This is a genomic window from Actinacidiphila sp. bgisy160 (genome assembly GCF_057707815.1).
Genome location: NZ_JBYIQW010000003.1, coordinates 1 through 57,671 on the forward strand (window position 1 = coordinate 1; position 57,671 = coordinate 57,671).

The window sequence follows — 57,671 nt, forward strand, 5'->3', positions numbered from 1 at the left end:
AGAGCCGCCGCACGACGCGCTCGGCGGCCCGGCCGTCGTCGAAGGCGCAGAAGCGCCGGCGGAACGCCTCGCGCAGGACGGCCGCCTCCGGGCTGTTCCAGGCGCCGTCGCGAAAGACCGCGATCAGCTCGTCGTCGCTGGTGGAGACCGCGCCGGGGGTCTCGCCGGGCGCGCCGGACAGCAGGTCGAAGTAGACGCCGCGGCTGGCCCGGTAGACCGGCCAGTCGTCGGCGTGGACGACGATGGGCCGGTCGAGGAGCGCGTAGTCGAACATGATCGACGAGTAGTCGGTGACGAGGGCGTCGGCGGCCAGGCACAGCTGTTCGACCGACGGGTGCCGGGAAACGTCCACCAGCAGGCCCTCGTCGTGCAGCGCCTTCAGCCGGGGGTCCTCGCCGTGGAAGTAGTGGATGCGGGTCAGCAGGACGAAGTCCTCGCCGAGCGCCCGGCACACTCGTTCCACGTCCAGCCGCGGCACGAAGTTGCGCTGGTAGTCGCGGGTCGTCGGCGCGTACAGGACCGCGGTGCGGCCGGGGGCGATGCCCAGGGCCGTGCGGGCGCGGGCGACCTCGGCGGCGCCGGCGGTCAGGAAGACGTCGTTGCGCGGGTAGCCGGACTCCAGGTGCTGCCAGGAGGAGGGGTAGACGCGCTCCCAGATCTCGCTGGAGTGCGGGTTGGAGGACAGGCTGTAGTCCCAGCGGTCCACCCGCTCCAGCAGGCGGCGGAAGCTCATGCCCTTGGCCGAGGCGGGGTAGCGCTGCTGGTCGATGCCCATCTTCTTCAGCGGGGTGCCGTGGTGGGTCTGCAGATGGATACTGCCGGGCCGCTTGCGGATGTCGTTGGGGAAGTTGACGTTGCTGATCAGGTACGTGGCCCGGGCCATCAACCGCCAGTAGCGCCGGGTGCGCGGCACGACGTAGTCCACGCCCTTGGGCACCCGGGGTACGTCGGACTTGCGGACCAGCCACACCCCGTGGATGCCCGGGGCGATCTCGCGCGCCTTGTGGTAGATCGCGGCCGGGTTGCAGAACACACCGCGGTCCCAGTACGCCGAGTACACCGCGAGGCCGGGGTCGAGCGGTCGCCGCAGGTGGTAGGCGTACAGGGCGGCCTTGGCCCGCTGTGCGACCTGCCGGCGCAGCCGCCGCCTGCGCCGGGACAGCTCCTTGCGGGCCCCGCGCGCAACGTCGCCCAGCCGGGCAAGCAGCCAGCTGCCGCGGGCCAGCCGCCGGCAGCCGGCGGCCTTGTCCGCTGGCGGCACGAACCCCTCCGGGACGTGGCGGGCGTACCAGCGGGCCGCGAGCCGGAAGAACTCGCCGCGCAGCCGCGGCGGGATCCGGCCGGGGTTGCCGAGGCAGAACAGGAGGTGGCTGACGGCCCGCTCGAACAGCATCGGCCGCAGTGGTGCGAGGTGCTCGCGGCCGGGCGCGTCGAGGAAGTCGAAGAGCCGGGTGTACTGGTCGAGGATGACGAAGTGGTTGCGGCCGGGGCTGCGGGTGCTGGCACCGCTGCGCCGCTGCCGGTACTCCAGCACCACCCGCGCCAGACAGGAGATCCGCTCGGCGCTGAGCATCGTGACGTAGGAGAGGAGGGCGTCCTCGTAGATGCCGTCGCTGAAGGAGAAACCGTGCCCCCGGTAGAAGGCGCGGCGGTAGACCCGGTTGGAGGTCATCGCGAACAGCCGCAGGAACTCGGGGCGTTCGGTGATCCGGAAGACCTCGGTGCCGGCCGAGGCGAGCAGCTCCCCGAAGACGCTCTTCTCGGCGGCCTCCCACCAGTAGGTGCGCACGTGGTCGAAGTAGAGGATGTCCGGGTCCCCGTCCTGCTTCAGCCGCTCCGCGACCGCCTCCAGGGAACCGGGGGCCAGGGTGTCGTCGCCGTCGAGGAAGAGCAGGTAGTCGCCGGTGGCCCGCTCGGCACCGGTGTTGCGGGCCCGCCCCACGCCCAGGTTCTCCTCGTGGTGCAGCGCGATCACCCGGGAGTCGCGGGCCGCGTACTCGTCGAGGATGCGGCCGCAGTGGTCCGGCGAACGGTCGTCGACCGCGATCACCTCGAGGTCGGGCAGTGACTGCGACAGCACCGAGTCGAGGCAGGCGCGCAGATAGCCCTGCACCCTGTGGACCGGGACGATGACGGAGAAGCGGGGCATGTGGATCCTGGGTTCCCTCAGGGGTCAGTGACGGTCGGGTTCGAGCAGCCGGTCGACGGCTCGGGCCGCCGCGCCGCCGTCGTCGAGGTGGCAGAAGGTCGCCCGGAAGTGCGCGTACGCGTCGGCGCTGTGCCGGACCACGGTGCCCAGGTCGCGCAGCGCGCCGGCCAGTTCGGCGGTGGACTGCAGCAGCGGGCCCGGGGCCTGGGCCTCGAAGTCGGGGTAGAAGCCACGCAGGGTGTCGCGGAAGTGCTCCAGGTCGGGGACGAGGAAGAGCATAGGGCGTCCGGTGTTGGCGAAGTCGGCCGCCGGTGACGCGTAGTCGGTGACCAGGACGTCGGCGATGAGCAGCAGCTCCGCCACGTCCGGGTGGCAGGACACGTCGCGCACGAACCCGGAGCGCGGGGTGCGGACGCGGTCGGCGACCAGGGGGTGGGAGCGGAAGAGCAGCACGTGGTCGGCGCCCAGGGCGCGTTCGGCCTCCGCCAGGTCCAGGTGGGGCGACATGCGGTAGTGCTCGGCGTCGTACGCCAGGTCATCGCGGCGTGTGGGCGCGTAGAGCACGACGGTGCGGTCCCCCGGGATCCGCAGCCGGTCGCGCAGCGCGGCGGCGACCTTGTCGCGGTCGTCGGCGAAGAGCACGTCCGTGCGGGGCAGTCCCGTCTCGGCGACCGGTCCGTCGTAGCCGAGCGCGGCGCGCAGCAGCGGGGTGCTGTACGCGTTCGGCGACAGCAGCAGGCTCCACTGGGCGCCCGGGTCGCGCGGCGGGCGGGGCAGGTGCACCAGGTCCGCGCACAGGGTCCCGGCGAGGTCCCGGCCGGTGCGCTTGAGGGGCGTGCCGTGCCAGGTCTGCAGCACGGTCTGGTCCGGGCGGCGTGTGAACCACGGCGGCAGGTGGGTGTTGGTGACGACGTAGCGGCAGCGGGCGAGCGCCTCGTACCAGGCGGCGCTGTGCAGCACGACCGGCCGCGCGGTCGCCGGCGGGGGAGCCTGGCCGTCCCTGACCACCCACAGGTGCTCCAGGCCGTCGGCCGCGCGGCGGCGCAGCAACTCCTCGTGGACGGCGCGCGGAGAGTCGCCGTACGCCCGTCCGTCGAAGGCGCTGTAGAGCACCGCCTCGCGGCGCGGCAGGGCGCGGGTGCGAGGGTGGTGGCTCTCGCGCAGCACCCGCTGCCGGTACGGGCCGCGCTGCGGCTCCGGCACGGTGGGCCGGGCGTCGAGGAACAGCCGGTCGTGGAAGCGCCGGTCGACGGAGAAGGACTTGCCGCCCGCCTCCGCCGCCATCGGCAGCGCCTCGAACACCCCGGGCGCGACCCGTACCGGAGCTTCCGCGCCGGCCCCGTCGCGCAGGTGCAGGTACCAGCGGCCGGCGGGCAGCGGGACGGTGCCGGCGAGGGACTCCAGCGTGCCGGGGCGCAGGGTGGCGGTGAAACGGCGCCCCTCGTACGGGCCCGGCCCCGCGGCGTCCTCCGGCCCCGGCGACGCCCCCTCCGGCCCCGGCGGCAACGGCAGGATGGCGCTTGACGGCGACGGGAAGCCGGGCCGGCGTCCCGGCGGACCGTCGGACTGGACCGGGACGGCGTGCTCCACGCGGTGCGTGCCGTGGCGCAGCACCAGTTCGGCCGGACCGGGGGCGGAGCCGGGCGCGAGGCGGCCCGCCACGACCAGGGCACCCTCGGCGGTCCAGCCGATGGCGTCGGCCACCGGCTGCGGGGTGCGGTCGCGCAGCACCAGCTTCCCCGAGGCCTTCGCCTCGACCAGCAACCGCCGCGGTGTCCCGCCGAGGCGGGGGTCGGTGCCCAGGTCGTAGTGCCCGGCGGGCAGCGCGCCGTCCAGGTGGACGGGGTCGGCGTGCCCGGGGCTCAGCAGCGCCACGTCCCAGCTGTCGGTGTCCTCGGGGCGGATCTCCTTGGGCCCGGCGTCCAGCGCCGACCGGGCGGCCGCCAGGTCGGCGAGGGGCACGCGGGCCCGGCGGCCGCCGTCGTCCGCCTCCCCCCGCGCCACGGGCTCCAGCGGGTACTCCAGCACGGTGGGCGTCGCGGAGTGCGTCAGCCGCACCCGCGTCGCCTGCGGCGCGCCCGTGAAGTCCAGTTCCACCGCGGCGCCGTCGCCGGTCGCCCGGTGCCCGGTCAGCCGCCGCACCTCCGGCTCCACCGACAGGTGCAGCCGCCCCCGCCGGTAGTACGGCACCAGTCGCATGCCGCCGCCGGCCGCGTACGACGGCGGGGACGCCCCCGAGCCCGCGTCCGCGGCCCGCAGGGCCGCCCTGCGGATGACCCCCTTCGCCGCGACGATCACCCCGAGCCGCCAGTGGCCGGCCCGCGGTTCGCCCTGGCGGCGGCCGGTGGTCAGCCGCGCCGGGTCGATCGTGATCTCGAAGCCCGACCAGTCGTAGCAGTGTTCCTCCTGGCGCGAGTTGAGGGTCGCGACGGGCTCCTGCCGGACCCTGACCGGCAGCAGCACCACCTTGGACCGGCGGCCGTGGCCATGGACGGCGACGGCGGTGATGTGCGCGGCGCCCTTGCGGTCCGCGTCGATGTTGCGCAGGTAGGCGTAGCCGCGCAGGACGAGCCGTCCGTTCTCCCGCACCACCTCGCGCACCCGAGCCCGGACCGGGAAGTCCGAGCGCCGCAGCCGGGCGGCCGAGGCCGGCAGGGCGATCCGGCCGCCGTCGGCGCCGCGCAGCACCGCCCGCTTGCGCAGCGGCGGGCCGGTGACGCCGAAGCCGGCGGAGTTGCGCTGCTCATGGTCGAGCACCGCCAGCAGGTCGTCGAGGCGGTCCTTGACGATCAGGTGCCACTTGATGCGCAGCCCCGCGGGCAGCTCAGGGAAGAGGGTGGGGTCGACCCGGGTGAGCCAGTCGCGGCAGCGTTCCATGAAGACCCGCCGGTACTCGGGGCCGGCCATCGGCAGGGCGTCGATGAAGTACAGCAGGTCGTCGGTGAGGACCGAGCGGTCGTAGGCCCGTTTGAAGGAGGTCCAGCGGGTGCGGGCCGGGTCGCCGAGGAAGCGGCTGACGTGGTCGACGGCGGCGATCCGGTCGCGCACGCCCTTGACGTCGGTGCGGCGCCGCGTGATGGAGCCCTCGCGGATCCGCCAGTAGTACACATGCTCGTGGGCCACGTCGACGGCGTCGGCGAGGAAGTGCGCGGGGATGGTCAGCGGGGTGTCCTCGTAGAGCACGCCCTCGGGGAAGGCGAGGTGGTGGCGCTCCCAGAAGGAGCGGCGGAAGACCTTGTTCCAGGCGACCCGGTCCGACAGCAGGCTCAGGTCCCGGGTGATGTGGGTGCCGGTGACGGTGCGGGTCATGTCCCGGTGCTGCCAGGCCTGGCTGCGGCCGTCTGCGGTCAGCCGCCACACGTTGCCGGTCGCGAAGTCCGAGCCCGACCCGTCCAGCAGCCCCACCAGGTTCTGGTAGGCGCGCGGCGGGAGGATGTCGTCGCTGTCCAGGAAGCACAGGTACTCGGTGCGCGGGTCGGCGTGGCGGGTGCCGGTGTTGCGGGCGTGGCCGAGGCCGCCGTTGTCCTGCCGTACCAGGCGGAAGCGCGGGTCGCGGTCGGCGAAGTCCTGGGCGATCTCCGGGCTGGAGTCGGTGGAGCCGTCGTCGACCATGACCACGTCGAGGGCGTCGAAGGTCTGCGCGGCCACCGAGCGAAGGCACTCCTCCAGCCAGCTCTCGACGTTGTGGACCGGAACGACGACAGTGAGGCGGGGCGTGCGCGACACCATGGTGACGTGGCCCTTTCCGGAACGAGGGCGACAGGGGGACGAGGGGTTCAACTCGTGACCGCCTTCTCGGTCACCTCGCCTGCGCCTTTCGGGTGATCCACCGGGCGCCGGGGTCCAGTCCTGCTTACGCTCGGCCCTATGCCTCGGTTCAGCGTGATCGTCCCGGTATGGAAGGTCCAGGGCTACGTCCGTGCGTGCCTGGAGTCGGTGCTCGGGCAGCGGTACGCGGACCTGGAGCTCATCGCGGTCGACGACTGCTCGCCCGACGGATCGGCCGCCGTCGTCGACGAGGTCGCCGCCGCAGACTCCAGAGTGCTCCCGCTCAGGCAGCCCCGCAACGGCGGCGCGGGCCCGGCCCGGGACGCGGGGGCGGCCCGCGCCAGCGGCGACTACCTGCTCTTCCTCGACGCCGACGACCTCCTCGCGCCCGGCGCCCTGGCCGCCCTGGACGCACGGCTGCGGTCCACCGGCGACCCGGAGGTGCTGCTCTTCGACCACGAGGAGCTCGACGTGTGGGAGCACCGCGCGGAGAGCGAGGACGGTCCCTTCCTGCACGCCGCCGCCCTCGCCGGGCACGCCGTCTTCCGGGCCACCGAGCGCCCCGAGTGCCTGACCGTCCTGCCCGCCGCCTGGAACCGGGTGGTGCGGCGCGACTACTGGGGCGGGTTCGGCTTCGGTGCCGGGCCGTACGAGGACGTCCCGGTGGCCTACGAGATGCTGCTCGCCGCCCCGCGCATCGCCTGCCTGGACCGGGTCTGCGTCACCTGGCGCAGGCGCCGCCACGGCAGCTTCTCCAGCACGCCTGGCCCGCAGCACCTCGCCCTGGCCGACCGGTACGACTCCCTGCTGGCCCGGCACGACCTGCCGGTGCTGCGCGCCGAGCGGGACCGGCGGCTGCGTGCCGTCCTGGACGACCCCGGGCGGCTGCGCCCGCAGGACCGCGCCGCCTTCTTCCGCCGCGCCGGGCTGCCCGGCACCTTCGCCGCCCACCGTGCCGCGGAGCTGCGTGCCCGGGCCGCCCACCGGCTGCGCGTACGCCGCAACGCCGCCGCCCGCGAGGTGTACCGCCGCTGGTACGCCCTGGAACGCCGCCGCCCGCTCGACGACGAGCTGGTGGTCTACGCCGCGTACTGGAACCGGGGGGTGCTGTGCAGTCCCGCGGCGATCTACCACAAGGCCCGCGAGCTCGCCCCGCACCTGCACGGGGTGTGGGTGGTACGGCGCGACGGGCGGGACGCCGTCCCCGAGGGCGCCGACTCGGTGGAGGTGAACTCCCGCCGCTACTGGGAGCTGCTGGCCCGCGCCCGCTTCCTGGTCAACAACGCCAACTTCACCGGCGAGGTCGTCAAGCGCCCCGGCCAGGTCTACCTGCAGACCCACCACGGCACCCCCCTCAAGCACATGGGCATGGACCTGCGCGCCCACCCGGCGGTGGCCAGGGGCATGAGCTTCCGCCGCCTGCTGGAGCACGCCGACCAGTGGGACTACTCGCTGTCGGCCAACCCCCACTCCAGCGAGATCTGGGAGCGGGTCTACCCCGGCGGCTACCTGACGCTGCCCACCGGCTACCCCCGCAACGACGCCTACTTCACCGCCGGCGCCGACGACGTGCGGCGGATCCGGGCCCGGCTGGGCGTCCCGGACGGGGTCAGGGCGATCCTGTACGCCCCCACGCACCGCGACTACCAGCGGGAATTCGTCCCGCAGCTGGACCTGGCACGGCTGTGCCGGGCGCTGGGGCGGGAGTACGTGGTGCTGGTCCGCGCGCACTACTTCTACCCGGGAGCCGCCCCCGCGGCGCTGCCGGAGGGGGCGCTGGACGTCTCCGCGCACACGCCGCTGGAGGAGCTGTGCCTGGCCTCCGACGCGCTGCTCACCGACTACTCGTCACTGATGTTCGACTACGCCGGCCTGGACCGCCCGATCGTGGTCCACGCCGCCGACTGGGAGGTCTACCGGGCCGCCCGCGGGGTCTACTTCGACCTGGTCTCCGGGCGCCCCGGCGAGACCCCGGGCGTGGTCGCCCGCGACGAGGCCGCGGTCGCCACCGCCTTCCGCTCCGGCACCTGGGCCTCGCCCGAGGCCGCCGAACTGCGGGCGGCCTTCCGGGCCCGCTTCTGCCCCTGGGACGACGGGCGGGCGTCCGAGCGTGTCGTACGGCGCGTGCTGCTGGGCGAGCCGGATCTGCTTCCCGTCCTCAAGCCGGACGAGCGCACCCCGGCGCCGCCGCCCGGGTGAGCCCCGGCGCCACGGGGAGCGCCGTCCTCCACCCGGTGGGCCGCGACTCGGCGCCGGGGTCGAGGAGGATCCGTCGCGGGCCCGAAGCGGCGCCCGTGCGGCGGGCCTGGTGCCCCGTCCGCACGCTGCGGAGTGATGCGGAGCCCGGGGGCGCCGAGGTCCGTGCCTCACCCGCCGGGCGCACACCGCCGGCCGAGGTCGCGGGCACGGTGTCCGGGCGGCGCGCTCCGGACGAGATCGCCTCATGCCCCCGGGCACCGGCCCGGTGACGCCGGGCCGTGCCCGTGCGGCTACGGGCGTGCCGCCGGGGCCGGGGTGCGGCGCTCCGGTGGGAGGACGGCGGGCTGCCCGCCGTCCTCGCCGAGGAAGACCCGCCGTACGACCCGCTCGGCGGCACGGCCGTCGTCGTACGGGCAGAAGCGGGCCCGGAACGCGGCCCGCAACTGGGCCGAACGGGGACCGCGCCAGGTGTCCGTGGTGAGGATGGACAGGAGTTCGTCCTCGTTTCGGGCGACCGGCCCGGGGGCCTCGGCGGTGATGTCGAAGTAGGTGCCGCGCGCGGCCCGGTAGGCCGTCCAGTCCTCGGCGTGGACCACGATCGGGCGGTCGAGGGCCGCGTAGTCGAACATCAGGGGGGAGTAGTCGGTCACCAGGGCGTCCGCGGCCAGGCACAGCTCCTGGGGCGAGGGATGGGCGGAGACGTCCAGCACGGTGTCGGGCAGCCCCTCGGGCAGCGTGGCCGCGCCGCGGTGACCGTCCGGCGCGCGGTACAGGACCACGCGGCCGGGGCCGAGTTCGCGGGCCAGCCGGACCAGGTCGACGGGCGGGTGGAAGCCGCGCCGGTAGTCGCGGTGCGCGGGCGCGTACAGGATCGCGGTGGACTCCGGCGGGATGCCGAGTCCGGCGCGGATCCGGCGCACGTCGTCGGCGTCGGCGCGCAGCAGGATGTCGTTGCCGGGCCGGCCGTGCTCCAGGGTGGTGTAGCCGGCCGGGTAGGCCCGTTCCCAGACCACCGTCGAGTGCGGGTTGGCGGACAGGCAGAAGTCCCAGCGGTCGGTGTGGGCGAGCATCCGGGCGAAGTCCCGGCCCGCCGAGGCGGCCGGGTGCCCCTGGACGTCCAGGCCCATGCGGCCGAGCGGGGTGCCCTGGTGGGTGTGGAGGTTCACCTGGCCGCGCCGTTTGCGGTAGGCGTGCGGGAAGTTGACGTCGTTGACCAGGTAGGTGGCGCGCGCCAGCGCCGTCCAGTAGGCGGGCGAGCCGGGCTGGAGCCGGCGAACGCCGCGCGGCAGGGTGCGCGCGTTCGCCGGGGTCGTGATCCACGCGGTGCGGATGTGCGGGGCCAGCTCGCGGACGGCGGCCTCCAGGGCGGCGGGGTCGCCGCCGTACCCGGCGTAGCGGCCGGCCGCGAAGACGGCCAGGTCCGGGTCGAGGGGCCGGTGCCGCTGGATCCGGTAGTGCAGCCGCAGGGCCGCCTCCCGGGCCGCCCGGGAGGTGTCCTTCGCGAGCCGCCGCAGCTTCCTGCGCAGCGCGTTGACGGTGCGTACGGCGTCGAAGACCTGCCGCGCGCCGAGCCGTACGAGCAGCCGCCGGGTGGCGCCGGGGACGCCGTGCGCGCGCGGGCCGGGCTCCTGCGGGCGGTAGCGGCGGAAGTGGACGCCGCAGCGCTGGAAGTAGACGCCCCGGGCCGAGCGGGGCAGCCGGCCGGGGGTGTTGTAGACCGCCAGCAGGTGGTCGGTCATCCGGCTGAAGAGGGCCGGCCGCCAGCCGTCGAGGGCGGGATTGCGGTCGAGGAAGGCGAAGACCCGGTCGTACTGGTCGAAGACGTCGAAGTGCCGGCTGCTGGTGGTGCGCAGGATGCTGCCCCGGCGGCGCTGGCGGTAGTGCACGCAGACCCGGTCGAGCACCGCGATGCTGCGGGCGGCCAGCAGCAGGGGGTAGGTCCAGGGGACGTCCTCGTACCAGCCGGGCGGGAAGGCGAGGCCCCGGCGCTGGACGAAGTCCCGCTTGTACGCCTTGTTCCAGGCGACCGGCAGCAGCCGCAGCAGTTCGGGGCGGTCGTCGAGGGGCCCGGCGGGGCGTCCGTCCTGGGCGAGCAGCGGAGCGCGCTGGTTGCGCACGACGCGGCCGTCCCAGTAGGTGCGGGCGTAGTCGTAGACCAGCACGTCCGGTTCGGCGGTCTCCTTCAGGCGGTCGGCGACGGCCTGCAGGGAGCCGGGGGCGAGGACGTCGTCGCTGTCGAGGAAGAGCAGGTAGTCGCCGGTGGCCCGGGCCGTCCCGGCGTTGCGGGCCGGGCCGAGGCCCACGTTCTCCTTCAGGTGCAGGACGGTCACCCGGCGGTCGCGGGCCGCGAAGGCGTCGAGGATGGCACCGCACGCGTCGGGGGAGCGGTCGTCGACGGCGATCACCTCGAAGTCCGAGAAGCTCTGGCCGAGCACGGACTCCAGGCACTCGTGCAGGTAGGCCTGCACCTTGTGGGCGGGCACGATGACGCTGAACCGGGGCAAGGCAGCACATCCGTAATGTCGGCTTACGCGGCGTATGCCCGTTATATCCCGGGCATGCGCCGCGTACGGCGACCCGTCCGGCGACGGAGTGTTGCCCCTGACCTGCGGTGCTTCACGGGGCTACTTCACGGCGCCCGCCATGACACCGGAGACGAACTGGCGCTGGAAGGCGAAGAAGACGACGAGCGGGACCACCATCGACACGAAGGCCCCCGGTGCCAGGACGTCGATGTTGTTGCCGAACTGCCGGACCTGCTGCTGCAGGGCGACCGTGATCGGCTGCGAGCCGGTGTTGGAGAAGATCAGCGCCACCAGCATGTCGTTCCACACCCACAGGAACTGGAAGATGCCCAGCGAGGCGATCGCCGGGCCGCCCAGGGGCATGATCACGGTGGCGAACAGCCGCAGCTCGCCCGCGCCGTCCAGCCGTGCCGCCTCCAGCAGTTCCCGCGGGATCTCCGCGAAGAAGTTGCGCAGCAGGAAGACGGCGAACGGCAGGCCGAAGCCGACGTGGAAGAGCACCACGCCGATGATGTCGCCGAAGATCCCGATCTGGCCGAACAGCTTCGCCACCGGGATGAGCGCGATCTGCACCGGCACCACCAGCAGCCCCACCACCACGAGGAACAGCCAGTCCCGCCCCGGGAACTCCATCCAGGCGAAGGCGTAGCCCGCCAGCGCCCCGATCACCACCACCAGCAGCGTGGCGGGCACCGTGATCAGTGCGGTGTTGACCAGCGAGGAGGTGACGGTGTCGTTGCCGAGCAGTTCCCGGTAGTTGGTGACGGTCAGCTGCGAGGGCGTGGTGAAGACCTTCCACCAGCCGGAGCCGGCGATGTCCACCGGACCCCGGAAGGAGGAGATCAGCAACCCCACGGTCGGCATCAGCCAGAACAGGGCCACCAGCACGAGGAACACCCGCAGCACCCCGCCGCCGGTGCGGGCCGCGACCCGCGAGGCGAAGGACTGCCGGACGGCGGCCGCGGTGGCCCGCGCCCGCGCCGGGCCCGCCGGTTCCGCTGTGCCTGCGACGGTCGTCATCGTCGGGCCTCCCTGCGCAGTCGGCGGATGTTGAAGACCATGACCGGGACGACGAGCAGCAGCAGGATCACACCGATCGCGCTGCCCACGCCCTGGTCGTTGCCGGCCCCGAAGGACGACAGATACAGCTGCAGGGCCAGTACGTTGGCCTCGTCCTTCGAGGTGTCGGGCGCGATGATGTAGACCAGGTCGAAGATCTTCATCACGTTGATCATCAGGGTCACGACGACCACGACCAGCACCGGTGCCAGCAGCGGCACGGTGATCCTGCGGAAGACCTGCCACTCGCCCGCGCCGTCGATGCGCGCCGCCTCCATCAGCTCCCGCGGCACCCCGGCCAGGCCCGCCGCGATGAGCACCATCGCGAAGCCCGCCCACATCCACAGGTAGGCCCCGATGATGGCGGGCGTCACCAGGGTGGGGCCGAGCCAGTCGACGCCGTTGTAGGGCTCCGCGAAGTTCGAGGCGGGCAGCCGCAACTGTGCCCCGGCCGCCGAGGCGGGCAGCGCGAAGGTGCCGTCCGTGCCGGAGGTGGCGGAGGCCACCACCCGCCCGTCCCGCACGGCCTCGACCTTCACGCCCTCCAGCGCCTTCTCACCGGCGTCGATCACCCCGGGCCTGCCGCCGCCGCCCGGTTTGAAGTCCAGCCACACGGTGCCGGTCACCCCCGGCCCGGCGGCGGCCTGCCGGGCCTGCGCGGTGTCCGCGGGCAGCTTCGCCGCGGGGATGCCGATCAGCGGCAGCCCGACAGCCGTCCCCTCCCCGGCGGCGTCCCGCGTGGTGAACGAGCCGCCGCCCGAGGCGGCCAGCGAGCCGTCCGGCCGCGGCCGGGCCCCCGGGTACGCCGAGGACTCGGCGAAGGTGTCGTGGACACCGACCACGACCGCGTTGGCCGCGCCGCGCGCCGGGTCCTGCTCGTACACCAGACGGAAGATGATCCCGGCGGCCAGCATCGAGACGGCCATCGGCATGAAGACGACCAGCTTGAAGGCGGTGCCCCAGCTCACCCGCTCGGTGAGCACCGCGAAGATCAGCCCGAGGGCCGTGGCCAGCACCGGCGCCACGACCACCCAGATCGCGGTGTTCCGCAGCGCCGTCAGGGTGCTGTCGTCGCCGAAGACCGCGGCGTAGTTGTGCAGGCCGACGAAATCCGAGCCGGCCTTGTCGAACAGGCTGCGCCAGGTGGTGTAGCCGATGGGGTACACCACCAGCGCGCCCAGCAGCACCAGCGCGGGCAGCAGGAACAGTCCCGCCACCCAGCGCCTGGTGCCCATGACGCTCCTGCCGCGGGCGGGGGGCGCGCCGCCGGGAGCGGCCGGCCCCTTCGCCGTGGCCGCCGTCGCCATCGCGGCCGCCTAGCCGGCGTACGCCTTGGCGGCGTCCGCTTCCAGTTTGGCCTGCGCGCCGGCGACGTCGGAGGGGTTCCGCAGGAAGTCCTGCAGGTCCTTCCACTCGCCCTTGCCCGCGGTGCCGCCGAAGGCCGCTGGGGCCTGGTCGGACATGTCGAAGCGGAAGTCGTCGCCCGCCGCGATCAGGCCCTGGGCGATCGACCGCGAGACCTCGTTCGGATAGGCCGACAGATCCAGCGACTTGTTCGGCGAGACGAAGCCGCCCGAGGAGGCCCACACCTGCGCCGCGTCGGTGGAGGCGAGGAAGGCCAGCAGCGCCTGCGCGCCCTTGCCGTCCTTCAGCGCCACGGCGACGTCACCGCCGCTGACCACCGGCGCCTTGCCGGAGCCCACCGCGGGGAAGGGGAAGACCTTGGCGTCCTCGCCCACCCTCGCCTTGGTGTTGTCGCCGATGAACGCGCCGACGAAGTCGCCCTCGTAGACCATGGCGGCCTTCGGCGGGTTGCCGGTGAAGGTCTGCGTCACGGACTTCGGGAAGTCGGTCTTGAGCGCGCCGTTCTGCCCGCCGGCGATCAGGTCTTTCTTGCCGAAGAGCTGGGCGAGTGTGGTGAGCGCGTCCTTCACCGAGGGGTCGGTCCACTTGATCTTGTGCTCGGCCAGCTGGTCGTACTTCTCCGGGCCGGCCTGGGAGAGGTAGATGTTCTCGAACCAGTCGGTCAGGGTCCAGCCGTCCGCGCCGCCCACCGATACCGGGGGAGTGCCCGACTCGAAGAGGGTCTCGGCGGTCTGGAGGAAGTCGTCCCAGCTTCCCGGCGGTCCGGAGATCCCGGCGTTCTCGAAGGCCGCGGTGTTGTACCAGACCAGCGACTTGTTGGCGGCCTTGGCGTAGACGCCGTACTGCTTGCCCTCGTACGCGCCCAGGTCCTTCCAGCCGGTGGTGAAGTTCTTGTCGAGCTGTGCCTGGACGTCGGAGGAGAGCGGCTTCAGCCAGCCCTTCTGCGCGAACTGGCGCAACACTCCGACCTGCGGGAGGAACGCCACGTCCGGCGGCCGGCCGCCCTCGATCTTCGTACCGAGGAAGGTGGAGACGTTGTCGCCGGTGGGCACGAAGCCGACCTCGGCCCCGGTCCGCTTGGTGAACTCGTCCAGCACCTTCTGGAAGTTCTTCTGCTCCGGCCCGGTCCACACCGCCGCGACCTCGAGCTTTTGGCCCTTGAGGTCCGGCAGTGAGACGCTCCCGCTCGCGCCGGAACTGCTCCCGCCCCCACCGGGGTCGCCCTTGTCGTCGTCGCCTCCGCCGCACCCGGCGGCCGTCAGCGCCAGGGCGGCTGTCGCCAAAGCGGCGACGACCGTTCGTCGTGTACGTCGCGTGCGCCTGCTGGATGTCCGCATCTGCCTGCCCATCCCCTCAGCGCGGACCCGCGCCGCGGTGGCAGCCCGCCGCATGGCCGTGGCAGCTGCGCCGGGCGTCCCGTCCCCGCGTCATCCGCTGTTGCGCGTTCAGTCCTACGCCCTGTCTGATAACCGCCGCAATAGCGCCTCAGCGCGCGGGCGTTGGATCGTGACCGTCATGTGACCGGACGGGCCAACGGGGTACCGGAACGGGGCGGTCAGAGCAGCGGCGGCGCCGGATCGGCCGCCGCGGACTCCGCGGCACGTTGCAGGGCACTGGCCAGCAGGGCGAGGTCGGTGGGGCCGTTGCCCAGTTCGCGGACCGGCCGGCGCGCCGGCGGATCGCCCATGCGGTCCCACTCCAGCGGGACCACCGTGGGCCGCAAAGTCGCGGTACGCGGGATCCGGCCACTGACCCGGCCGGCCTGGAAGGCGGTGACGGCCCCGTCCGGCCGGCGCAGGTAACCGCGGCCCGGCAGGTCGTCGTCGACGGTCGCCGGCTCCTCGACGGCGACCAGCAGCGCGGCCGACTCCGGCTCCTCGGTGCGCAGTGCGATCCGCAGCCGCGCCGCGTCGTCGGTGTCGGTGCCCGCGGTGCGTTCCGGGCGGCCGGTCGCGGCGACCAGGTGGACGCCGAGGCGCTCGCCGTCGCGCGCCACGCTCTCCAGCGCGCGGACCACCGAGCCCGCGGCGGGCCGGCCGGGACTGCCGAGCGCGGGCGCGACCAGGGCGTCGAAGTCGTCGACCACGACGACCAGCCGGGGCAGCGGCTCGGTGGTGCGGGTCCGTACCCGCACCGCGCCGCGCACCTGCGGGTCCGCGGCACCGGCCGGGGCGTGGCCCGGCTCGGCCTGGCGAGGCACCGCGGGCAGCCGGCGGCGCTCGTGCCACTGCCCGAAGTCCGCTCCGTCCAGCAGTTCGTCACGGCGTTTCAGCTCCGCCGCGAGCGCCTGCGCGAACTCGCGCATCCGCACCGGGTCGGAGGCGGCCAGATAGGTGGAGACGTGCGGCAGGTCGGTGCAGGCGCGCAGCCCCTCGCCGCGCTCCGCCCCGGCGCCGTCGACGAGGATCAGGGCCAGCCGGTCCGGCCGCTCGCCCGCGGACAGGGCGGCGGCCACCGAGCGCAGCAGCTCGGTCTTGCCGGCGCCCGCGGCCCCGCCGACCAGCAGGTGGGGCCCCTCGGTGACCAGGTCGACCAGCACCCGGCCCTCCGGTCCCGTGCCCAGGACGGCCGCGGCGGCACCACCGGAGGGAGCGGGCTCGGCCCAGCGGGTGGCGATCTTCGCCGGGGTGGCGAGCGCCAGGTCCAGCTCGTCCAGGAGCCGGGCCGTGGGCGGCAGCGCGGAGCGCGTACGGCGGGGCGCCGCGGCCTCGCCCTCGCGCAGTGGGGCAAGAGCCCGTGCGAAACGCTCGGCCCAGGCCGCCGACACCGCCTCCATCGTCATGTGCTCCGGGCCGTGCGGCTCCATCCGCAGTGTCGTCGCGACGTCGCCCTCCAGCACGGCGACGGCACCGCACCGGGCGGCCAGCCGCTCCGGGCTCTCGGCCAGGCACAGCAGGTGCACCCCGGCCGACGGCCCGGCGGCCGCGATCCGGCCGGCGGCCTCGCGCAGATAGGCCGAGCCCGGGTCGCCGTCCATCACCAGCAGGGTGTACGGGCCCTCGCGGCGTGCCGCGGCCTCGGCCACCTCCTCGGGGGTGGCGGTCGCCCAGCCCGTGCCGAGCGGCCCCTCCTCGATACGCCGGACCACCTCGGCGACGCGGGCCTCGGCCTGCTCCCGGTCCGTCGCGGTGAGCAGCCGGCAGTCCTGGCCGTGTGCCGGGCGCAGATGCGGCAGCCAGTACAGCCACCCCCACTCCTCGGCCCGCTGCTCGGCGGGGCGGGAGCGGTCGGCGCTGATCAGGACGACCTCCAGCACGCCGGGCGCGTGCAGGGCGCACAGCTGGGCGATCACCGCCCGGGCCAGCCCGGACAGCCGCGGACGCGGCCCGGCGAGGCCCAGCACATGGGTGTGCGGGTCGCGCAGGTCCACGGTGAACGGCACGGCGGGCAGCGTCCGGTAGCCGTCCTCGGCGGTCAGGTCGGCGGTGCCGAGCCGGAGCGTGAGCAGGTCGGGATGGCCGGGGGCGCGCTCCCACAGCCGCGGGCCCGGCCCGAGCGCGGTGAGCAGGACGGCGGCGGGATCGGGCCAGCGCTCGCGCAGCGCGGCGGCGTCGGTCCGGTCGTACGTCGTCCCGCCCCCGGCGCCGGCGGCGTCCGGGTCACCGCGTCCGGTGGTCAGGCGCCTGGCCCAGCTCCCTATGGCGCCGGCCATCCGGCTGCCGGCCTCCGCGGCCCGCCCGCCGCCGCGGCGGCCCGGGGGCAGCGCGACCGTACGGGTCTGCTCGGACAGGCCGCGCTGCGGGGTGTCGCGCCGGGCGGGGGTGCCCTGCGCCGCATCCGCCGGGGCCTGCTCGGGCGTCGGCGCGGCGGGGGAGTCCACCCCGACGGCCCCGGACCCGGTGCCGGTGGTCGTCGGGCCGTCGGCGGGCGCCGCCTCCCGCGCGGCGGACCGCTGCGGGGTGGCGTCGGCGGGAGGGGCGGGACACCAGGTCACCACGCGGCCGCTTTCCGGCCAGGAGGCCGGGGGGAGGGTCACCTGCAGGTGCCCCTCGGCGTCGGGGACGGCGGGGACGGAGGCGGGCGGCGCAGGGACGGCCGAGCCCGGGGGCGCCGGCTCCAGCCGGAGGGTCGACTCGCCGATCCGCAGCAGCGCGCCGGCCGGGAAGGGGACCGCGCGCTCGCCCACGGGAGCGCCGTCGAGGGCGGTGCCGTTGGTGGAGCCGAGGTCGGCGACGGTGACCCGGCCCTCGCCGTCCACCGTGATGGCACAGTGCAGCCGGGAGACGTCAGGGTCGTCCAGCGGCACGTCCGCGTCCACGGACCGGCCGACCCGGATCCGGCCGCCCTGCAGCAGATGGACGCCGCCCGCGTCGGGCCCGCCGACGACGTGCAGCCGGGCGGCGGCCGTGGGGCGGCCGCCCTCGTGCCCGTCGGCGGGGGCGTGCAGCGACAGGACCGCGCCGTCGAGCAGCGGTGGCACCCCGAGCACGGCGGTGGCCGGGTCCAGTCGCTCGCTGCCCGCGTAGAGCGGGGGCGTGGACTTGCCGGCCCGCGCGGGCTGGCCGGAGCCGCCCGAGCCGGACGCGAGGGCGCCGGCCACGGCACCGAGGGGCGTGCCCGCCGGCGCGGTGACGAGCACGTCGCAGGAGCGCGCCGCGCGGCCGCCGCGCGGCCCGAGAACGGTCAGCCGGATCTGCATCTCCGTCCACGGTCCCTTCTGCCCGGATCCACCGCGGCGCGGGCCCCCGGCCCCACCCCGCCGTGCCCGGGACGTCGACACGTACAAGAGCGGAACGGCGGGCTCGCCTTGCTCAGCCGGCCCAACTGGCCCGCTTGCCCGGCGATACGCGATCCGCGAGACGCATCCTCCCACTCGCCGCCGACAGCTTGCCGCCGGTGCCCATCTTTGCGATCTTGAATGGTCAGCATTGGGCGGAAAGAGCAACCAAACGACCGTACCCCGCGTCATAACCCCACACCCGCCCCGTACCGGAACGCAGCCCCGCTCCCACGTGGCGGCACTACAGTGGGCGAAACAGGCCACGGACCAGGCCAAGATCCAGGGAGCGCGAACGTGCGGCCGGTAGGCAGCAAATACGAACTGGTGGAGCCGCTCGGGCGCGGAGCCACGGGCACCGTGTGGCGGTCCCAGGTGCGGGACACCGGCGAGACCGTCGCGATCAAGGTGCTCAAGGAGGAGCTGGCGGGCGATCCCGACATCGTCATGCGCTTCCTCCGCGAGCGCTCGGTCCTCCTGCGGCTGCGCCACCCCCACATCGTCCGGGTCCGCGACCTGGTCGTGGAAGGTGAGCTGCTGGCCCTGGTGATGGATCTGGTCGAGGGTCCCGACCTCTACCGCCACCTGCGCGAGAACGGCCCGTTCTCGCCGGTCGGCGGCGCCCTGCTGACCGCCGCGGTGGCCGACGCGCTCGCCGCCAGCCACGCCGACGGCGTGGTCCACCGGGACCTGAAGCCCGCCAACGTCCTGCTCGCCACCGTCGCGGGCCCGGACGGCACCCAGCAGATGCACCCGATGCTGACCGACTTCGGCATCGCACGGCTGGCGGACTCGCCCGGCGTCACCCGCACCCACGAGTTCGTCGGCACGCCCGCCTACATAGCGCCGGAGTCCGCCCAGGGCCGCCCGCAGACCTCGGCGGTGGACATCTACGGTGCCGGCATCCTCCTGTACGAACTGGTCACCGGCCGCCCGCCCTTCAGGGGCGAGAGCGCGCTCGAAGTGCTGCACCAGCACCTGAGCGAGGAGCCGCGCCGCCCTTCCACCGTGCCCGAGCCGCTGTGGACGGTCATCGAGCGCTGCCTGCGCAAGGAGCCCGGCGAGCGGCCCAGCGCGCAGAACCTGGCGCGCGCCCTGCGCGTCGTCGCGGCGGGCGTGGGCGTGCACTCCTCCCCGGCGCAGTCAGAGGCGGCGCTCGGCGTCGCCGCGCTGCTCGCGCCGGACCCGGCCCCCGCGACCGTCCCGGACACCCCGCTCGTCCCGCCGGGCACGGCCGACCCCACCCAGGTGCTGCCGAACCGGTCGCCGGCCGGCGCATACGACGCGTACGACCCCAATGCCGCCACCAGCGTCCTGCCCGCGTCCGCGGCGGGCACGGCCGACGCGACCCGGGTCATCCCCGGCGGCTCGGCACCGGCCGCGTCCGGCGACGGCACCCGCGTGATGCCGCCGGTGCCGGACGGGCATCCGGACGCCGGTGCCCCGCAGGGCCCGCACCCGTGGGAGTCGCAGCTCAACCGCGCGCGTGCGCGCGCCGAGCAGACCGAGATCCAGTACCTGGACCCGGAGCAGGACCCGCTGCGCCGCAGGCCTCGCCGTCAGGCCGCGCAGCAGCAGCAGCAGCCGCAGCCCCCGCAGGCGTACCAGCAGCGGCCGCAGCAGCCCCAGTACCGGCAGCCGGCGCAGCCCGCCTACGCGCCCCAGCCGCATCCGCAGCAGTACGCGCCGCGGCCCCAGCAGCCCGCGCCGCGCTATGAGCAGCCGCAGCACCAGCGGTACGAGCCCCAGCGGCCGTCCGCGCCCGAGCCGGCCCCGCACCGCGAGCCGCGCCCGCGCAGCGCCAACCCGATGAGGATCCCGGGCCTGGGGTGCCTCAAGGGCTGCTTCACGATGATCATCGTCCTGATCGTGATCGTCGTGCTCGTCTGGTACCTCACCCCGGTCCCGGAGTGGCTGGACACGGGCAAGAGCCTGTGGGGCACCGTCAGCGACGGCGTCCAGAACTTCTGGGACTGGGTCTCGGGCCTCGGCGGATCGTCGGGCGGCTCCGGCAACACCCCGTAGTACGGCGGTACGGCGGCGAGACCGCCCGGGCACGGCGTGGGGCACTGACCGCGCCGTGCCTGCCGGTGCGCCGGTGGCGTCGGCGTCGCTGGCGCACCGTCACCTTCCCGTGAGGCCGGTGTTGGTGATTTGTCGACTTCTGGAGGGTGATTTCTCCCGGAGAAGCCGCACTCACCCCCGACAGGTTCCCCCAACCGGCTCGCATCCGCGTAGCTTTGTCGCCAACACGACGGCACGTCGGAGGAGTCGGAGCAGCCTTGGGACGGAAGATCGGCAGCCGGTACACCGCGCACCAGGTGCTGGGGCGGGGTTCCGCGGGCACGGTGTGGCTGGGCGAGGGCCCCGAGGGCCCGGTCGCCATCAAGCTACTGCGCGAGGACCTCGCCTCCGACCAGGACCTCGTCGGCCGCTTCGTCCAGGAGCGCACGGCCCTGCTGGCGCTCCACCACCCGAACATCGTCGGTATCCGCGACCTGGTGGTCGACGGCAGCGACCTCGCGCTCGTCATGGACCTGGTCCGCGGCACGGACCTGCGCTCCCGGCTGGAGCGCGAACGCAGGCTCACCCCCGAGGCGGCCGTCTCCATCACCGCGGACGTCGCGGACGGCCTGGCCGCCGCCCATGCCGCGGGCGTCGTCCACCGCGACGTCAAGCCGGAGAACGTCCTGCTGGACTCCGCAGCCCCGCCCGGACCGGGCGGGGCGCCCCCGGCGCTCCTCACCGACTTCGGCATCGCGCGGCTGGTCGACTCCCCGCGCCGCACCCGGGCCACCCGCATCATCGGCACCCCCGACTACCTGGCCCCGGAGATCATCGAGGGCCTGCCGCCGCGCGCCTCCGTGGACATCTACGCCCTCGCCACCGTCCTGTACGAGCTGCTCGCCGGCTTCACCCCGTTCGGCGGCGGCCACCCGGGCGCGGTGCTGCGCCGGCACGTCACCGAGTCGGTCGCACCGCTGCCCGACCTGCCCGACGAACTGTGGCAGCTGCTCTCCCAGTGCCTCGCCAAGGCCCCCGCCTCCCGGCTCAGGGCGGCTGAGGTCGGGGCACGGCTGCGCGAGCTGCTGCCCGCCCTCGCCGGACTGCCCCCGCTGGAGGTGGACGCGCCCGGCGACCACCACGGAGAGGATGCCTACGGCCGCGAGCCCGGTTCCGTCACCGAGCCGTACGACCCGCCGGCCGGGCAGCCACGCGGCGCCGTGCCCCTGGTCCGCGGCTCCGCACCGGACTCGACGCGCGACACGCACACCAGCATCAAGCTGCCCACCGCGGAGGAGCTGGCCGGCGGCCGGCCCGCCGCGGTCCCCGGCCCGCGCACCCGGCACCGCCACCGCGCCGTCCCCGACGCGCTCCAGCGCCGCCGCGTCAAGATCGGCGCGGCGGCGGCGGCCGCACTTGTCGTCGGGCTCGGCGGCTGGGCGATCGCGGCCTCCGGCTCCGACGACGACGGCGGCTCCACCAGCCGCGAGGACAAGCCGTCCGGGCAGGCATCGACCACCCCGACCGCCCCCACGGGCGCCGCCGCCTCCCCGCAGGGCGCGGTCAGCAGCCCGGCGGGCACCGCCGAGGAGGCCGCGCTGCGCTGGTCCGGCTACACGGCGCTGCCCCGTTTCCCGGACCGCGCCGTCCATCCGGTGGGCGGCCCCCGGGCGATCTCCGTGTCCGGGACGACGTACGTCTTCACCCGGGGCAGCGACAAGAACGTCTGGTACCTGGTCTCCGGCACCTGGCACCGGCTCACCGGGATAAGCGTCGCCGACGACCCCTCGGTGGTCTCCCCGCGCGCCGGGCAGCTGGACGTCTTCGCCCTCGGCACCGACCACAGGGTCTACCGCCGCACCCTCAGCGGCGGCACGTGGGGCGACTGGTACCAGGTCGACCAGCCGGCCCGCTTCACCACGACCCCCGCCGCCGCGTCTTCCGCGCCCGGCCGGATCGACCTGGTGGGCTGCTCCGGCGGTGACCTCGTCACCTCCTCCTGGGTCGACGGCCGCTGGAACGCCTGGGCGCTGGTCCCCACCGCGGGCCGCGTCACCGCCGCCCCCGGTCTGGTCTCGGCCGCGTCCGGCACCCTCGACGCCTTCGCCGTCCGCAAGGCCGACGGCGCCGTGCTGCGCCTGCCGTACGTGAACGGCGCCTGGCGTCCCTCCGAGATCGTCACCGGCCTCGACGCCACGGGCCGCCCCGAGCCGGCCGTCTCCGGCGGCCGGCTCTACGTCCTCGCCCCCGCCGACGACGGGGCCCTGGCCGCGGCCGTCTCCGAAGGCGGCGCATGGACGCCGGTCCGGCTGTCCGCCAGCACCCCCTCCCACCCCGGTGTGACCACGGCGGACGACACCCTGACCCTCTACCTCCGCCGTGCCGACGGCACGCTCGCCCACGCCTCCGCCCCCGTCCCGGCCTGATCGGCGCGCGGCTCCCGGCCGCCGGCGGGCCCGCCCCGGCTCACCGGCGCGGCAACGCGCGGCGTGCCGGTACGCTGGGGGACGTGGCAGTCCTGGATGTATCCGAAGAGCTCAAGTCCCTCTCGTCGACCATGGCCTCGATCGAGGCCGTTCTGGACCTCGACAAGCTGAGGGCCGACATCGCCGTGCTCGAGGAGCAGGCGGCGGCGCCGTCGCTGTGGGACGACCCCGAGGCGGCGCAGAAGATCACCAGCAAGCTGTCGCATCTGCAGGCCGAGGTCCGCAAGGCCGAGGGGCTGCGCGGTCGCATCGACGACCTCGGGGTGCTCTTCGAGCTCGCCGAGGCCGAGGACGACGCGGACACCCGCGCCGAGGCGGAGGCCGAGCTGGAGTCGGTGCGCAAGGCGCTGGACGAGATGGAGGTCCGTACCCTCCTGTCCGGCGAGTACGACGCCCGTGAGGCGCTGGTCAACATCCGCGCCGAGGCGGGCGGCGTCGACGCCGCCGACTTCGCGGAGCAGCTGCAGCGCATGTATCTGCGGTGGTCCGAGCGGCACGGCTACCCGACCGAGGTCTACGAGACCTCGTACGCGGAAGAGGCCGGCATCAAGTCCACGACCTTCGTGGTGAAGGCGCCGTACGCCTACGGCACCCTCTCGGTCGAGCAGGGCACCCACCGACTGGTGCGCATCTCGCCCTTCGACAACCAGGGCCGGCGCCAGACCTCCTTCGCGGGCGTCGAGGTGCTGCCGGTCGTCGAGCAGAGCGACCACGTCGAGATCGACGAGACCGAGCTGCGGATCGACGTCTACCGCGCCTCCGGCCCCGGCGGCCAGGGCGTCAACACCACCGACTCCGCGGTCCGGATCACCCACATCCCGACCGGCATCGTGGTCTCCTGCCAGAACGAGCGCTCCCAGATCCAGAACAAGGCCAGCGCGATGAACGTCCTGCAGGCCAAGCTGCTGGAGCGGCGCCGCCAGGAGGAGCAGGCCAAGATGGACGCCCTCAAGGGCGACGGCGGCAACTCCTGGGGCAACCAGATGCGTTCCTACGTGCTCCACCCGTACCAGATGGTCAAGGACCTCCGGACGGACTACGAGGTCGGCAACCCGCAGGGCGTCCTCGACGGCGACATCGACGGCTTCCTCGAGGCGGGCATCCGCTGGCGCAAGCAGCAGGACCAGGGTGCCCGCGTCTGACGCGGCATCATCTTTGCGAAATCCTCACAACTGCCGTCCAATGGGCGGCAGTTGTGCGTTTTGGGTCACAGCCGCATAAGCAAGTGGCCGTCATAGTGAGCCAATTCCGGCATTGTGCTTGGAACGCCCTTGACGACGCTGTGAAATCTGGGAATCGTGATGCGCGGCATGCGTATGACTGGGGCGTGAGCGAACGGGGGCGAGCGCGGTCGGTGGCTCACGCCCCGGCCTTGAACGTGAACCGCCCCGCAGGACGCTCCCCCTGTGACGCTGCTCCATGGACGAGAAGCTACTGGGGGTAGTTGCCAGATGAGCAAGAAGAACACGCGGCTGCGGGTGGCCCGCATAGCCGCTGCCGCGGTGATCGCGGCCGGCGCCTCGCTGACGGCCGCCGGTGCCGCGCAGGCCGTCGGCCTGGACATCGGCCTGAGCGCCGGCGAGACCGAGGTCGGCGTTTCCGCCTCCTTGAACGGCGACGAAGATCCCACCTCCGGAGTTTCGGGTGACCCGACGGGTGGTGACCCGACGACGGGTGACCCGACGGGTGGTGACCCGACGACGGGTGACCCGACGGGTGGTGACCCGACGGGTGGTGACCCGACGACGGGTGACCCGACGGGTGGTGACCCGACGGGTGGTGACCCGACGACGGGTGACCCGACGGGTGGTGACCCGACGACGGGTGACCCGACGGGTGGTGACCCGACGACGGGTGACCCGACGGGTGGTGACCCGACGACGGGTGACCCGAGCACCGGTGGCAACGGCAACAGCGGTGGCAACGGCAACAGCGGCGGAAACGGCAACAGCGGCGGTTCCACCGACGGCGGCACCACCGATGGCGGCGACGGCACCACCTGCACCCTCGACGGTGACAGCGTGACCTGCGCCGACAACACCGACACCGACAACGCCGGCAGCAGCGAGGTCGTCACCCAGGGTGACACCAAGGAGGAGCTGGCCGAGACCGGTGCCGGCGAGACCATCTTCCTGCTGATCGGCGCCGCCACGATGATCGCGGGCGGTGTCGGCTTCCGCCTGATGCCGCGCCTGGTCGGCGGCGGCCGCAACGCCGCGGTCTGAGGCCCACGCCCGGACACCGGCGCACACAGGGGCCCGCGGCGCACGCGCCGCGGGCCTCCGCGCGTCCGCGTGAGGCCCCGGGAACGTCACAGGGGCCCGTCGCGCCGAAGCGCCTCGGGCCCCTGTGTTCGTCGTATGTGCGCGCCGCGCTACACGGCGGCCTCGTGGACCACCCACGCCACCGCGAGCAGTGCGACCAGCAGGGCGATGAGGGCTGCCGGAGAGACGGCCGCGAAGGGGTTCTCCTGCTGCATGCGGGCACGATGGGCGCGGCAGACGGCACAGCGGCCCTCGCTGACGGGGCCGGCGCAATTGGCGCACACCAGTCGGTCGACTGTCATGCGGTCGCCTCCTCCCAGGCGGCCGGGCGGCCGCTCCATGAACAACGCGCGACAGGGACGGTACGTTCCCGAGCCCCCCGACCACTGTGCCAGTTTCCGGGACGCTCGGCGCGCCCCGCGCGATTCCTGCGACTCCGAAGAGTGACGCATGTGGCCAATGCCTGCTTTGTCCCCCCGTGGTCGGTGAATAAACCCGTCATCCCGGACCGCGGACTGCGCGGGCCGCGGGCATTCGCGTAAGGTCGCCTCCGATCCCCTGTATCCGGAGTGCGACCGTGATCCGATTCGACAACGTCTCCAAGACCTACCCCCGGCAGAACCGTCCTGCACTTCGGGACGTTTCGCTGGAAATCGAGAAGGGTGAGTTCGTCTTCCTGGTGGGCTCCTCCGGCTCCGGGAAGTCGACCTTCCTGCGGCTGATCCTGCGCGAGGAGCGGACGGACACCGGCATGGTGCACGTGCTCGGCAAGGACCTCGCCCGCCTGTCCAACTGGAAGGTGCCGCAGATGCGCCGCCAGTTGGGAACGGTCTTCCAGGACTTCCGCCTGCTGCCCAACAAAACGGTCGCGGAGAACGTGGCGTTCGCCCTCGAGGTGATCGGCAAGCCGCGCGGCACCATCCGCAAGACGGTCCCCGAGGTGCTCGACCTCGTCGGCCTCGGCGGCAAGGAGGACCGCATGCCGGGCGAGCTGTCCGGCGGTGAGCAGCAGCGCGTGGCGATCGCCCGGGCGTTCGTCAACCGCCCGATGCTGCTGATCGCGGACGAGCCCACGGGAAACCTCGACCCGCAGACCTCCGTGGGCATCATGCGGCTGCTGGACCGCATCAACCGGACCGGCACCACGGTGGTGATGGCCACCCACGACCAGAACATCGTCGACCAGATGCGCAAGCGCGTCATCGAGCTCGAGAAGGGGCGACTGGTCCGCGACCAGTCCCGCGGCGTCTACGGCTACCAGCACTGAGCCTGGACCCCGCCCTGCACACCGCGGCCTTCTGAAAGGACAACATGCGCGCCCAGTTCGTGCTCTCGGAGATCGGCGTCGGCCTCCGGCGCAACCTCACCATGACCTTCGCGGTCATCGTCTCCGTGGCCCTCTCGCTCGCGCTCGCCGGCGGCTCGTGGCTCGCCCGCGAGCAGGTCGACTCGATGAAGGGCTACTGGTACGACAAGGTCCAGGTGTCGATCTTCCTCTGCAACAAGAACGACGCCAAGACCGACCCCAACTGCACCAAGGGCGCCGTCACCGAGGAGCAGAAGCAGGACATCGAGAAGCAGCTCAAGGCGCTGCCGCTGGTGGAGAAGTACTTCCACGAGAGCGCGGAGGACGCCTACAAGCACTACAAGGAGCAGTTCTCCGACTCGCCGCTGGCCGACTCCCTCACCCCGGACCAGATGCAGGAGTCTTTCCGGGTCAAGCTCAAGGACCCGACGAAGTTCCAGGTGGTCGCGAGCGCCTTCCAGGGCCGTCCCGGCGTCCAGGAGGTGCAGGACCAAAAGGCCCTGCTGGACAACCTGTTCGGGCTGCTCAACGGCATGACGCTGGCCGCGCTGGTGGTACTGGCGTTCATGCTCGCGGTGGCGATGATGCTGATCGTCAACACGGTGCGCGTTTCGGCCTTCAGCCGGCGCCGTGAGACCGGGATCATGCGGCTGGTCGGCGCCTCCAGCTTCTACATCCAGATGCCGTTCATCATGGAGGCCGCGTTCGCCGGTCTGGTCGGCGGTGGCCTGGCCTGTCTGATGCTGCTGGTGGGCCGCTACTTCCTGATCGACCACGGCCTGTCGCTGCAGACCAAGGTGCCACTGATCAACTTCCTCGGCTGGGGCGAGGTGGCCCAGGTGCTGCCGCTGGTGCTGGTGGTGGGCATGCTGATGCCCGCGCTGGCGGCCCTGATCGCGCTGCGCAAATACCTCAAGGTCTGATTCGCGCCAAGGGCGCCGTACGGCCAACTTTCCGTACAGCGCCCGCTTCTCGCCTAGACTGCCCGACGTGCTGAGCCACTGTCCGCCCGGAAGACAACGCCGTCTGCGCCGCGCCGCGGCGCTGACAGTGGTCTTCGGGGCGGTCCTGGCGACGGGCGCCGCGGCGGGCTCCTTCGGGGGCCTCGGCGCGGAACGGCGGACGCCGCCGAACTCGCGCATCCCGGCCGGCCCCGTCGCCGACATCGACGAGATCGCGGAGGCGATCGCGGCGGGCAAGGTGGGCCCGCAGGCCGCGCAGGCCCTGGTCAGCCGCAGCGGCGACCGCTGGTCCTCCTTCTACACCGCCCAGGAGTACGAGGGCTTCCAGCAGTCCCTGGACGGCCGGTACGTGGGGGTCGGCCTGTGGGTGCGGCGCACCGAAAACGGCCGCATCGGCATCGACCGCGTCCAGTCCGGCAGCCCCGCCGCCCGGGCCGGCGTGCGCGCCGGGGACCGGCTGGTGAGCATCGACGGCACGGAGGTCACCGGCCGTCCCGTCACCGAGGTCGTCGCCCGGCTGCGCGGTTCGGACGCCGCCGGCACCGTCGTGTCCCTGGGCCTGCGGCGCGGTACGCGCTCCTGGGAGGTCTCACCGCGGCGGGCCCTGCTGCCGACGGAGTCCGTTCGGGTGCGGCACGTTCCCGGCGGCGTCACCGTGGTCAAGGTCGACGCCTTCACCAAGGGCGTCGCCGGGCAGGTCCGCCGTGTCCTGGCCGGCCGGCCGGGACACGAGGGCATACTCCTGGACCTGCGCGGCAACTCCGGTGGCCTGGTCACCGAGGCCGTCGGCGTGGCCTCCGCGCTCCTGGACGGCGGCCTGGTCGCCACGTACGACGTCCACGGCAAGCAGCAGGCGCTCTACGCCGCCGACGCGGGCGACACCGACACCCCGCTCGTCGTGCTCGTCGACGGCGGCACGATGAGCGCGGCCGAACTGCTCGCCGGTGCCCTCCAGGACCGCGGCCGTGCCGTCGTCGTGGGCTCCCGCACCTTCGGCAAGGGGTCGGTGCAGATGCCCAGCCGGTTGTCGGACGGCTCGGTCGCCGAACTCACCGTGGGCCACTACCGGCTGCCCGCGGGCCGTCGGGTGGACGGCCGCGGTGTCGAGCCCGACCTGTTGGTCAGCGGTGGCGCGGACGCCGAGTCCGAGGCCCTCGGGGTGCTGGACGGTCTGGGCACGCCGGCCCGCTGACCGGCGCGCAAACCGGTACCCCCGGCCTCGCCGAGGTGCGAGAATGGCGGCGCTATGGCAAAGGAAACGGGTCGCAAGCTGATCGCGCAGAACAAGAAGGCGCGGCACGACTACCACATCCTCGACACCTACGAGGCGGGCCTGGTGCTCACCGGCACCGAGGTGAAGTCGCTGCGCCAGGGACGCGCGTCCCTGGTCGACGGCTTCGGCCAGCTCGACGGGGGCGAGGCGTGGCTGCACAACGTGCACATCCCCGAGTACACGCAGGGGACGTGGACGAACCACTCGGCGCGGCGCAAGCGCAAGCTGCTGCTGCACCGGGCGGAGATCGAGAAGCTCTTCCAGAAGTCGCAGGAGACCGGTCACACGATCGTGCCGCTCTCCCTGTACTTCAAGGACGGCCGGGCGAAGGTCGAGATCGCGCTGGCCAAGGGCAAGAAGGACTACGACAAGCGGCAGACCCTGCGCGAGAAGCAGGACCGCCGCGAGGCGGACCGGGCCATCTCGGCGGCGCGCCGCCGGCAGCGCGGGCAGTGAACGCCGCCCGCGCCCACGCGCGGGAATGCGCTGGCCACCGTGCGCGTTCGTCACGTACGATGGCGGCAGTCCCACCGGACGGTGACCGCCCGGTGAGCAGCTTGAAAAATCAACATGGGGATGATCGGTTTCGACTGGGGATGTCGAAGCAGGGGAAGCGAGCCGAGAAAGCGGCAATGATCTCGTAAACCATATGCCGAAAAAAATAATCGCCAATAACAAGAGCGATTCCTCCGCCTTCGCCCTCGCTGCCTAATTAGCAGCTAGCGAAGACTCCGCGGAGTGTCAGCCCGGGGCTGTTCCCGACCCGGATCCTGGCATCAGCTAGGGGACTAAACCACTGGGCCCGGCCACGGGGCCCGGTGGGAAACCAAACAGTGGCTGGGCCCGTCGGCGGCTTGTCCGCGTGACTGCCGGGGCCGAGAAAAGCACAGCGGACTGCGCTCGGAGAAGCCCTGGTTCCGCACCACAGGACGCGGGTTCGATTCCCGCCATCTCCACTGACCCAACGGAAGGCGATGCCTGCCGCGCACTGCGCGGGAGGCATCGCCTTCCGTCGTTTCCAGGGGCTCACAGAGCGCTTGGGGCGATCCACCGGCGCAGGGATACACGTTCCCCGCACTCACGCGGGCGCCCGGCGCGCCGAGCGTGCACACCGCCGTCACGGGCCTGCCGTTGTGGGAGGGCAAGGCCTTCGTGCTCGCGGTCGCGATGGCCGAGCACACCATGAGCGTGCTCGTCGTCTCGCCGGCCGCGGGGGACGGCGGCGCCCGGCGGCTGACGGCCGGCACGTCAGGCCCGGCGCCGGGCCGTCCGCAGGGAGGCCGCCGCGACCAGCGCGGCGGTGGCCGCGGCGATCGCCGGTATCGCGTACGCGGGCAGCGCGCCCCGCTGCTCCACGACGGACCCCGCGGCGAAGGAGCCCGAGGCGATGCCGCCCAGGAGGGCCGTGACGGCGAGCGTCATCCCCTCGTTGAGGCGGCCGGGAGGGACCTGGCGCTGGATCAGGGCCATGCCGTTGATCATCGTGGGTGCGGTGGCCATGCCCGCCAGCAGCAGCGCGGGGGCCAGCAGCCACAGGCCGCCGAGGGCCGCCGCGGGCAGCGGGCCGAGCATGAGGACGGCCATCAGGGCGACGCTCGCGGCGAACCGGCCCCCGGCGGTGCCGCGGGGCCGGCGCAGCCCGTACAGCAGGCCCGCCACGCACGAACCCGCCGCCTGGAGGGCGAGCACCGCCCCGGCGGCGCCGCGGTGCCCGTGGGCGTCGGCGAAGGCGATCGTGGTGACCTCCAGGGCGCCGAAGACGGCCCCGGTCGCCAGGAACGTCAGCAGGACGGCCGGTACCGCGGCCCGCCCCGCTGCCACGTCCCGGCCGGCCGTGGCCCGCGGCACCGGCGGCGGCTCGGTGCCGCGCTGCGCGGCGAAGAGCAGGATGCCGCCGAAGAGCAGCAGCGCCCCGGTCAGCGTGCCGGCCTCCGGGAACAGAGAGGTGCACAGGAAGGCCGCGAGGACCGGGCCGAGCATGAAGCAGCCCTCGTCCGCGGCCTGCTCGAAGGAGTTGGCGACATGCCGGGCCCGCTCGTCCTCGCGGTACAGGTGCGCCCAGCGCGCCCGCGCCATGCCGCCGGTGTTCGGCGTCGTGGCGGTGGCGGCGTACGCGGCGAACAGCGTCCAGGCCGGGGCGTGCAGCCGTACGCACACCACCAGCGCGAGCGAGCCCAGCGCGGCGAGCCCCGCGGCCGGCACGGCCACCCGGGCCTGGCCGTGCCGGTCGATCAGACGGGCGGTCCACGGGGCCACCACGGCCGTCGCGGCGAGTCCGGTGGCGGTGACCGCCCCGGCCAGCGCGTACGAGCCGTACCCCGCGGCGATCATGACGACCGCACTGACGCCGAACATCCCCATCGGGAGCCGGGCCAGGAGGTTCCCGGTGGTGAAGGCCCGGGTGCCGGGCAGGGCGAAGAGCCGCCGGTAGGGGGCGGCGAAGGCGAGCGCGGTCATGCGATCACTCTCCCGGGGCGCCCCCGGCGCGGTCCAACACCTGATCAGCGCCCATTGACGCGTTCCCGTTGTCAATCGCGGACGTGTTCAATGGACGGATGCCGCACGCCATCGACCCGCGCCTGCTGAGGGCCTTCACCGCCGTCGCGGAGGAGCTGCACTTCACCCAGGCCGCCGCCCGCCTCCACGTCGCCCAGCAGGCGCTGAGCCGGGACGTCCGGCGCCTGGAGCGGGAACTGCGGGCCGAGCTGTTCGTACGGACGACCCGATCGGCGCGGCTGACCGCCGAGGGGGAGCGGCTGCTGCCGTACGCCCGGCGCGTGCTCGCCGCCCACGACGAACTGGCCGCCGCCTTCGCGCCCGCCGGCCGTCCGCTGCTCGTCGACATCGGCGCCCCCGTGGGCACCGGCCACCGGGTGCTGACCGCCGCCCGCGCCGCCGCGCCCGAACTCGAACTGACCGCGCGCTTCCACAGCGGGCTCACCGGCGCCGCTGCCGGGATCCTCGCGGGCCGCCTGGACGTCTCCTTCGGGCGCGCGGCGGGCCTCGCCCCCGCGGTGCTGGACCGGCTGGAGCACCGGCCGGTCCGCTACGAGCGGATGGCGGTGCTGCTCCCGGACGGCCACCGGCTGGCCCCACTCGCCGAGGTGCCGCTCGGCCGGCTCGCCGGGGAGTCCCTCTACGCCGCCGCCGGGAACCCGGACACCGCCGAATGGACGGACCTGGCCCAGCGCCTCTTCCAGGGCCGGGGCATCTCCGTGGCCGCGCCCTTCCCCGCCATCGACGGCCCGGAGGAGTTCGTCCGCCTGGTGCGCAAGCACCGCTGGCCCGTACTGGCCAGCACCGAGTTCATCGACCTGCCCGGCTTCGTCCTGCGCCCGCTCACCGCCCCCGTACCGCTCGCCCCGGTCTCCATGGTGTGGCGGCGCGGACTGCGCCACCCGGGACTGGACGCCCTGCTCCGGACGGCGCGGCGGCTCGCCGACGAGGACGACTGGCTCACCCCGCCGGACGGCGCCTGGCTGCCGGAGCCGGACACCCGCGTGATGGCGCCCCCGGCGCTCACACCGGGACCGCGCACCGGGTGAGAGCAAGGTTGCGTGGCGGTCACCTCAGGCCATCGGGCGGAAACGCGCCGTTCCTACCGTCGTGGGCATCATCCGACGAGCGACATCAGGGCCTGGAGGCGTCATGACTGCCGCGAGCACCACAGCACGCAAGGGCGGCCGCTGGATCGAGCGGTGGGACCCCGAGGACGAGGAGTCCTGGGAGAACGGCGGCCGGCGCGTCGCCCACCGGAACCTGCTCTTCTCCGTCCTGTCCGAGCACGTCGGCTTCTCGGTCTGGACGCTCTGGTCGGTCATGGTGCTCTTCATGGGCCCGGAGTACGGCATCGACCCCGCCGGGAAGTTCTTCCTGGTCGCCATGGCCACGGCGGTCGGCTCCGTGGTCCGCGTCCCGTACACCTTCGCCGTGGCGCGCTTCGGCGGCCGCAACTGGACCGTCCTCAGCGCGCTCATGCTGCTGCTGCCGACGATCGCCGCCGCCGTCGTCATGGAGCCCGGCACCTCCTACGGCACCTTCCTCGCCGTCGCCGCGCTGACCGGTGTCGGCGGCGGCAACTTCGCCTCCTCCATGACCAACATCAACTCCTTCTTCCCGCTGCGGAGGAAGGGCTGGGCACTCGGCCTCAACGCGGGCGGCGGCAACATCGGCGTGCCCGTCGTCCAGCTGGCCGGCCTGCTGGTCATCGGCACGGCCGGCGCCGGTCACCCGCGGCTGCTGCTCGCCGTCTACATCCCGCTCATCGTGGTCGCCGCCACGCTCGCCGCCCTGTACATGGACAACCTGGCGCCCGTGCGGAACGACACCGGCGCGGCCGCCCTGGCGGTGAAGGACGGCCACACCTGGATCATGTCCTTCCTCTACATCGGCACCTTCGGCTCCTTCATCGGCTACAGCTTCGCCTTCGGGCTCGTCCTGCAGAACCAGTTCGCCCGCACCCCGCTGGAGGCCGCGTCCATCACCTTCGTCGGCCCGCTGCTCGGCTCGCTCATCCGCCCCGTCGGCGGGCGGCTCGCCGACGCCTACGGCGGGGCACGGATCACCTTGTGGAACTTCCTGGCGATGGCCGCAGCCACCGCCGTGATCGTCCTCGCCTCGGCACAGAAGTCCCTGACGCTGTTCTCCGCCGCCTTCGTCGCCCTGTTCATCCTGACCGGCCTCGGCAACGGCTCCACGTACAAGATGATCCCGGGCATCTACGCCGCCAAGGCCGCCGCCAAGGGGCTGACCGGTGAGGCCGCGGCCGCCTACGGGCGCCGGCTGTCCGGAGCCGCGATGGGCCTGATCGGCGCCGTCGGCGCGCTCGGCGGCCTCGGCATCAACCTCGCCTTCCGGCAGTCCTTCCTCACCCGGGGCACCGGCACCCCGGCCTTCGTGGCCTTCCTGGCCGTCTACGCGGTCTGCTTCGTGGTCACCTGGGCCGTATACCTGCGCAGGCCCGCGCCGGCTCCCGCTCCGGCGGCCGGGCCCGGTACGAGGGCCGAGCCGGAGCCGCAGCTCTCCTACGCGGAGGTGTAGCCCCGGCCAACTGCGTAACAACGGGGAAATGCCGGTGATCCCGGACCGTCACCGGGGCTTGGAACCATGCGCGGAACGGGGCGCACGACTCCGGGACCCGGGACGGTCCCGGGCCTCCGTTGCACGTGTACCTCCGGCGGAGCGAGGCAGAGCCATGCAAGTGCGACACGCAGACGTCCTTCCCCTGGCGGGCTTCACGGTCGGCGTCACCGCGGCCCGTCGCGCCGACGAACTGTGCGCCCTCCTCGAGCGGCGCGGCGCCGTGGTCATGCGGGCCCCCGCGCTGCGGATCGTCCCGCTGCCGGACGACACCGAACTGCTCGCCGCGACCGAGCGGTTGCTCGACCGCGGCCCCGACGTCGTGGTCGCCACCACGGCGATCGGCTTCCGCGGCTGGATCGAGGCCGCCGACGGCTGGGGGCTCGGCGAGCCCCTTCTGGAACGGCTGCGCCACGTCGAACTGCTCGCCCGCGGCCCCAAGGTGCGCGGCGCGATCCGCGCGGCCGGGCTCAGGGAGTCCTGGTCACCGGCGTCCGAGTCGATGGCGGAGGTCCTGGACCGCCTGCTGGACGAGGGCGTCGCCGGCCGGCGCGTCGGCGTCCAGCTGCACGGGGAGCCGGTGCCCGGCTTCAGTGAGGCGCTGCGCGCGGCCGGCGCGGAGGTCGTCGGCGTCCCCGTCTACCGCTGGATGCCGCCGGAGGACCTCGCGCCGGTCGACCGGCTCATCGACGCGGCCGTCGCGCGCGGGCTGGACGCGGTCACGTTCACCAGCGCCCCCGCGGCGGCCTCCCTGCTGGACCGGGCCGAACGCCGGGGCCTGCGCGGCGAACTACTCGACGCCCTCCGCCACGACATCCTCGCGGCCTGCGTGGGCCCCGTCACGGCGCTCCCGCTGCAGGCCCACGACGTGCCCACCACCCAGCCCGATCGGTTCCGCCTGGGGCCGCTCGTCCAACTGCTCGCCGCGGAGCTCCCGGGGCGGGCGCGCCCCCTCCCCGTCGCCGGGCGGCGCCTGGAGATCCGCGGTCACGCGGTCGTCGTCGACGGGGAGTTGCGGGCCGTCCCCCCGGCCGGGATGGCCCTGCTCCGCACCCTCGCCCGGCGCCCCGGGTGGGTGGTCTCCCGGGCCGACCTGCTCCGGGTGCTGCCGGGGGCGGGACGCGACGAGCACGCCGTGGAGACGGCGATGGCGCGGCTGCGGGCGGCGCTGGGGGTGCCGAAGCTCATCCAGACGGTGGTCAAGCGGGGGTACCGCCTGGCGCTCGATCCGGCCGCGGACGGCAAGTACGCCTCCGCGTGAGCCGTAAGCGGCGCCGTTGTCGTGTGCGGGTCCGTTGCGCCTGCGGCGGGCGGTTCCCCCACCGCCCTCCCGATTGCCCGGCGCGGTCAGTGCGGGCCTCGCACCGTGGGCCTGGGTCGGTGCCGCGCCGGGGCACGTCCCCAGCCTTCGGCCGGGGGGACCCCCACCTCGGGGCTCGCGGTTTACCCCCACGTCATCTGGCGCCGGGTCCGCCGCTCGTCCCCTGCGGGGCACCCCGCCACACCCCTCCCGTCGCATGGCCGGCTGACAGCCGGGCGAGGTGGAGGTAGCGGGCAGTCGTCCCGCAAGGCGGGACGGGTGGGCGCACCCCACCCACCGGCGTGCACACGCCGACGAGACCGTGCGCACCGGGCAGGTGCGGCGCCGTTGTGGGGTTGCGCCAGCCCTCCCCCAGCTACCGCTGGGGGTGCCCCCAGCCTCCGGCGAGCGGCCGACCCGCAACCAGGTCCGGCCGTTGGTCGCGGAACCGGCGGAGGGGGCGGGGGCGTAGGCGTGGGCGTTCTGGACGCTGACGTGTATGTGCTGTGCGGCATCCGGGGTCCGACCTGCACCGCCGCCATGCACATGAATATGCGGTCCAGAATGCCGACCCCGGGGACCCCGACCCTGGCCGACCCAACGCACCCCGCGAGGCGGCAACCAACCGCGCCGGGCAATCGGGAGGGTGGGCGGGGAAACCCCCAACGGCAACCACGACGCACCCGCACGCGGCGACACGGGGTACCCCGCACCCTTCGGGAGGCACTCGCCGAGTGGGCGGGAAACGCCTGGTTGGCGTACGGTGACAGGCTGCCCCGTTCGCCGGGGCGGCGCGCGCGGCGCGTGACGTACGGAAGAACAAGAAGGGGGTCCTGCGTGGCAGCGGTCCGGGACACGGAGATCGCGGTCGAGCAGACGCATCTGGACCGGGTGTACGACCGGCTCGAGGAGAAGATCCACGAGGCGGAGTTCCTCATGGACGACGCCGTCAAACGCGGCCAGGTCGGCACGCCGGGCGCGCTCGCGGAGCGCGACGCCCAGGTGTTCCGGGCGGGGCTGCACCTGAACCGGCTGAACTCGGAGTTCGAGGACTTCCTCTTCGGCCGGATCGACCTGCTGCGGGGCAAGGACGGCAAGAAGGGCCCGGACGGTGCGTTCACCTCGGTGGAGCCCGCGGACGACGCGATCCGGCCCGACGGCATGGCGGACGTCGCCGAAACTCTGCACATCGGGCGGCTCGGCGTGCTGGACGCGGACTACGCGCCGCTGGTGATCGACTGGCGGGCCCCCGCGGCGGCGCCGTTCTACCGGGCGACCCCGGTCGCGCCCGGCCGGGTGGTGCGGCGGCGCGTCATCCGCTCCAAGGGCCGCAAGGTGCTGGGCGTCGAGGACGACCTGCTGCGCCCGGAGCTGACGACGGGACTCCCGGTGGTGGGCGACGGCGCGCTGATGGCCGCGCTGGGCCAGGCGCGCAGCCACACGATGCGGGACATCGTCTCCAGCATCCAGGCCGAGCAGGACGTGGTGATCCGGGCCCCCGCCGCATCCGTCACCGAGGTGACCGGCGGTCCCGGCACGGGGAAGACGGCGGTGGCCCTGCACCGGGCGGCGTACCTGCTGTACCAGGACCGGCGCCGGTACGCGGGCGGCATCCTGGTCGTCAGCCCGACGCCGCTGCTGGTGGCGTACACCGAGGGCGTGCTGCCCTCGCTGGGCGAGGAGGGCCAGGTCGCGATCCGTGCCGTGGGCTCGCTCGTGGACGGCGCCGAGGCCACCACGTACGACGATCCCGCGGTCGCCCGGATCAAGGGCTCGCTGCGGATGCTGAGGGTGTTGCGCAAGGCGGCCCGCGGCGTGCTGGAGCACGGGGCCGGGGCCGGGGCGGGACGCTGCCCGGACCGGCTGCGGGTCGTGGCGTTCGGCCGGCGGCTGGAGCTGGACGCCGAGGAGCTGTCGGGGATCCGGCACTCCGTGCTGGGCGGCACGGCGCCGGTGAACCTGCTGCGGCCCCGGGCCCGCCGCCTGCTGCTGGACGCGCTGTGGCGCAAGGCCGGGCGCCGCTTCGACGACCCGGAGCTGGCCGCCGAGGAGCGGCAGGGCTTCGACGAGGACATCTCCACCGAGCAGGAGTTCACGGACTTCCTGGCCGCGTGGTGGCCGGTGCTGACCCCGCGCGGGGTGCTGGCGGCGCTCTCCGACGAGAAGCGGCTGGGGCGCTGGTCGCGGCGGGTCCTGACGCCGCCCGAGGTGCGCCGTGTGGCGCGCTCGCTGCGCCGTCTGGACGCGGCGGGCAACGGGGCGCTGTCCGTGCACGACGTCGCGATGCTCGACGAGCTGGAGGCGCTGCTGGGCCCGCCGCCGAAGGTGCGCAGCCGCGAGGCGGACCCGCTGGACCACCTGACCGGCCTGGAGGAGGTCACCACCTACGCGGACCGGATGGCGGCCGGGCGGCGCAGCCGGCAGGACCGGCTGGACGCGGAGCGCACGGAGTACGCGCACGTGATCGTCGACGAGGCGCAGGACCTCACCCCGATGCAGTGGCGCATGGTGGGCCGCCGCGGCCGTGCCGCGACCTGGACGGTGGTCGGCGACCCCGCGCAGAGTTCCTGGACCGACCCCGACGAGGCCGCCCTGGCCCGTGACGAGGCCCTGGGCACGCGTCCGCGCCGCCGCTTCACGCTCACGGTGAACTACCGCAACCCGGCAGAGATCGCCGACCTGGCGGCGAAGGTGCTGGCGCTGGCCATGCCGGGCAGCGAATCGCCGCGAGCGGTGCGCTCCACGGGGCTGGTGCCCCGGTTCGTGGTGGCCGCCGACGGGCACCCCGGCGAGGCGGTGCGCGCCGAGGCGGAGCGGATGCTGGGCGAGGTCGAGGGCACCGTGGGCGTGGTCGTGGCCATGGGCCGCCGTGAGGAGGCCCGGCGCTGGCTGGCGGGGCTCGGCGAGCGCGTCGTGGCGCTGGGCAGCCTGGAGGCCAAGGGCCTGGAGTACGACGCGACGCTGGTCGTCTCGCCCGCGGAGATCGCGGACGAGTCCCCGGCCGGCCTGCGGGTGCTGTACGTGGCGCTGACCCGGGCGACCCAGCGGCTGACGGTGCTCTCGGGGGCGCGGGACCTGCCGGACGGCGCCGGCGTCCCGGACCTGCTGCGGGACTGACTGACCCCTCTCATGACGACGGCGGGGCGCCCCTTCGTGAGGGGCGCCCCGCCGGACGTATGTGACACCGACCCGCCATGCTCGCCTCGCGGCAAGTGGGCGCTCGAAGCGCCTAAGGTTGGGCCCGGGGGCTTGGATCGAGCCGGTGCCTCACCCAGGCTAACAAACGATCCGGGATTGTCATTCCGTTCGTGTGCGCCGTTCCGGTGGCGGCTGGGGGAACATTAAGCACGCAAGCTTCCGTTGACACCCATCGCTGCTCGACAGTTTGTCGTAGGCCCCCCGGGTTTACGCGTACCCACCGGTAGGTGGCAGCATCGAGGGCGCACTAAGCAGCGACAGCGGAGGAACAGCGGCCATGGCAACGGCGCCGAGCGTCTCGTACTCAATCACGGTGCGGCTGGAGGTGCCCGCGAGCGGCTCCGCGGTCAGCCAGCTCACCACGGCCGTGGAGGCCTCCGGTGGCGCGGTCCACGGCCTGGACGTGACCGCTTCCGGCCATGAGAAGCTGCGCATCGACGTGACGATCGCCGCCACGTCGACCGCCCACGCGGACGAGATCGTCGCCAAGCTGGCGCAGATCGAGGGCGTCGCGATCGGCAAGGTCTCCGACCGTACGTTCCTGATGCACCTCGGCGGCAAGATCGAGATGGCGTCGAAGCACCCTATCCGCAACCGTGACGACCTCTCCATGGTCTACACGCCAGGTGTGGCCCGGGTCTGCATGGCGATCGCAAAGAACCCCGAGGACGCCCGCCGGCTGACCATCAAGCGCAACAGTGTCGCGGTGGTCACCGACGGCTCGGCCGTGCTGGGCCTCGGCAACATCGGGCCGAAGGCCGCGCTGCCGGTCATGGAGGGCAAGGCGGCGCTCTTCAAGCGCTTCGCGGGCATCGACGCCTGGCCGATCTGCCTGGACACCCAGGACACCGACGCGATCGTGGAGATCGTCAAGGCGATCGCCCCCGGCTTCGCCGGCATCAACCTGGAGGACATCTCGGCGCCCCGCTGCTTCGAGATCGAGGCCCGGCTGCGCGAGGCCCTCGACATCCCGGTGTTCCACGACGACCAGCACGGCACCGCCATCGTGGTGCTCGCGGCGCTCACCAACGCGCTGCGCGTGGTCGGCAAGCAGGCCGGCGACGTACGGGTCGTCATGTCGGGCGCAGGCGCGGCCGGCACGGCCATCCTGAAGCTGCTGCTCGCGGCGGGCGTCAAGCACGCCGTCGTGGCCGACATCCACGGCGTCGTGCACAGCGGCCGGGAGGACCTGGTCGCGGCCGGCCCAGAGTCGGCGCTGCGCTGGATCGCGGACAACACCAACCCGGAGGAGATCACCGGGACGCTGAAGGAGGCGGTGCGCGGCGCGGACGTCTTCATCGGCGTCTCCGCCCCCAACGTCCTGGAGGGCGAGGACGTCGCGGCCATGGCCGACGGTGCCATCGTCTTCGCCCTGGCCAACCCCGACCCCGAGGTGGACCCGGCGGTCGCCCGGGAGACCGCCGCGGTGGTCGCCACGGGGCGCAGCGACTTCCCCAACCAGATCAACAACGTGCTGGTCTTCCCGGGTGTCTTCCGTGGACTGCTGGACGCCCAGAGCCGTACGGTGAACACCGACATGATGCTCGCGGCGGCGGCCGCCCTCGCGGACGTCGTCACGGAGGACGAGCTCAACCCGAACTACATCATCCCGAGCGTCTTCAACGACAAGGTCGCGGGCGCCGTCGCGGGCGCCGTCCGCGAGGCGGCGAAGTCGCACGGCCTCCCCGCGACGTCGTGACGACGGAGCGTCATCGAGCCGTACACGACCCGCTTTTTGTGTGACTCTCCCGGGTGCCGGATTGGCGTTTCCCCCAGAAATAGGGGCAGGATGCGTACCTGGGCGGTGAGGGCCGCACCGCAGAAGCGCGATGAGCGTCTTCACAATGCGTCTTCCCCGACGGTCGACGTTGGGGGTTTCCATGCAAGGAGTACTTAGATGAACCGCAGTGAGCTGGTGGCCGCGCTGTCCGAGCGCGCCGAGGTGACCCGCAAGGACGCCGACGCCGTTCTGGCCGCGTTCGCCGAGGTTGTCGGCGAGATCGTCGCCAAGGGCGACGAGAAGGTCACCATCCCCGGCTTCCTCACCTTCGAGCGCAGCCACCGCGCCGCGCGCACCGCGCGCAACCCGCAGACCGGTGACCCGATCCAGATCCCGGCCGGTTACAGCGTGAAGGTCTCCGCGGGCTCGAAGCTCAAGGAAGCCGCCAAGGGCAAGTAATTCCGCGCGCCGACGCGACATGTGGAAGGGCGGCCCCCCCGCGGGGAGGCCGCCCTTCCGTGTGTCCGCAAGGGTGCCGGGTCAGTCGGTGCCGGGCAGCTCGACCTTGGCGCCGAGCTTCTCCAGCTTCTGCATGAAGTTCTCGTATCCGCGGTTGATCAGGTCGATGCCGTGCACCCGCGAGGTGCCCTGCGCGGCCAGGGCCGCGATCAGGTACGAGAAGCCGCCGCGCAGGTCCGGGATGACGAGGTCGGCGCCCTGCAGCCTGGTGGGGCCGCTGACGACCGCGGAGTGCAGGAAGTTGCGCTGGCCGAAGCGGCAGGGGGTGCCGCCCAGGCACTCGCGGTAGAGCTGGATGTGGGCACCCATCTGGTTGAGCGCCGAGGTGAAGCCCAGCCGGGACTCGTACACCGTCTCGTGGACGATGGACAGGCCCGAGGCCTGGGTGAGGGCCACGACCAGGGGCTGCTGCCAGTCGGTCTGGAAGCCGGGGTGGACGTCGGTCTCCAGGGCGATGGCGTTCAGCGGGCCGCCGGGGTGCCAGAAGCGGATGCCGTGGTCGTCGACCTCGAACGCGCCGCCCACCTTGCGGAAGACGTTGAGGAAGGTCATCATCTCGCGCTGGCTGGCGCCGCGGACGTAGACGTTGCCCTCGGTCGCCAGGGCCGCGCAGGCCCAGGAGGCGGCCTCCAGGCGGTCCGGGAGGGCGCGGTGGTTGTAGCCGCCGAGCTTGTCCACGCCGGTGATGTGGATGGTGCGGTTGGTGCCCATCGTGATGATGGCGCCCATCTTCTGCAGGACGCAGATGAGGTCCTCGATCTCCGGCTCGATCGCGGCGTTGCTCAGCTCGGTGACGCCCTCGGCCAGGACGGCCGTCAGCAGTACCTGCTCGGTCGCGCCGACCGACGGGTACGGGAGCTCGATCTTGCAGCCGCGCAGCCGCTGCGGGGCCTCCAGGTACTGGCCCTCGGGGCGCTTCTCGATGACCGCGCCGAACTTGCGCAGCACGTCGAAGTGGAAGTCGATCGGCCGGCCACCGATGTCGCAGCCGCCCAGGCCCGGGATGAAGGCGTGGCCGAGACGGTGCAGCAGGGGCCCGCAGAACAGGATCGGGATCCGCGAGGAGCCCGCGTGCGCGTCGATGTCGGCGACGTTCGCGCTCTCCACCTTGGACGGGTCGAGCACCAGCTCCCCGGGCTCGTCGCCGGCCTGCACCGTCACCCCGTGCAGCTGCAGCAGGCCCCGCACGACGCGCACGTCGCGGATGTCGGGCACGTTGCGCAGCCGGCTGGGTTCGCTGCCCAGCAGCGCGGCCACCATCGCCTTGGGCACGAGGTTCTTCGCACCGCGGACATGGATCTCCCCCTCGAGGGGGGTGCCACCGTGGACGAGCAGTACGTCGTTAAGGCCGGTCATTGCTCTCGCGTTCCTGGAGACGGGCAGAAAGGAAGCTCGGTCCCCGCAGGCACCAAGCAGAAATGGTAATCGGCCTTCCGGCGCCGGGAAGAGGGCTGTGAGGTCCCACTCATGTAATGGGTTCGCTACAGCACCCTGCGCGTTCGCGCCGTCCCGGAGGGTCGCCGTCGCGGCGGCCCGCCCCCGGTCCCGGCGCCCGAAAAGGGTGCGGTTGCCACCCCGCGCGGCGGCGGAATGCGGGATTATGTTGACCATGACCGAAGTGTCATCGCTCACCGGCAGACTGCTCGTCGCGACGCCCGCGCTCGCGGACCCGAACTTCGACCGGGCGGTGGTGCTCCTCCTCGACCACGACGAGGAGGGCTCGCTCGGCGTCGTCCTCAACCGCCCCACGCCCGTCGGGGTCGGCGACGTCCTGGAGTCCTGGGCCGGCCTGGCGGGCGCGCCCCAGGTCGTCTTCCAGGGCGGGCCCGTCTCGCTGGACTCGGCGCTGGGCCTGGCCGTGGTGCCCGGGGAGCCGCGGGACGGCGAGGACGGGGAGCCGCTCGGCTGGCGGCGGGTGTTCGGCGCGATCGGCCTGGTGGACCTGGAGGCGCCGCCCGAGCTCCTCGCGGCCGAGCTGGGCTCCCTGCGGATCTTCGCCGGGTACGCCGGATGGGGGCCCGGCCAGCTGGAGGACGAACTGGTCGAGGGCGCCTGGTACGTGGTGGAGTCCGAACCGGGGGACGTCTTCTCCCCGGACCCCGATCAGCTGTGGCGCTCGGTGCTGCGCAGACAGCGCAGCGAACTCGCGATGGTCGCGACGTATCCGGACGATCCGTCTCTGAATTAGGCTTGCGTGCCATGAGCACTCTCGAGCCCGAGCGCGGGGCGGGCACCGGCACCCTCGTCGAACCGACCCCGCAGGTGTCGAACGGCGATGGCGACCACGAGCGCTTCGCGCACTACGTCCAGAAGGACAAGATCATGGAGAGCGCGCTCTCCGGATCGCCGGTGGTCGCCCTCTGCGGAAAGGTCTGGGTGCCCGGCCGGGACCCCAAGAAGTACCCGGTCTGCCCGATGTGCAAGGAGATCTTCGAATCCATGCCCACCGGTGGCGGGGACAAGGACAAGAGCGGCAAGTAACGGCCGCCTCGGCACCCGGCAGGTACGGCCGCGGCGCGGCGGCCGTACCTCGCGCGTTCGGGGGGACATGGCGCAGGACGACGCCGTCACGGCGGACCGGGTCTTCGGGCTGTGCGAGCGGGGGCGCTTCGAGATGGCGCACTCGCTCGTCGACGACGCCTTCGTCACCCGCAACGGCAGCTTCGGCTACCTCGTACGGGCCAGGGTCTTCGCGTACGAGCGGCGGGCCGACCGGGCCCGGGAGGCCGTCGACTGGGCGCTGGCGCACGCGGAGCCGGGCGACCCGGACCCGCCGCTGCTGGCCGGACTCGTCCTGCTGATGCTCGGAGACGCGCACGCCGCCCTCGGGCTCGGGCTGCGGGTCGCCGCCGATCCCCGCGAGTGGCGCGCCCGGGTGCTGGTCGCCGACTCCTGCCGGATGCTCTCCCGCGGCCCCGAGGCCGTCGCCGCCGCCCGGCAGGCGGTGCTGATCGCACCCCGCGAGGCCGAGGCGCACGTCGCGCTCGCACGGGCGCTGGATCTCTCGCTTCGTCCGGCCGCCCGCGCCGAACGCCGCGCGGTCGTGGCGCGGGCCATGGAACTCGGCGCCGCGCCCGCGGACGTTGCGGGGCGGCGCCAGTGGCCCCGGGCCGCCCCCGCGCTGCTGGTGGCCGCGCTGGTGCTGTTCGCCGACCCCCCGGTGCTGGCCGGCGGGGTGGCCGTGCTGGTGGCGCTGGCCGGCTGGCTGTGGCTGCTGCAGGCCCGCCGCTCCGGCAGCAGCGGCCGGGGGCGGCTGCAGACCGTACGCGCCCTGGCCCGGGCCGAGTTGAACGGGGACCCGGCCCGCGCTCGCGCCGTGGCCCTCACCGCCGGGGCCTGCCTGCCCGTGCTCCCGTTCGCCGCCACCGGCCTGGTGGCCGCCTCCGCGGCCGACGGCGCCCCATGGCCGCTTCCGGCCGTCCTGGGCGTCGCGGCCGGCGCCGTCGTGGTGCTGCTGGCCGCCGCCCGCGCGGTGCGCTGGTGGTACGGCGACACCTTCCTGCAGCGCGACTTCCTGCCCAGCCGGCACACCGTCCTCCAGCTGACCGCGGTCGTCGCCCTCATCGGCACCGCCGTGGCCCTCTCCGCGGCTCAGGCGACCTCCACGGCGCTGTGGTCGGCGGTGGCAGTGGCCCACGTCCTGTGGTTCGTCGTCGGCATGCTGATCCCCTTCCGCGCCCTGAACCGCGCCCGCCGGGCCGGCGGCTGAGGCGCCGCGGCGTCCGGAAATCGGCGATTCGTCCGTTCCAGTTGCCGCGGGCGCGGCAGGATGGTCGTCATGGGCCTCATCCCGGCACCCGTCGAGGCGTCGCCGCGTACCCGGAACCCGGCAACACGGACGTCGTGGACACCACCGCCCTGCCGGTGCTGACCGGTTGGGGCATCAACCCGAACGTGCTGGCGCCCACCGAGGCCACCGTGCGCTTCTACGAGAACGTCCTCGCCGAGCTACTGGAGGTCTTCCCCTCGGAGTTCGTGCACATCGGCGGCGACGAGTGCCCCAAGGACCAGTGGCGCGCCTCCGCCACCGTCCAGGCCCGCATCAAGGAACTGGGCTTGCGTGACGAGGACGAGCTGCAGAGGTGGTTCGTGCGGCACTTCGACACCTGGCTGAGCGGGCGCGGCCGCCGGCTGATCGGCTGGGACGAGATCCTGGAGGGCGGGCCGGCCGAGGGCGCCGCCGTCTCCTCCTGGCGCGGCCACGCGGGCGGCGTAGCGGCCGCCCGGGCGGGGCACGACGTCGTGATGTGCCGGGAGAGCCAGGTGTACCTGGACTGGCGCCAGTCGGACAGCGAGGACGAGCCCGTGCCGATCGCGCACGTCCGCACCCTGGAGGACGTCTACCGTTTTGAGCCCGTCCCGGACGAGCTCACCGCCGAGGAGGCCGCCCACGTCATCGGCGCGCAGGCCAACATCTGGACGGAGGCGATGGATTCGGTCCGCGCGGTGGACTACATGGCCTTCCCGCGGCTCGCCGCCTTCGCCGAGACGGTCTGGAGCCGGCTGCCCGGTCCCGCCGCCCGCGACCACGAGGGCTTCGCCGCCCGAATGACCACCCACTACGGGCGACTTGACGCACTGGGGGTCGAACACCGGCCGCCGGGCTGTCCGCTGCCGTGGCAGCGGCGTCCGGGCGTCATCGGACGCCCGATCGAGGGGCCGCCCCCGATCGTGTGAGGCCCGCCACAACCCGCGGTGGGGCGACGCGGGAGATGGCAGGGTGGTATGGCCAATCACGGCAAGGCGCACGAAGGAGGCCGTTCCCGTCGCAACCTGGAGAAAGTCGCAAACCGGACGGAGTTCGATCCGGAAGGCAGGTTCTCCTTTGCGACCCTCGCGTTGATCACCCCGGAAGATGTGCCAGAGTTGCCACGTCCGGGCTGTCAGCACGTACCGTACGGCTACCGCACCGCGGACAGCCGGGGAAGGGGCAGCTGCGTGAGCACGTACGCACGGCAGGCAGCGCGCAATGTGGCGTTGCCGACCTCGCTCGACGAGGCCGTGGCGGCCTTGGCCGCCACGCCCACCGCCGTGCCCGTCGCCGGAGGCACCGACCTCATGGCGGCCGTGAACTCCGGGCTGCTGCGCCCCGCGGGACTGGTCGGCCTCGGGCGGATCAGCGAGATCCGCGGCTGGCAGTACGCGGACGGCGCGGCGCTGCTCGGCGCCGGCCTCACCCACGCCCGCATGGGCCGCCCGGACTTCGCCGCGCTCATCCCCGCCCTTGCCGCCGCCGCCCGCGCCGCCGGGCCCCCGCAGATCCGCAACGCGGGCACGCTCGGCGGCAACATCGCCGGCGCCGCCCCCACCGGCGACTCGCTGCCCGTGCTGGCCGCCCTGGAGGCGTCCGTCCTGGTCGCCGGCCCGGACGGCAACCGCGAGCTGCCGGTCAGCCACCTGCTCACCGGCATGGACCCGCTGCGGCCGGGCGAGGTCCTGGCGTACGTCCGGGTCCCGCTGCTGCACGCGCCGCAGACCTTCCTCAAGGCCACCGGCCGCACCGGTCCCGGCCGCGCGGTCGCGTCCGTCGCCGTCGTCCTCGACCCCGCCCGCCGGGGCGTACGCTGCGCGGTGGGAGCCGTCGCACCGGTGCCGCTGCGGCCGCTCGAGGCCGAGCGCTGGGTCGCCGGGCTGATCGACTGGGACGGCGAGCGCACACTGGCGCCGGAGGCCCTCACGGCCTTCGGCGAGTACGTCGCCGCCGCCTGCATCCCCGACCCGCTGCCGGCCGCGGACGGCGGCGTGGGGGGAGCCCCGCCCGCGGCCCCCGAACTGCCCCCCGCGGCCGTCCAGCTGCGGCGTACGGTGGCCGCACTGGCCCGCCGTGCGCTGGGGAGGGCACTGGCATGAGTGACGACGTGTACGACGACAGGACACCGGACGGGCGCATGACCGACCAGCCGCAGGAGGGGTCCCCGCACGGCGGGGGATTCAGCCCGGGGCACGGGGTGTGGGAGCCCCTGCCCCACGGCGAGTACGACCCCGACCAGACCATGCACGTCTCCTTCGCGGCGCAGCTGTCCATGGCCGAGCCCGGCGCCGATCCGCTCGCCGCCCCGGGCCACGGCTACGCGCCCGAGCCGCCCGCCGCCCCGGTCGCCGGCGAGGACGCGGCCACGACGTGGGTGATCCCCGTCGTACGCGAGGACCCCGCCGCCGACGACTCCGGCGAGTACTCGGTGGGGGCCTTCGTACCCACCCCGACCAGCGACTCGGCGCAGCCCTGGACCGCCCCCGCCGCCCTGCAGGCGCCCGCGGGCGCGGCCGACGGCGGCTGGTCCCTGCCCGCGGACGCCACCGGCCAGTGGACGCTGCCGCCGGCCCCGGACGGCACCGCCGAGGAGTCCGGCGAGTACCGCATCCCGCCCGTGTCGGCCCCCGCTCCGGCCCCGGCCGCCGCCGAGGAGCCCCGGCCGGGGCCGGACCCCGGCGAGGACGGCACCCACCCGCAGGAGCCCGCCACGGACCCGGTGGCGGATCTTGCGGCGGACCTTGCGGCGGAATTCGCCGCGCAGGAGCCGCCGACCCCGGAGGAGGGGGCCGACGGGCCCGGCGAGGGGCCCGTCGCGGACGCGCACAGCGAGCACCCCGTGGCCTCCTACGTCCTCAACGTCAACGGCACCGACCGGCCCGTCACCGACGCCTGGCTCGGCGAGTCCCTGCTCTACGTGCTGCGCGAGCGCCTCGGTCTCGCCGGCGCCAAGGACGGCTGCGAGCAGGGCGAGTGCGGCGCCTGCTCGGTCAAGGTCGACGGCCGGCTCGTCGCCTCCTGCCTGGTGCCCGCCGCGACCGCCGCGGGCAGCGACATCCGCACCGTCGAGGGGCTGTCCGCCGACGGCGGTCCCTCGGACGTCCAGCGGGCGCTTGCCGAGTGCGGGGCCGTGCAGTGCGGTTTCTGCATCCCGGGCATGGCGATGACCGTGCACGACCTGCTCGAGGGCAACCACAGCCCGACCGAGCTGGAGACCCGGCAGGCCATCAGCGGCAACCTCTGCCGCTGCTCCGGCTACCAGGGCGTCCTGGAGGCCGTCCGCCAGGTCGTGACCGAGCGCGAGGAGACCGCCGAGGCCGCCGCGGACGACACCGCGGGCGACCCGGCCGACGGCATCCGCGTCCCGCACCCGCGCCCCTCCTCCGGAGGCCCGGCGTGAGCACCCCGAACCTGCTGACCCCGCACCACCTCCCCCCTCGCGGCAGCGAAAGGTACGCGCGATGACGGGCCCCGACGCCGCGACGGCCACCCCGGCCGTGGGCACCCCCGCGCCGGTCGCGACCGGCGCCGAGCAGCAGTCCGCGCCGCACGGCATCGGCGCCTCCCTGCCCGCCACCGACGCCTACGCCAAGGCCCAGGGGACGTACCCGTACGCCGCCGACCTGTGGGCCGAGGGACTGCTGTGGGCGGCCGTGCTGCGCTCCCCGCACCCGCACGCCCGCATCCTGTCCATCGACACGACGGAGGCCGTCGCGCTCCCCGGCGTGCGGGCCGTGGTGACCCACGAGGACGTCCCGGGCGACGCCATGCACGGGCGCCGCGTCGCAGACCGCCCGGTCTTCGCCAAGGACACCGTCCGGCACCACGGCGAGGCCATCGCCGCCGTGGCCGCCGACCACCCCGACACCGCCCGGCTCGCCGCCGCCGCCATCCAGGTCGAGTACGAGGTCCTGGAGCCCGTCATCGACCCGGAGCGGGCCTTCGCGGCACCCCCGCTGCACCCCGACGGCAATCTGATCCGGCACATCCCGCTGCAGTTCGGCGACCCGGACGCGGTCGGCGAGGTCATCGTCGAGGGCCTGTACCGGGTCGGCCGCCAGGACCCGGCCCCGGTGGGCGCCGAGGCCGGGCTCGCCGTGCCCCGCCCCGACGGCGGCGTGGAGCTGTACGTCGCCTCCACGGACCCGCACACCGACCGCGACCTGGCCGCCGCCTGCTTCGGGCTGGAACAGGACCGGGTCAAGGTGGTGGTCACCGCGGTGCCCGGCGCGATGGGCGACCGCGAGGACTCCGGGGTGCAGATCCCCCTCGGACTGCTCGCGCTGAAGACCGGCTGCCCGGTGAAGTTCGTGGCCACCCGCGAGGAGTCCTTCCTCAGCCACAGCCACCGCCACCCGACCCTGTTGCGGTACCGCCACCACGCCGACGCCGAGGGCCGGCTGGTCAAGGTCGAGGCCCAGGTGCTGCTGGACGCCGGCGCGTACGCCGACACCTCCGCCGACGCCCTGGCCGCGGCCGTGGCCTTCGCCGCGGGCCCCTACGTCGTGCCGCACGTCTTCGTCGAGGGCTGGGCGGTGCGCACCAACAACCCGCCCTCCGGCCACGTCAGGGGCGAGGGCGCGATGCAGGTCTGCGCGGCCTACGAGGGCCAGATGGACAAGCTCGCGGCCAAACTCGGCCTGGACCCGGCCGAGATCCGCATGCGCAACGTCATGGCCACCGGCGACCTGCTGCCCACCGGCCAGACGGTCACCTGCCCGGCGCCCGTCGGTGAACTGCTCAAGGCCGTGCGCGACACCGACCTGCCCCCGCTGCCCGTCGACGACGACGAGTCCGAATGGCTGCTTCCCGGCGGCCTGGAGGGCGCGGGCGAGCCGGGCGCGGTGCGCCGCGGCGTCGGCTACGCGCTCGGCATGGTGCACATGCTGGGCGCCGAGGGCACCGACGAGGTCTCCACCGCCACCGTCCGCGTCCACGACGGCGCCGCCACCGTCATCTGCGCCGCCGTCGACACCGGCCAGGGCTTCGCCACCCTCGCCCGGCAGATCGTGCAGGAGGTCCTCGGCGTCGAGGACGTCCGCGTCCTGCCCTCCGACACCGACCAGCCCCCGGCCGGCGCCGCCGCCCGCGGCCGCCACACCTGGGTCTCCGGTGGCGCCGTCGAGCGCGCCGCCAAGATGGTCCGCACCCAGCTGCTGCAGCCGCTGGCCGGGAAGTTCGGCATGTCGGCGGAACTGCTCTCCATCGCCGACGGCAAGATCACCTCGTACGACGGGGTGCTCTCCACCACCGTCGAGGAGGAACTGGCCGGCAAGGAGCTGTGGGCCACCGCCCAGTGCCGCCCGCACCCCACCGAGAAGCTCGACGACACCGGCCAGGGCGACGCCTTTGTGGGCCTCGCCTTCTGCGCCGTGCGCGCCGTGGTCGACGTCGACATCGAACTCGGCGCGATCCGGGTGGTGGAGATGGCTGTCGCCCAGGACGTCGGCCGGGTCCTCAACCCCGCACAGCTGCGGGCCCGGATCGAGGCCGGCGTCACCCAGGGCGTCGGCATGGCCCTCATGGAGGACCTCCGCGCGCCGCGCGGCGTCATCAAGCGGCCCAACCTGACCGGCTATTCGCTGCCGACCGCGCTCGACGCGCCCGCGATCCGCGTGGTCCGGCTCATCGAGGAACGCGACGTGCTCGCCCCCTTCGGCGCCAAGGCCGCCAGCGCGGTCCCCGTCGTCGTCTCCCCGGCAGCCGTCGCCTCGGCCGTCCGCGCGGCCACCGGCCGCCCGGTCAGCCGCCTGCCCATCCGCCCCCAGCACGCGGTGGTCCGGCCGCAGACGTGACGCCCCGCCACACGCGCTGAGGGGCCCGGTCCGCACGGACCGGGCCATGGTGGACGGTCTCCGCATCGAACCGCCCGCGCTGGCCGTGAAGATGCTTCCCCACCCCGGGAGCGGTCTGGCACGACGGGACGGTCCGCGTGCACTGGGCCTCAGAAACGGCGCAAGGGAGCGGCCTGGCGGTATGACGCCCTGGGCCCTAGACTCCGTGTTCCCTGACGCTGCAGGTCCGGCATCCCCGTACTCCCAGGGGTAAGATGCCGCGCTCAGGGGCGACCAGGGAGCAGGGGGCCGACTCAGGAACCAGGGAAAGAGAACGACCCCCTTGACGACGATCCAGCACAGCCGTGCGGGCAGACGGCAGGCCATGCGCCGGATCCGCCCCCGGCGTTCCCCCGCGATACCCCTGGCGGCACTGGCCTGGTTCGGCGCGGCAGCCACCCTGTGGCTGTGGTGGAGCAACACACCGTATGTGCCCCGGACCGTCGGCGACTGCCTGACGGCCGCCGGCCGGATCACGGGGCTGCTGTCCGGATACGTGACCGCCATCGTGATCGCGCTGATGGCGCGCGTTCCGGCCCTGGAGCGCCGGGTGGGCACCGACCGGGTCACCCGGTGGCACGCGATGAGCGGACGGTACGCGCTGTCCCTGGTCGTCGCGCACGTCGTGCTGATCCTCTACGGCTACGCGCTCCAGGCGGACACCGGCATCGTGGCGCAGACGGTCTCCGTCGTCACCGAGTACCCGGAGATGGTGAAGGCGACGGCCGGGACCCTGATCCTGCTGCTCGTGGGCCTTGTCTCGGTCGGCGCACTGCGCAGACGCCTGCGCTACGAGACGTGGTACTACCTGCACCTGCTCACCTATGCCGCCGTCTACCTCGCCTTCTGGCACCAGCTCGCCACGGGCAGCGAATTCGTGACGGGCACCGTCGCGCGCACCGCCTGGTACGCCCTGTACCTTCTGGTCGGCGCGCTGGTGCTCTGGTACCGCGTGCTCACTCCTGTAGGGCTCAACCTCCGGCACCGCATGCGGGTCGAGTCGGTCGTGCAGGAGACGCCCGGCGTGGTGTCCGTGCTGATCCGCGGACGCCGGCTGCACAGGCTGGGTGCGGAACCGGGACAGTTCTTCCGCTGGCGGTTCCTGGCCGAGGGGCTGCGCTGGACCTCGAACCCGTACTCGCTGTCGGCGCCACCCCGGCCGGATCTGCTGCGGGTCACCGTGAAGGCGGCCGGCGGGCACAGCGCGGCGCTGGCCCGGCTCCGCCCGGGCACCCGGGTGTGGGCGGAGGGCCCTTACGGGGCGATGACCGCGGGCCGCCGCAGCCGTGGCAAGGTGCTGTTGCTCGCGGGCGGCGCGGGGATCACGCCACTGCGGGCGCTGTTCGAGACCCTGCCCGGGGGGCCTGGGGATCTCACCCTGCTCTACCGGGCGCGCACGGCCGAGGAGCTCGCGCTCCGGGACGAGCTGGAGGCGATCGCGGACGCCCGCGGTGCGCAGCTGCTGTACGCGGTGAACAGCCCGGACGGCAGACGGCCCGCGATCACCGCGAAGAAGCTGCGGAGGATCCTGCCGGACATCGCCCGCCATGACGTCTACCTGTGCGGGCCGCCGGGCCTGGCCGAGGAGTCCTACGCCGCGCTCCGCGAGGCCGGCGTCCCCGACCGCCGCATCCACCACGAGTCCTTCGAGTTCTGAGTCCGGTGACCTCCGTGAAGAAGAAGCATTCGCTCCGTCGTGTCGTGCTCACCAGCGCCGTCACGGTCTCCGGCATCGTGCTGATGCTCGCGCTCAAGCCCGGCACGGACCCGTCCGTCCATCAGGCCGGTGCTCCCTCCGCCCCGGTGACGGCGGTCCCCTCCGCATCCATGGCCGTCTCCACGTCCACCCCCGCCTCCGCTTCTCCCTCCGTGTCCGCCTCGGCGTCGGGGAGGGCAGGACACCGGCGCGCCACGTCGTCTCCGGCCGCTTCGATCTCCAGCTCCTTCCCCACCGCCCCCAGGAGGACCAGCACCGCCCCGTCCACCCCGAAGACCACCACGGCCGCGCCCACCACCCGTACCGTCACCGGTCCCACCGTCCAGACGAACTACGGGCCGGTCCAGGTGCGGATCACGCTCACCGGCACCCGGATCACGGGGGCGACCGCCGTCCAGTACCCCGACGAGACGGCACGGAGCCGGGACATCAACTCCACCGCCGTCCCCAAGCTCAACCAGGAGACGCTGGCCGCGCAGAGTGCGAGCATCGACTCGGTGTCCGGTGCCACTTACACCAGCACGGGCTACAAGCAGTCGCTGCAGAGCGCCCTGGACCAGGCCGGTGTCTGAGCCCGCGCGCCTGCGCCACGTGGAACACGTCATGGGCACGGTCTTCTCCTTCGACGTCCGCGGCTTCACGCACCTCCCGCGCGTGCGTAGGGCGCTGGAGGAGTCGGTCGCCTTCCTGCACATGACCGACGCCGTCTTCTCCACCTACCGCTCCGACAGCCAGATCAGCCGACTCGCCCGCGGCGAGCTGGATCTGCGGAGTTGCGATGCCGAGGTGCGCGAAGTGCTGCGGCTGTGCGAGGAGGCCGAACGGCAGAGCGACGGCTGGTTCTCGGCCCGGTACGAAGGCCGGCCCGGCACCGGTCCCGACCCCACGGGCCTGGTGAAGGGCTGGGCGGTCGAGCGCGCCGCACGGACGCTCGCCGAGGCCGGCGCGGAAGCGGTGTGCGTCAACGGCGGCGGCGACGTCCAGACGGTGGGCGGTCCCTGGCGGATCGGCATCTCCGATCCCCTGACCCATGGTGCCGTTGCCGCGGTCGTCGAGGTGGGTGCCGAGGCCCATGAGACGGCCGTCGCCACGTCGGGCCCCGCCGAACGGGGCTGCCACATCCTCGATCCGCACACCGGGCAGCCGCCGGCCACTCGACTCGCCTCGATAACCGTCGTCTGCCCCACCCTCACCGCCGCCGACGCCTGGGCCACCGCCGCCTACGCCATGGGCGACGCGGCCCGCACCTGGCTCAGTACACACCCTGGCGCGCAGGCCTTCGCCGTCACCACTGACGGCGTCACCTGGCACACGACCGGTTTCCCGCGGTCGGCCGGTACGGCCGACCCCGGGAAACCGGTACGGGTGCTACGGGGTGACGCGCAGCAGCAGGTTGGGTGATCCGCTGCCGGGGCCGGCGACCACTCCGGAGGTGGCCGCCGAGGTCAGGGCGCTCGCCACCTGGGAGGGCGAGGCCGACGGATGTCCGGCGAGATAGACGGCGGCCGCGCCCGTGACGTGCGGGGTCGCCATCGAGGTGCCGGAGATGGTGTTGGCGGCGGTGTCGCTGTTCTTCCACGCGGAGGTGATGGACGATCCGGGCGCGAACAGGTCCAGCCCGGAGCCGTAGTTGGAGTAGCTGGCCCTGGCGTCGGTGCTGGTCGTGGCGCCGACGGTGATCGCCTCGCTCACGCGCGCGGGCGAGTAGGAGGAGGCGTTCGCCCCGTCGTTGCCCGCGGCGACGGCGTAGGTGACCCCGGAGGCGATCGAGTTGCGGACGGCGGTGTCGATCGCGGTGTTGGCGCCGCCGCCCAGGCTCATGTTGGCCACGGCCGGCTTCACGGCGTTGGCGGTGACCCAGTCGATGCCGGCCACGACCTGGGCGGTCGTGCCCGATCCGGCGTTGTTCAGGACACGTACAGCGACGATCTTCGCCTTCTTGGCGACGCCGTACGAGGTGCCGGCGACGGTGCCCGCGACATGGGTGCCGTGGCCGTTGCCGTCCTGGGCGACGAAGTCGTTCTGGACCGCGTCGTAGCCGTAGGAGGCCCGGCCGCCGAAGTCGGTGTGCGTGATGCGCACTCCGGTGTCGATGATGTACGCCGTCACGCCGGCTCCGGCCGTGTCGGGGTACGTATAGCTGTTGTTCAGGGGGAGCGCCGCCTGGTCGATGCGGTCCAGTCCCCACGAGGGCGGGTTGGTCTGCGTGGCGTCGATGCTGACCGTGGCGTCCTGGATGACCTGGGCGACGGCGGGGTCCGCGGCGAGCCGCCCGGCCTCGGTCGCGGTCATGTGGGCCGCGTAGCCGTTGAGGGCGGCGCGGTAGGTGTGATCGACCACGCCGCCGTGGCGGGTCACCACGCTCCGGCCCCCGGCCGAGGTCGATGTGAGTCCGGAACTCTTCTTGAGGATGACGATGTAGCTGTCCTTGACGGCGCCCTTGACGTCGGCGCCGATGATGCGGCCTTCGGCCGGTGCAGCCTGTGCGGGGGTTACCGCGGTCAGACCGAGGGCGGCGGCGGTCACCACCGCCGAGAACGCTGCGGCGATCCGCCGCTGGGTTCTGTGCGTCACTGCCATCGCGGGGGAGTCCTCCTGCAATCGCTGGTGCGTTACGGGACGACCGACATCGTGATGCATCTGACGCGTACATTATAAGAGCGTCTTGGAGGGATCTGCCTCGCCGTAGGCCCCAACGGCTTGACGTTGATGCACTCCCCGGCGATCCGCGCGTTGAACTGAGACGGTGAAGACGAAGGGGCGGTACCCCGCGACGGCGAGATCTCTGCCCCTCCGGGTGGGACGTAACCCCGCGGCCACAGCGTCTTCAGAGTGTGGACGACGAACAGGATCTCGGATGAAGCGCCGGCACGAAGAGGAATTCATGGCGTTCGCCGCTGCGCGATTCGCACCTCTGTTCCGCTCTGCGTGTGTGCTCACCAGCGGTGATGTGCACCTCGCGGAGGATCTGGTGCAGGACACGCTGGGCCGGATGTATGCCAACTGGCGCAAGATCACGCAGGTGGACGACCCGGCGGCCTACACCCACACCGTCCTCGTACGGACCTACCTGTCCTACCGCCGCCGGCGCAGCAGTTCCGAGCAGCCCACCGACACCCTGCCGGACTCCGGTGCCGCCACCGAGCACGACGCCACGCTGCGGGTCGCGCTGCTCGACGCTCTCGGCCGGCTCTCCGCCCGGGACCGGGCCGTCCTGCTCCTGCGGTACTGGGAGGACCGCAGCGTCGAGCAGACCGCCGCGATCCTTCAGATCCGGCCGGGCGCGGTACGCAACCAGAGCATGCGTGCGCTCGCCCGGATCCGGGACCTTCTGGGCCACGACCTGTCCGAGCTCGTCAGCCCCTGAACTCCGGTGCCGCGGCACCACCTCGCCCTCTTCACCGACCTCCGAAACGCGGTGACCCGCCATGCCCATCGAAGAAGACTTCACCGAAGCCCTCCGAACCACCCTCATGACCTTCGAGCCGCCCAACGCGGCCCCGCTTCTTCAGGGCTGTGTCCGCGACGGCCGACGCAGGCGCCGCCGCCGCGCCGCGGCCGCCGGTGTGAGCGGAGCAGCCGTCCTCGCGCTCGTCGGGCTCGGCGCTGTGGTCGTCCCCGGGCTGCTGTCCGACGGGCGGCCCGCCGACCACACGCTCGCCGGTCCGGCGGCCTCGGCCACGACCGGCTCGGCATCCGCCACCCCGGAGCCGGCCTTCACCGGCACGCTGCCCGCCGACCGCGCCCTTGCCATCCTGACCACGCTGCTGCCGAGCGGCCTGACCCATTCGAGCCCGCCTGGCGGCCGGCAGTCGGGGCAGCTGTGGGTGGACGACGGGCACGGCAAGTCGCTGTTCGAGGTGCACGTTTCCCGGCAGACCTCCACCGCCGCGATCCGCAGCCACGTCTTCGCGGGCACGAACCCCATGGCCGACGGCACCCTGATCGCGTCCCGGCAGGCACCACCGGGAACGAGCCCTGGGCACGAGGTGGTGAACGTGCTTCATCCCGACGGGCTCTACGTCACCATCTCGGTGTGGCAGGCACCGAGCCAGAACGTCCCCTCGACCCGTACCACGCCGATCCTGACACCGGCCCAACTGCGGGCCATCGCAACCAGCCCGCAGTGGCGGTAGCGCTCGCAGCGGCCGTGCGGCGGGCCGGCACGATCACGGCGCAGAGCTCACTTCGGTGTTCGGCGACTGTCCGGCCGCGCCCGCACCGGCGGCTGATCCGCCTTCAGACGCGGAACGGCCGCACCTGGGCGACCGGGCACGCAGCGACGTCCGTCCACAGCCGCACCCCGGCGGGTGTCCGCACGTCTGTCATGGCGAGACGATGTGTCGGCGCTCGCTCACCGCGACGCGGCGCAGCGGGACAGCGCGTCGCGCGCGGAGGCGCCGTCGGCGCTGCCCAGGGCACGTCGTGACCCAGGCGAGAGAGGCAAGGAAGATCAGTGAGAAGAGTTCCCCGGGCGATCGTGTCGGCTCTGTTGTGCTTCGGTGCGCTGGCGGCATGCTCCGCCGGGCCCGAAGCGGCACGTGCGTCGCGTGCGCCGGAATCCGCCCACACAGCGGAGGCGGTCAGGCCGTCGGCCGACCAGCCTTCGGCGCATGACCAGACCACACCGCGCACCACCCGGCCGAGTCGCCGTCCGCCCGCGTCCCACGCCCCCAGCTGGCCCGACAGGTCGGTTCGCAACAGCGCCGGCCCCCACATCGGCGCCTTCTTCCGGCGGTACCTCACCGGCGACAGGCGGTTCGACGCGATGCTCCCCGGCGAACGGCAGCCCCTCGCGCACGTCGCCCGCGTCGACGTGACGACCCGCCCTCACTGACCCCGGCGCTGTCGCTCCTCCTCCCGGAGGTGCCGGGAGGAGGAGCGGACCACAAGCCGGTGGAGGCCGTGCGGGAATCGAACCCACGTGACGTGAGTTGCAGTCGAGCCCCTGAACCACTCGGGCACACGGCCTTGCGTCGGTGACGTGCTCCGACCATAGGCGGCGTCCCCGGGAGGGGGCCAACGTCTCCCGGGGCCTGCAACGGGACTGCCGTACGCCGTTCACGAACCGCCCGGTGAGGCGGCGCCGGACAGGAACTCCTCCACCACCGGGCGGAACAGATCGGGTTCGTCGACCCAGGGGAAGTGCCCGACGGCGTGCAGAGGGCGCAGGACGGCGTGCGGGAAGCAGGCCGCGACGACCTCGCCCGCGCGCATGCCGGTGATCGCGTCGCGGTCGCCGGTGAGGACCAGGACCGGGCAGGTCACCTCGCGCAGCCGGGCCAGGACGGCGAGCCGGCCCGGCTCGTCCACGCCCTGCCAGAAGCCGGCACGGGGGACCGGGTGCAACTGGCCGCCCTCCGCGGCGGCGTGGGCGCGCTGGGGCTCGTCCCAGTGGCCGTAGGCCATCGGCGCGACCTGGAGCAGCAGCGCGCGGACCCGGTCGAGGTCGTCGGCGGTCTGCAGTTCGGCGAGGGCGGCGACCGCCTCCGGCCACCAGGGCTCGCCGACGCGGCTCTCGAAGATCTCGCGGGCGTCGTCGGGCAGCTCGCCCTGCAGCCGGGAGCCCGGGGTGACCAGCACCAGGTGGGTCAGCCGCTCCGGATAGGCGGCGGCGTACGCCTGCGCGGTCGCGGCGGCCGCGTCGTGCGCGAGCAGCGCGAAGCGCTCCAGGCCGAGGTGCCGGCGCAGCGCCTCCACGTCCTGGGCGAGCCGTGGGAAGGAGTAGGCCGTCGGGTCCGCGGCCGGCGGGCTGCCGCCGGTGCCCCTGCTGTCCGGGACGACCAGGCGCCTGCCTCGGTCCAGGCCGCCCAGGTCGCCCAGGTAGGCGGCGTCCCGTCCCGGGCCGCCGGCGAGCGCGAGCAGCACGGGCCCCTCGCCCCGGTCCGTGTAGGCGAGCTCGGTTCCGTCGTACGACGTGTAGTGCGGCATGGCCTACGCCTTCCCAGCCCGGGCCGGCTTCTCCCGGTCCTAGGCCGAAAGGCCGACCGGGGTGCCAGGGGCAAGTGGCAGGTTGACCCCTTACCCTGTCGTGGTGACCACCGCAGACACCGAGCCGGTATCCGGCCACGCAGGCATGCCCCTCGCCGCGCAGGACACCGGCGCCGACACCGTGCTGGGCAGCCGCTACCGGGCGCTGACCCTCGCGATGGTCTCCGTCGTCCTGCTCATCGCCTTCGAGGCCACCGCCGTCGGCACCGCGATGCCGGTCGCCGCGCGGGAGCTGGACGGGCTGCCGCTGTACGCCTTCGCCTTCTCCGGCTACTTCACCACCTCGCTGTTCGCGATGGTCGTCAGCGGCCAGTGGTGCGACCGCACCGGCCCGCTGGCGCCGCTGGTCGCCGGCATCGGCGCCTTCGCTGCCGGGCTGGTCGTCTCCGGCACCGCGCAGTCCATGTGGCCCTTCGTGCTGGGCCGCGCCGTGCAGGGCATCGGCGGCGGGCTCGTCATCGTCGCCCTGTACGTCGTCGTCGGCC

The 57,671-nt window shown here is 73.6% G+C and carries 39 protein-coding genes, 1 other RNA gene and 2 pseudogenes (1 of these 42 running past the window's edge); 30 read left to right on the forward strand and 12 right to left on the reverse strand.

Annotated features, from left to right (window positions below):
* Both AC3EUJ_RS04485 and AC3EUJ_RS04490 read right to left on the reverse strand, forming a co-directional pair.
* Window positions 1-2,149 (reverse strand): bifunctional glycosyltransferase/CDP-glycerol:glycerophosphate glycerophosphotransferase (locus AC3EUJ_RS04485; RefSeq protein WP_431959608.1); only part of this gene is annotated, 2,149 nt, incomplete at its 3' end.
* Between the two features lie 24 nt (window positions 2,150-2,173).
* A complete protein-coding gene (locus tag AC3EUJ_RS04490) occupies window positions 2,174-5,878 on the reverse strand; it encodes a bifunctional glycosyltransferase/CDP-glycerol:glycerophosphate glycerophosphotransferase (protein WP_431959609.1) in 3,705 nt (1,234 codons plus the stop codon).
* 138 nt (window positions 5,879-6,016) lie between these two features.
* On the opposite strand from AC3EUJ_RS04490, the gene AC3EUJ_RS04495 reads away from it, so the two are divergent.
* Window positions 6,017-8,116, forward strand: coding sequence for a bifunctional glycosyltransferase/CDP-glycerol:glycerophosphate glycerophosphotransferase (locus AC3EUJ_RS04495; RefSeq protein ID WP_431959610.1), 2,100 nt, complete (start codon window positions 6,017-6,019; stop codon window positions 8,114-8,116).
* A gap of 290 nt (window positions 8,117-8,406) precedes the next feature.
* On the opposite strand, the gene AC3EUJ_RS04500 is transcribed toward AC3EUJ_RS04495, so the two are convergent.
* The 5 genes from AC3EUJ_RS04500 to AC3EUJ_RS04520 form a co-directional block, all read right to left on the reverse strand.
* The gene (locus AC3EUJ_RS04500) at window positions 8,407-10,620 is read right to left on the reverse strand and encodes a bifunctional glycosyltransferase/CDP-glycerol:glycerophosphate glycerophosphotransferase (protein WP_431959611.1); all 2,214 of its coding nucleotides are present in this window, start codon (window positions 10,618-10,620) and stop codon (window positions 8,407-8,409) included.
* A 120-nt stretch (window positions 10,621-10,740) separates the two neighbouring features.
* The gene (locus AC3EUJ_RS04505; protein WP_431959612.1) at window positions 10,741-11,661 is read right to left on the reverse strand and encodes a carbohydrate ABC transporter permease; all 921 of its coding nucleotides are present in this window, start codon (window positions 11,659-11,661) and stop codon (window positions 10,741-10,743) included.
* On the reverse strand, window positions 11,658-12,935 hold the full coding sequence (locus AC3EUJ_RS04510) for a carbohydrate ABC transporter permease (protein WP_431959613.1): 1,278 nt from the start codon (window positions 12,933-12,935) through the stop codon (window positions 11,658-11,660). Before AC3EUJ_RS04510 ends, AC3EUJ_RS04505 begins: the two co-directional genes overlap by 4 nt.
* 81 nt (window positions 12,936-13,016) lie before the next feature.
* Window positions 13,017-14,402 carry an ABC transporter substrate-binding protein gene (locus AC3EUJ_RS04515; RefSeq protein ID WP_431959614.1) on the reverse strand — a complete coding sequence of 462 codons (1,386 nt, stop codon included), beginning with the start codon at window positions 14,400-14,402 and terminating at the stop codon, window positions 13,017-13,019.
* A 218-nt stretch (window positions 14,403-14,620) separates the two neighbouring features.
* Entirely contained in the window at window positions 14,621-17,704 is a 3,084-nt protein-coding gene (locus AC3EUJ_RS04520) for an FtsK/SpoIIIE domain-containing protein (RefSeq protein ID WP_431959615.1), read from the reverse strand.
* A 375-nt stretch (window positions 17,705-18,079) separates the two neighbouring features.
* On the opposite strand from AC3EUJ_RS04520, the gene AC3EUJ_RS04525 reads away from it, so the two are divergent.
* The 5 genes and pseudogenes from AC3EUJ_RS04525 (at window position 18,080) to AC3EUJ_RS04545 (ending at window position 24,497) form a co-directional block, all read left to right on the forward strand.
* Complete coding sequence (locus tag AC3EUJ_RS04525) at window positions 18,080-19,807, forward strand: serine/threonine-protein kinase (RefSeq protein WP_431959616.1); 1,728 nt, start codon at window positions 18,080-18,082, stop codon at window positions 19,805-19,807.
* Window positions 19,808-20,064: 257 nt separating this feature from the next.
* Window positions 20,065-21,300 (forward strand): annotated as a pseudogene (locus tag AC3EUJ_RS04530) (serine/threonine-protein kinase); the annotation flags it as partial.
* 165 nt (window positions 21,301-21,465) lie between these two features.
* Window positions 21,466-22,212: a DUF8189 domain-containing protein gene (locus AC3EUJ_RS04535; RefSeq protein WP_488180944.1), complete on the forward strand. Its 747-nt coding sequence runs from the start codon at window positions 21,466-21,468 to the stop codon at window positions 22,210-22,212.
* 83 nt (window positions 22,213-22,295) lie between these two features.
* Window positions 22,296-23,414, forward strand: a complete 1,119-nt coding sequence (gene prfB / locus AC3EUJ_RS04540; RefSeq protein WP_431959617.1) for a peptide chain release factor 2 — start codon at window positions 22,296-22,298, stop codon at window positions 23,412-23,414.
* 309 nt (window positions 23,415-23,723) lie between these two features.
* Window positions 23,724-24,497 (forward strand): hypothetical protein, encoded by a 774-nt coding sequence (locus AC3EUJ_RS04545; protein WP_488180940.1) that lies wholly within the window; start codon window positions 23,724-23,726, stop codon window positions 24,495-24,497.
* Between the two features lie 149 nt (window positions 24,498-24,646).
* Here AC3EUJ_RS04545 and AC3EUJ_RS04550 read toward each other — a convergent pair whose 3' ends face one another.
* Window positions 24,647-24,838 (reverse strand): hypothetical protein, encoded by a 192-nt coding sequence (locus AC3EUJ_RS04550; RefSeq protein ID WP_406265207.1) that lies wholly within the window; start codon window positions 24,836-24,838, stop codon window positions 24,647-24,649.
* A 275-nt stretch (window positions 24,839-25,113) separates the two neighbouring features.
* On the opposite strand from AC3EUJ_RS04550, the gene ftsE reads away from it, so the two are divergent.
* From ftsE to ssrA, 5 genes are all read left to right on the forward strand, one after another.
* A complete protein-coding gene (ftsE, locus tag AC3EUJ_RS04555; protein WP_431959619.1) occupies window positions 25,114-25,803 on the forward strand; it encodes a cell division ATP-binding protein FtsE in 690 nt (229 codons plus the stop codon).
* A gap of 44 nt (window positions 25,804-25,847) precedes the next feature.
* Entirely contained in the window at window positions 25,848-26,765 is a 918-nt protein-coding gene (gene ftsX / locus AC3EUJ_RS04560; protein ID WP_431959620.1) for a permease-like cell division protein FtsX, read from the forward strand.
* A 67-nt stretch (window positions 26,766-26,832) separates the two neighbouring features.
* A complete protein-coding gene (locus AC3EUJ_RS04565; RefSeq protein WP_431959621.1) occupies window positions 26,833-27,996 on the forward strand; it encodes a S41 family peptidase in 1,164 nt (387 codons plus the stop codon).
* Between the two features lie 54 nt (window positions 27,997-28,050).
* The gene (gene smpB / locus AC3EUJ_RS04570; RefSeq protein WP_431959622.1) at window positions 28,051-28,533 is read left to right on the forward strand and encodes an SsrA-binding protein SmpB; all 483 of its coding nucleotides are present in this window, start codon (window positions 28,051-28,053) and stop codon (window positions 28,531-28,533) included.
* Between the two features lie 116 nt (window positions 28,534-28,649).
* Window positions 28,650-29,036, forward strand: a transfer-messenger RNA (tmRNA) gene (gene ssrA, locus AC3EUJ_RS04575).
* A gap of 289 nt (window positions 29,037-29,325) precedes the next feature.
* On the opposite strand, the gene AC3EUJ_RS04580 is transcribed toward ssrA, so the two are convergent.
* On the reverse strand, window positions 29,326-30,534 hold the full coding sequence (locus tag AC3EUJ_RS04580; protein WP_431959623.1) for an MFS transporter: 1,209 nt from the start codon (window positions 30,532-30,534) through the stop codon (window positions 29,326-29,328).
* A 98-nt stretch (window positions 30,535-30,632) separates the two neighbouring features.
* On the opposite strand from AC3EUJ_RS04580, the gene AC3EUJ_RS04585 reads away from it, so the two are divergent.
* The 6 genes from AC3EUJ_RS04585 (at window position 30,633) to AC3EUJ_RS04610 (ending at window position 39,833) form a co-directional block, all read left to right on the forward strand.
* On the forward strand, window positions 30,633-31,622 hold the full coding sequence (locus tag AC3EUJ_RS04585; RefSeq protein ID WP_431959624.1) for a LysR family transcriptional regulator: 990 nt from the start codon (window positions 30,633-30,635) through the stop codon (window positions 31,620-31,622).
* Window positions 31,623-31,725: 103 nt separating this feature from the next.
* Complete coding sequence (locus AC3EUJ_RS04590; protein ID WP_431959625.1) at window positions 31,726-33,117, forward strand: nitrate/nitrite transporter; 1,392 nt, start codon at window positions 31,726-31,728, stop codon at window positions 33,115-33,117.
* A gap of 154 nt (window positions 33,118-33,271) precedes the next feature.
* Window positions 33,272-34,417, forward strand: coding sequence for a uroporphyrinogen-III synthase (locus AC3EUJ_RS04595; RefSeq protein ID WP_431959626.1), 1,146 nt, complete (start codon window positions 33,272-33,274; stop codon window positions 34,415-34,417).
* Between the two features lie 876 nt (window positions 34,418-35,293).
* Entirely contained in the window at window positions 35,294-37,573 is a 2,280-nt protein-coding gene (locus tag AC3EUJ_RS04600; protein ID WP_431959627.1) for a HelD family protein, read from the forward strand.
* Between the two features lie 358 nt (window positions 37,574-37,931).
* Entirely contained in the window at window positions 37,932-39,353 is a 1,422-nt protein-coding gene (locus AC3EUJ_RS04605) for an NAD-dependent malic enzyme (protein ID WP_431959628.1), read from the forward strand.
* Window positions 39,354-39,551: 198 nt separating this feature from the next.
* Window positions 39,552-39,833: an HU family DNA-binding protein gene (locus tag AC3EUJ_RS04610; protein ID WP_018564081.1), complete on the forward strand. Its 282-nt coding sequence runs from the start codon at window positions 39,552-39,554 to the stop codon at window positions 39,831-39,833.
* An 81-nt stretch (window positions 39,834-39,914) separates the two neighbouring features.
* On the opposite strand, the gene murA is transcribed toward AC3EUJ_RS04610, so the two are convergent.
* Window positions 39,915-41,249, reverse strand: a complete 1,335-nt coding sequence (gene murA, locus AC3EUJ_RS04615) for a UDP-N-acetylglucosamine 1-carboxyvinyltransferase (RefSeq protein ID WP_431959629.1) — start codon at window positions 41,247-41,249, stop codon at window positions 39,915-39,917.
* A 253-nt stretch (window positions 41,250-41,502) separates the two neighbouring features.
* Here murA and AC3EUJ_RS04620 point away from each other — a divergent pair, with 253 nt between their 5' ends.
* From AC3EUJ_RS04620 to AC3EUJ_RS04665, 10 genes and pseudogenes are all read left to right on the forward strand, one after another.
* Window positions 41,503-42,081 carry a YqgE/AlgH family protein gene (locus tag AC3EUJ_RS04620; RefSeq protein WP_431959630.1) on the forward strand — a complete coding sequence of 193 codons (579 nt, stop codon included), beginning with the start codon at window positions 41,503-41,505 and terminating at the stop codon, window positions 42,079-42,081.
* 11 nt (window positions 42,082-42,092) lie between these two features.
* A complete protein-coding gene (locus tag AC3EUJ_RS04625; protein WP_431959631.1) occupies window positions 42,093-42,374 on the forward strand; it encodes a DUF3039 domain-containing protein in 282 nt (93 codons plus the stop codon).
* 67 nt (window positions 42,375-42,441) lie between these two features.
* A complete protein-coding gene (locus AC3EUJ_RS04630; protein WP_431959632.1) occupies window positions 42,442-43,602 on the forward strand; it encodes a hypothetical protein in 1,161 nt (386 codons plus the stop codon).
* A gap of 98 nt (window positions 43,603-43,700) precedes the next feature.
* A pseudogene (locus tag AC3EUJ_RS04635) lies at window positions 43,701-44,570 on the forward strand (family 20 glycosylhydrolase); the annotation flags it as partial.
* Window positions 44,571-44,831: 261 nt separating this feature from the next.
* On the forward strand, window positions 44,832-45,743 hold the full coding sequence (locus tag AC3EUJ_RS04640; RefSeq protein WP_431959633.1) for an FAD binding domain-containing protein: 912 nt from the start codon (window positions 44,832-44,834) through the stop codon (window positions 45,741-45,743).
* Window positions 45,740-47,044, forward strand: coding sequence for a (2Fe-2S)-binding protein (locus tag AC3EUJ_RS04645; RefSeq protein ID WP_431959634.1), 1,305 nt, complete (start codon window positions 45,740-45,742; stop codon window positions 47,042-47,044). Before AC3EUJ_RS04640 ends, AC3EUJ_RS04645 begins: the two co-directional genes overlap by 4 nt.
* A 61-nt stretch (window positions 47,045-47,105) precedes the next feature.
* Window positions 47,106-49,439, forward strand: a complete 2,334-nt coding sequence (locus AC3EUJ_RS04650; protein ID WP_431959635.1) for a xanthine dehydrogenase family protein molybdopterin-binding subunit — start codon at window positions 47,106-47,108, stop codon at window positions 49,437-49,439.
* A gap of 364 nt (window positions 49,440-49,803) precedes the next feature.
* Complete coding sequence (locus tag AC3EUJ_RS04655; protein ID WP_431959823.1) at window positions 49,804-51,135, forward strand: ferredoxin reductase family protein; 1,332 nt, start codon at window positions 49,804-49,806, stop codon at window positions 51,133-51,135.
* Window positions 51,136-51,149: 14 nt separating this feature from the next.
* Complete coding sequence (locus AC3EUJ_RS04660; RefSeq protein WP_431959636.1) at window positions 51,150-51,767, forward strand: FMN-binding protein; 618 nt, start codon at window positions 51,150-51,152, stop codon at window positions 51,765-51,767.
* Window positions 51,768-51,798: 31 nt separating this feature from the next.
* The gene (locus AC3EUJ_RS04665; RefSeq protein ID WP_431959824.1) at window positions 51,799-52,596 is read left to right on the forward strand and encodes an FAD:protein FMN transferase; all 798 of its coding nucleotides are present in this window, start codon (window positions 51,799-51,801) and stop codon (window positions 52,594-52,596) included.
* Here the strand turns inward: AC3EUJ_RS04665 and AC3EUJ_RS04670 are convergent.
* Window positions 52,564-53,775 carry a S8 family peptidase gene (locus tag AC3EUJ_RS04670; protein WP_431959637.1) on the reverse strand — a complete coding sequence of 404 codons (1,212 nt, stop codon included), beginning with the start codon at window positions 53,773-53,775 and terminating at the stop codon, window positions 52,564-52,566. The genes AC3EUJ_RS04665 and AC3EUJ_RS04670 overlap by 33 nt on opposite strands.
* 277 nt (window positions 53,776-54,052) lie before the next feature.
* Between AC3EUJ_RS04670 and AC3EUJ_RS04675 the strand changes: the two genes are divergently transcribed.
* Window positions 54,053-54,562 carry a SigE family RNA polymerase sigma factor gene (locus AC3EUJ_RS04675; protein ID WP_431959638.1) on the forward strand — a complete coding sequence of 170 codons (510 nt, stop codon included), beginning with the start codon at window positions 54,053-54,055 and terminating at the stop codon, window positions 54,560-54,562.
* Between the two features lie 61 nt (window positions 54,563-54,623).
* Window positions 54,624-55,331: a hypothetical protein gene (locus AC3EUJ_RS04680; protein WP_431959639.1), complete on the forward strand. Its 708-nt coding sequence runs from the start codon at window positions 54,624-54,626 to the stop codon at window positions 55,329-55,331.
* Window positions 55,332-56,256: 925 nt separating this feature from the next.
* Here AC3EUJ_RS04680 and AC3EUJ_RS04685 read toward each other — a convergent pair.
* A complete protein-coding gene (locus AC3EUJ_RS04685) occupies window positions 56,257-57,126 on the reverse strand; it encodes an alpha/beta fold hydrolase (RefSeq protein ID WP_431959640.1) in 870 nt (289 codons plus the stop codon).
* 145 nt (window positions 57,127-57,271) lie between these two features.
* Here AC3EUJ_RS04685 and AC3EUJ_RS04690 point away from each other — a divergent pair, with 145 nt between their 5' ends.
* Window positions 57,272-57,671, forward strand: the 5' portion of a protein-coding gene (locus AC3EUJ_RS04690) for an MFS transporter (RefSeq protein WP_431959825.1). 968 nt of this gene lie beyond the right edge of the window; only the first 400 of its 1,368 coding nucleotides appear in the window; it begins with the start codon at window positions 57,272-57,274; its stop codon lies beyond the right edge, outside the window.

What these genes read in the sequence shown, in the direction of transcription:
- AC3EUJ_RS04490 (WP_431959609.1), bottom strand. Translation starts at nt 5,878, where the DNA reads ATGGTGTCGCGCACGCCCCGCCTCACTGTCGTCGTTCCGGTCCACAAC.
- AC3EUJ_RS04495 (WP_431959610.1), top strand. Translation starts at nt 6,017, where the DNA reads ATGCCTCGGTTCAGCGTGATCGTCCCGGTATGGAAGGTCCAGGGCTAC.
- AC3EUJ_RS04505 (WP_431959612.1), bottom strand. Translation starts at nt 11,661, where the DNA reads ATGACGACCGTCGCAGGCACAGCGGAACCGGCGGGCCCGGCGCGGGCG.
- AC3EUJ_RS04510 (WP_431959613.1), bottom strand. Translation starts at nt 12,935, where the DNA reads ATGGGCACCAGGCGCTGGGTGGCGGGACTGTTCCTGCTGCCCGCGCTG.
- AC3EUJ_RS04515 (WP_431959614.1), bottom strand. Translation starts at nt 14,402, where the DNA reads ATGCGGACATCCAGCAGGCGCACGCGACGTACACGACGAACGGTCGTC.
- AC3EUJ_RS04520 (WP_431959615.1), bottom strand. Translation starts at nt 17,704, where the DNA reads ATGCAGATCCGGCTGACCGTTCTCGGGCCGCGCGGCGGCCGCGCGGCG.
- AC3EUJ_RS04545 (WP_488180940.1), top strand. Translation starts at nt 23,724, where the DNA reads ATGAGCAAGAAGAACACGCGGCTGCGGGTGGCCCGCATAGCCGCTGCC.
- AC3EUJ_RS04550 (WP_406265207.1), bottom strand. Translation starts at nt 24,838, where the DNA reads ATGACAGTCGACCGACTGGTGTGCGCCAATTGCGCCGGCCCCGTCAGC.
- ftsX (WP_431959620.1), top strand. Translation starts at nt 25,848, where the DNA reads ATGCGCGCCCAGTTCGTGCTCTCGGAGATCGGCGTCGGCCTCCGGCGC.
- smpB (WP_431959622.1), top strand. Translation starts at nt 28,051, where the DNA reads ATGGCAAAGGAAACGGGTCGCAAGCTGATCGCGCAGAACAAGAAGGCG.
- AC3EUJ_RS04580 (WP_431959623.1), bottom strand. Translation starts at nt 30,534, where the DNA reads ATGACCGCGCTCGCCTTCGCCGCCCCCTACCGGCGGCTCTTCGCCCTG.
- AC3EUJ_RS04585 (WP_431959624.1), top strand. Translation starts at nt 30,633, where the DNA reads ATGCCGCACGCCATCGACCCGCGCCTGCTGAGGGCCTTCACCGCCGTC.
- AC3EUJ_RS04590 (WP_431959625.1), top strand. Translation starts at nt 31,726, where the DNA reads ATGACTGCCGCGAGCACCACAGCACGCAAGGGCGGCCGCTGGATCGAG.
- AC3EUJ_RS04595 (WP_431959626.1), top strand. Translation starts at nt 33,272, where the DNA reads ATGCAAGTGCGACACGCAGACGTCCTTCCCCTGGCGGGCTTCACGGTC.
- AC3EUJ_RS04605 (WP_431959628.1), top strand. Translation starts at nt 37,932, where the DNA reads ATGGCAACGGCGCCGAGCGTCTCGTACTCAATCACGGTGCGGCTGGAG.
- AC3EUJ_RS04610 (WP_018564081.1), top strand. Translation starts at nt 39,552, where the DNA reads ATGAACCGCAGTGAGCTGGTGGCCGCGCTGTCCGAGCGCGCCGAGGTG.
- murA (WP_431959629.1), bottom strand. Translation starts at nt 41,249, where the DNA reads ATGACCGGCCTTAACGACGTACTGCTCGTCCACGGTGGCACCCCCCTC.
- AC3EUJ_RS04620 (WP_431959630.1), top strand. Translation starts at nt 41,503, where the DNA reads ATGACCGAAGTGTCATCGCTCACCGGCAGACTGCTCGTCGCGACGCCC.
- AC3EUJ_RS04625 (WP_431959631.1), top strand. Translation starts at nt 42,093, where the DNA reads ATGAGCACTCTCGAGCCCGAGCGCGGGGCGGGCACCGGCACCCTCGTC.
- AC3EUJ_RS04630 (WP_431959632.1), top strand. Translation starts at nt 42,442, where the DNA reads ATGGCGCAGGACGACGCCGTCACGGCGGACCGGGTCTTCGGGCTGTGC.
- AC3EUJ_RS04645 (WP_431959634.1), top strand. Translation starts at nt 45,740, where the DNA reads ATGAGTGACGACGTGTACGACGACAGGACACCGGACGGGCGCATGACC.
- AC3EUJ_RS04650 (WP_431959635.1), top strand. Translation starts at nt 47,106, where the DNA reads ATGACGGGCCCCGACGCCGCGACGGCCACCCCGGCCGTGGGCACCCCC.
- AC3EUJ_RS04655 (WP_431959823.1), top strand. Translation starts at nt 49,804, where the DNA reads ATGCGCCGGATCCGCCCCCGGCGTTCCCCCGCGATACCCCTGGCGGCA.
- AC3EUJ_RS04665 (WP_431959824.1), top strand. Translation starts at nt 51,799, where the DNA reads ATGGGCACGGTCTTCTCCTTCGACGTCCGCGGCTTCACGCACCTCCCG.
- AC3EUJ_RS04670 (WP_431959637.1), bottom strand. Translation starts at nt 53,775, where the DNA reads ATGGCAGTGACGCACAGAACCCAGCGGCGGATCGCCGCAGCGTTCTCG.
- AC3EUJ_RS04675 (WP_431959638.1), top strand. Translation starts at nt 54,053, where the DNA reads ATGAAGCGCCGGCACGAAGAGGAATTCATGGCGTTCGCCGCTGCGCGA.
- AC3EUJ_RS04680 (WP_431959639.1), top strand. Translation starts at nt 54,624, where the DNA reads ATGCCCATCGAAGAAGACTTCACCGAAGCCCTCCGAACCACCCTCATG.
- AC3EUJ_RS04685 (WP_431959640.1), bottom strand. Translation starts at nt 57,126, where the DNA reads ATGCCGCACTACACGTCGTACGACGGAACCGAGCTCGCCTACACGGAC.